63 protein-coding genes, 1 tRNA gene, 7 pseudogenes and 1 riboswitch (1 of these 72 running past the window's edge) are annotated in these 57,010 nt (G+C 39.9%); of the genes and pseudogenes, 13 read left to right on the top strand and 58 right to left on the bottom strand.

Annotated elements, in window-relative coordinates; all coding sequences use genetic code 11:
* Positions 1-331: 331 nt before the first annotated feature.
* The 17 genes and pseudogenes from JCM10596_RS05080 to spoIIIAA form a co-directional block, all read right to left on the bottom strand.
* Positions 332-1,234, bottom strand: coding sequence for a polyprenyl synthetase family protein (locus tag JCM10596_RS05080; protein WP_234410409.1), 903 nt, complete (start codon positions 1,232-1,234; stop codon positions 332-334).
* Complete coding sequence (xseB, locus tag JCM10596_RS05085) at positions 1,227-1,481, bottom strand: exodeoxyribonuclease VII small subunit (RefSeq protein ID WP_025026191.1); 255 nt, start codon at positions 1,479-1,481, stop codon at positions 1,227-1,229. Before xseB ends, JCM10596_RS05080 begins: the two co-directional genes overlap by 8 nt.
* Positions 1,474-2,832: an exodeoxyribonuclease VII large subunit gene (xseA, locus tag JCM10596_RS05090; protein WP_025026192.1), complete on the bottom strand. Its 1,359-nt coding sequence runs from the start codon at positions 2,830-2,832 to the stop codon at positions 1,474-1,476. The genes xseB and xseA overlap by 8 nt, the downstream gene beginning before the upstream one ends.
* Positions 2,833-2,858: 26 nt before the next feature.
* Positions 2,859-3,722, bottom strand: a complete 864-nt coding sequence (gene folD, locus JCM10596_RS05095) for a bifunctional methylenetetrahydrofolate dehydrogenase/methenyltetrahydrofolate cyclohydrolase FolD (RefSeq protein ID WP_025026193.1) — start codon at positions 3,720-3,722, stop codon at positions 2,859-2,861.
* 85 nt (positions 3,723-3,807) lie between these two features.
* Positions 3,808-4,788: a Kae1-like domain-containing protein gene (locus JCM10596_RS05100; protein WP_034680565.1), complete on the bottom strand. Its 981-nt coding sequence runs from the start codon at positions 4,786-4,788 to the stop codon at positions 3,808-3,810.
* A gap of 2 nt (positions 4,789-4,790) precedes the next feature.
* Positions 4,791-5,180: a transcription antitermination factor NusB gene (gene nusB / locus JCM10596_RS05105; protein WP_025026195.1), complete on the bottom strand. Its 390-nt coding sequence runs from the start codon at positions 5,178-5,180 to the stop codon at positions 4,791-4,793.
* 63 nt (positions 5,181-5,243) lie between these two features.
* The gene (locus JCM10596_RS05110) at positions 5,244-5,648 is read right to left on the bottom strand and encodes an Asp23/Gls24 family envelope stress response protein (RefSeq protein ID WP_025026196.1); all 405 of its coding nucleotides are present in this window, start codon (positions 5,646-5,648) and stop codon (positions 5,244-5,246) included.
* 13 nt (positions 5,649-5,661) lie between these two features.
* Entirely contained in the window at positions 5,662-7,017 is a 1,356-nt protein-coding gene (gene accC / locus JCM10596_RS05115; RefSeq protein WP_025026197.1) for an acetyl-CoA carboxylase biotin carboxylase subunit, read from the bottom strand.
* A 14-nt stretch (positions 7,018-7,031) separates the two neighbouring features.
* Positions 7,032-7,538, bottom strand: coding sequence for an acetyl-CoA carboxylase biotin carboxyl carrier protein (gene accB / locus JCM10596_RS05120; RefSeq protein ID WP_025026198.1), 507 nt, complete (start codon positions 7,536-7,538; stop codon positions 7,032-7,034).
* 136 nt (positions 7,539-7,674) lie between these two features.
* Positions 7,675-8,211, bottom strand: a complete 537-nt coding sequence (locus JCM10596_RS05125) for a SpoIIIAH-like family protein (RefSeq protein WP_025026199.1) — start codon at positions 8,209-8,211, stop codon at positions 7,675-7,677.
* Between the two features lie 15 nt (positions 8,212-8,226).
* Entirely contained in the window at positions 8,227-8,913 is a 687-nt protein-coding gene (spoIIIAG, locus tag JCM10596_RS05130; protein WP_025026200.1) for a stage III sporulation protein AG, read from the bottom strand.
* A complete protein-coding gene (gene spoIIIAF, locus JCM10596_RS05135) occupies positions 8,891-9,574 on the bottom strand; it encodes a stage III sporulation protein AF (RefSeq protein ID WP_081791914.1) in 684 nt (227 codons plus the stop codon). Before spoIIIAF ends, spoIIIAG begins: the two co-directional genes overlap by 23 nt.
* A 5-nt stretch (positions 9,575-9,579) precedes the next feature.
* On the bottom strand, positions 9,580-10,755 hold the full coding sequence (gene spoIIIAE / locus JCM10596_RS05140) for a stage III sporulation protein AE (protein ID WP_025026202.1): 1,176 nt from the start codon (positions 10,753-10,755) through the stop codon (positions 9,580-9,582).
* Positions 10,756-10,783: 28 nt separating this feature from the next.
* Positions 10,784-11,172 (bottom strand): annotated as a pseudogene (gene spoIIIAD, locus JCM10596_RS23995) (stage III sporulation protein AD).
* A 10-nt stretch (positions 11,173-11,182) separates the two neighbouring features.
* A complete protein-coding gene (gene spoIIIAC / locus JCM10596_RS05150) occupies positions 11,183-11,386 on the bottom strand; it encodes a stage III sporulation protein AC (protein WP_025026203.1) in 204 nt (67 codons plus the stop codon).
* 24 nt (positions 11,387-11,410) lie between these two features.
* Complete coding sequence (gene spoIIIAB / locus JCM10596_RS24000; RefSeq protein ID WP_159102319.1) at positions 11,411-11,890, bottom strand: stage III sporulation protein SpoIIIAB; 480 nt, start codon at positions 11,888-11,890, stop codon at positions 11,411-11,413.
* A gap of 30 nt (positions 11,891-11,920) precedes the next feature.
* Entirely contained in the window at positions 11,921-12,895 is a 975-nt protein-coding gene (spoIIIAA, locus tag JCM10596_RS05160; RefSeq protein ID WP_025026204.1) for a stage III sporulation protein AA, read from the bottom strand.
* 126 nt (positions 12,896-13,021) lie between these two features.
* Between spoIIIAA and JCM10596_RS05165 the strand changes: the two genes are divergently transcribed.
* Positions 13,022-13,888, top strand: a complete 867-nt coding sequence (locus JCM10596_RS05165) for an alpha/beta fold hydrolase (protein WP_025026205.1) — start codon at positions 13,022-13,024, stop codon at positions 13,886-13,888.
* Here the strand turns inward: JCM10596_RS05165 and JCM10596_RS28590 are convergent.
* Positions 13,825-14,097 (bottom strand): YqhV family protein, encoded by a 273-nt coding sequence (locus tag JCM10596_RS28590; protein ID WP_081791916.1) that lies wholly within the window; start codon positions 14,095-14,097, stop codon positions 13,825-13,827. The two genes, JCM10596_RS05165 and JCM10596_RS28590, sit on opposite strands and share 64 nt — an antisense overlap.
* Positions 14,098-14,256: 159 nt before the next feature.
* Here JCM10596_RS28590 and JCM10596_RS27520 point away from each other — a divergent pair, with 159 nt between their 5' ends.
* Both JCM10596_RS27520 and JCM10596_RS05175 read left to right on the top strand, forming a co-directional pair.
* Positions 14,257-15,021, top strand: a complete 765-nt coding sequence (locus tag JCM10596_RS27520; protein WP_025026206.1) for a phosphosulfolactate synthase — start codon at positions 14,257-14,259, stop codon at positions 15,019-15,021.
* A complete protein-coding gene (locus tag JCM10596_RS05175) occupies positions 15,011-15,742 on the top strand; it encodes a 2-phosphosulfolactate phosphatase (RefSeq protein WP_025026207.1) in 732 nt (243 codons plus the stop codon). Before JCM10596_RS27520 ends, JCM10596_RS05175 begins: the two co-directional genes overlap by 11 nt.
* A 112-nt stretch (positions 15,743-15,854) precedes the next feature.
* Here the strand turns inward: JCM10596_RS05175 and JCM10596_RS05180 are convergent, their stop codons facing one another.
* The 9 genes from JCM10596_RS05180 to JCM10596_RS30765 form a co-directional block, all read right to left on the bottom strand.
* Entirely contained in the window at positions 15,855-17,480 is a 1,626-nt protein-coding gene (locus JCM10596_RS05180; protein ID WP_025026208.1) for a putative polysaccharide biosynthesis protein, read from the bottom strand.
* Positions 17,481-17,699: 219 nt separating this feature from the next.
* Entirely contained in the window at positions 17,700-17,876 is a 177-nt protein-coding gene (locus JCM10596_RS29095; protein WP_148302511.1) for a hypothetical protein, read from the bottom strand.
* A gap of 76 nt (positions 17,877-17,952) precedes the next feature.
* A complete protein-coding gene (locus JCM10596_RS05190) occupies positions 17,953-18,138 on the bottom strand; it encodes a hypothetical protein (protein ID WP_025026209.1) in 186 nt (61 codons plus the stop codon).
* A gap of 44 nt (positions 18,139-18,182) precedes the next feature.
* Complete coding sequence (locus JCM10596_RS05195; protein ID WP_025026210.1) at positions 18,183-18,362, bottom strand: hypothetical protein; 180 nt, start codon at positions 18,360-18,362, stop codon at positions 18,183-18,185.
* Between the two features lie 138 nt (positions 18,363-18,500).
* Positions 18,501-19,058 carry an elongation factor P gene (gene efp, locus JCM10596_RS05200; RefSeq protein WP_025026211.1) on the bottom strand — a complete coding sequence of 186 codons (558 nt, stop codon included), beginning with the start codon at positions 19,056-19,058 and terminating at the stop codon, positions 18,501-18,503.
* Between the two features lie 29 nt (positions 19,059-19,087).
* Positions 19,088-20,158, bottom strand: a complete 1,071-nt coding sequence (locus tag JCM10596_RS05205; protein ID WP_025026212.1) for a M24 family metallopeptidase — start codon at positions 20,156-20,158, stop codon at positions 19,088-19,090.
* Positions 20,159-20,167: 9 nt separating this feature from the next.
* On the bottom strand, positions 20,168-20,608 hold the full coding sequence (aroQ, locus tag JCM10596_RS05210) for a type II 3-dehydroquinate dehydratase (protein WP_025026213.1): 441 nt from the start codon (positions 20,606-20,608) through the stop codon (positions 20,168-20,170).
* An 88-nt stretch (positions 20,609-20,696) separates the two neighbouring features.
* Entirely contained in the window at positions 20,697-21,014 is a 318-nt protein-coding gene (locus tag JCM10596_RS30760) for a YqhR family membrane protein (RefSeq protein WP_159102320.1), read from the bottom strand.
* On the bottom strand, positions 20,981-21,271 hold the full coding sequence (locus tag JCM10596_RS30765; protein ID WP_025026214.1) for a YqhR family membrane protein: 291 nt from the start codon (positions 21,269-21,271) through the stop codon (positions 20,981-20,983). Before JCM10596_RS30765 ends, JCM10596_RS30760 begins: the two co-directional genes overlap by 34 nt.
* 172 nt (positions 21,272-21,443) lie before the next feature.
* On the opposite strand from JCM10596_RS30765, the gene JCM10596_RS05225 reads away from it, so the two are divergent.
* Both JCM10596_RS05225 and JCM10596_RS24010 read left to right on the top strand, forming a co-directional pair.
* Positions 21,444-22,397 (top strand): DUF1385 domain-containing protein, encoded by a 954-nt coding sequence (locus tag JCM10596_RS05225; RefSeq protein ID WP_025026215.1) that lies wholly within the window; start codon positions 21,444-21,446, stop codon positions 22,395-22,397.
* Between the two features lie 22 nt (positions 22,398-22,419).
* Positions 22,420-22,776 carry an SA1362 family protein gene (locus JCM10596_RS24010; RefSeq protein ID WP_148302512.1) on the top strand — a complete coding sequence of 119 codons (357 nt, stop codon included), beginning with the start codon at positions 22,420-22,422 and terminating at the stop codon, positions 22,774-22,776.
* A gap of 33 nt (positions 22,777-22,809) precedes the next feature.
* Here JCM10596_RS24010 and JCM10596_RS05235 read toward each other — a convergent pair whose 3' ends face one another.
* The 5 genes and pseudogenes from JCM10596_RS05235 to JCM10596_RS05255 all read right to left on the bottom strand — a co-directional run bounded on the left by JCM10596_RS05235 (position 22,810) and on the right by JCM10596_RS05255 (position 29,028).
* Positions 22,810-23,757: a patatin-like phospholipase family protein gene (locus JCM10596_RS05235; RefSeq protein ID WP_025026217.1), complete on the bottom strand. Its 948-nt coding sequence runs from the start codon at positions 23,755-23,757 to the stop codon at positions 22,810-22,812.
* Between the two features lie 150 nt (positions 23,758-23,907).
* Positions 23,908-24,332: pseudogene (gene mntR / locus JCM10596_RS24015) on the bottom strand (transcriptional regulator MntR).
* Positions 24,333-24,440: 108 nt separating this feature from the next.
* Positions 24,441-25,521 (bottom strand): annotated as a pseudogene (gene splB, locus JCM10596_RS24020) (spore photoproduct lyase).
* 93 nt (positions 25,522-25,614) lie between these two features.
* Positions 25,615-26,343 carry a cytochrome c biogenesis CcdA family protein gene (locus tag JCM10596_RS05250; RefSeq protein WP_025026218.1) on the bottom strand — a complete coding sequence of 243 codons (729 nt, stop codon included), beginning with the start codon at positions 26,341-26,343 and terminating at the stop codon, positions 25,615-25,617.
* A gap of 123 nt (positions 26,344-26,466) precedes the next feature.
* Entirely contained in the window at positions 26,467-29,028 is a 2,562-nt protein-coding gene (locus JCM10596_RS05255) for a vitamin B12-dependent ribonucleotide reductase (protein WP_025026219.1), read from the bottom strand.
* 338 nt (positions 29,029-29,366) lie between these two features.
* Between JCM10596_RS05255 and dat the strand changes: the two genes are divergently transcribed.
* Both dat and JCM10596_RS05265 read left to right on the top strand, forming a co-directional pair.
* Positions 29,367-30,203 (top strand): D-amino-acid transaminase, encoded by an 837-nt coding sequence (gene dat, locus JCM10596_RS24025; RefSeq protein WP_034680573.1) that lies wholly within the window; start codon positions 29,367-29,369, stop codon positions 30,201-30,203.
* Positions 30,204-30,320: 117 nt separating this feature from the next.
* On the top strand, positions 30,321-31,076 hold the full coding sequence (locus tag JCM10596_RS05265; RefSeq protein ID WP_148302513.1) for a hypothetical protein: 756 nt from the start codon (positions 30,321-30,323) through the stop codon (positions 31,074-31,076).
* Positions 31,077-31,199: 123 nt separating this feature from the next.
* Here the strand turns inward: JCM10596_RS05265 and JCM10596_RS05270 are convergent, their stop codons facing one another.
* The 13 genes and pseudogenes from JCM10596_RS05270 to gcvT all read right to left on the bottom strand — a co-directional run bounded on the left by JCM10596_RS05270 (position 31,200) and on the right by gcvT (position 42,722).
* The gene (locus JCM10596_RS05270) at positions 31,200-32,030 is read right to left on the bottom strand and encodes a lipoate--protein ligase family protein (protein ID WP_025026221.1); all 831 of its coding nucleotides are present in this window, start codon (positions 32,028-32,030) and stop codon (positions 31,200-31,202) included.
* Positions 32,031-32,138: 108 nt separating this feature from the next.
* Complete coding sequence (locus JCM10596_RS29465) at positions 32,139-32,297, bottom strand: hypothetical protein (protein ID WP_159102321.1); 159 nt, start codon at positions 32,295-32,297, stop codon at positions 32,139-32,141.
* A gap of 48 nt (positions 32,298-32,345) precedes the next feature.
* A complete protein-coding gene (locus tag JCM10596_RS27525; RefSeq protein WP_025026222.1) occupies positions 32,346-32,627 on the bottom strand; it encodes a response regulator transcription factor in 282 nt (93 codons plus the stop codon).
* Between the two features lie 62 nt (positions 32,628-32,689).
* Positions 32,690-32,980: a response regulator gene (locus JCM10596_RS27530; protein WP_025026223.1), complete on the bottom strand. Its 291-nt coding sequence runs from the start codon at positions 32,978-32,980 to the stop codon at positions 32,690-32,692.
* Between the two features lie 28 nt (positions 32,981-33,008).
* Complete coding sequence (locus JCM10596_RS05285) at positions 33,009-34,202, bottom strand: sensor histidine kinase (RefSeq protein ID WP_025026224.1); 1,194 nt, start codon at positions 34,200-34,202, stop codon at positions 33,009-33,011.
* A 464-nt stretch (positions 34,203-34,666) separates the two neighbouring features.
* On the bottom strand, positions 34,667-35,908 hold the full coding sequence (locus JCM10596_RS05290; protein WP_025026225.1) for a transglutaminase-like domain-containing protein: 1,242 nt from the start codon (positions 35,906-35,908) through the stop codon (positions 34,667-34,669).
* An 89-nt stretch (positions 35,909-35,997) separates the two neighbouring features.
* The gene (locus JCM10596_RS05295) at positions 35,998-37,389 is read right to left on the bottom strand and encodes a DCC1-like thiol-disulfide oxidoreductase family protein (protein WP_025026226.1); all 1,392 of its coding nucleotides are present in this window, start codon (positions 37,387-37,389) and stop codon (positions 35,998-36,000) included.
* A 53-nt stretch (positions 37,390-37,442) separates the two neighbouring features.
* Positions 37,443-37,817, bottom strand: coding sequence for a hypothetical protein (locus tag JCM10596_RS05300; protein WP_025026227.1), 375 nt, complete (start codon positions 37,815-37,817; stop codon positions 37,443-37,445).
* On the bottom strand, positions 37,772-38,164 hold the full coding sequence (locus JCM10596_RS05305) for a DUF5819 family protein (protein ID WP_025026228.1): 393 nt from the start codon (positions 38,162-38,164) through the stop codon (positions 37,772-37,774). The genes JCM10596_RS05300 and JCM10596_RS05305 overlap by 46 nt, the downstream gene beginning before the upstream one ends.
* Positions 38,165-38,239: 75 nt before the next feature.
* A complete protein-coding gene (locus JCM10596_RS05310) occupies positions 38,240-38,548 on the bottom strand; it encodes a hypothetical protein (protein ID WP_025026229.1) in 309 nt (102 codons plus the stop codon).
* Positions 38,549-38,788: 240 nt separating this feature from the next.
* Positions 38,789-40,253: pseudogene (gene gcvPB, locus JCM10596_RS24035) on the bottom strand (aminomethyl-transferring glycine dehydrogenase subunit GcvPB).
* Entirely contained in the window at positions 40,253-41,599 is a 1,347-nt protein-coding gene (gene gcvPA / locus JCM10596_RS05320) for an aminomethyl-transferring glycine dehydrogenase subunit GcvPA (protein ID WP_025026230.1), read from the bottom strand. The pseudogene gcvPB and the gene gcvPA overlap by 1 nt, the downstream one beginning before the upstream one ends.
* Before the next feature lie 23 nt (positions 41,600-41,622).
* A pseudogene (gene gcvT, locus JCM10596_RS24040) lies at positions 41,623-42,722 on the bottom strand (glycine cleavage system aminomethyltransferase GcvT).
* Positions 42,723-42,897: 175 nt separating this feature from the next.
* Positions 42,898-42,996, bottom strand: a riboswitch (glycine riboswitch).
* Between the two features lie 117 nt (positions 42,997-43,113).
* Between gcvT and JCM10596_RS24045 the strand changes: the two are divergent.
* The 4 genes and pseudogenes from JCM10596_RS24045 to JCM10596_RS05345 all read left to right on the top strand — a co-directional run bounded on the left by JCM10596_RS24045 (position 43,114) and on the right by JCM10596_RS05345 (position 46,670).
* Positions 43,114-44,825 (top strand): annotated as a pseudogene (locus JCM10596_RS24045) (DEAD/DEAH box helicase).
* The gene (locus JCM10596_RS27535; protein WP_051541183.1) at positions 44,825-45,175 is read left to right on the top strand and encodes a YqhG family protein; all 351 of its coding nucleotides are present in this window, start codon (positions 44,825-44,827) and stop codon (positions 45,173-45,175) included. The pseudogene JCM10596_RS24045 and the gene JCM10596_RS27535 overlap by 1 nt, the downstream one beginning before the upstream one ends.
* Positions 45,076-45,651, top strand: coding sequence for a YqhG family protein (locus tag JCM10596_RS27540; RefSeq protein ID WP_081791918.1), 576 nt, complete (start codon positions 45,076-45,078; stop codon positions 45,649-45,651). The genes JCM10596_RS27535 and JCM10596_RS27540 overlap by 100 nt, the downstream gene beginning before the upstream one ends.
* Positions 45,652-45,755: 104 nt before the next feature.
* Complete coding sequence (locus tag JCM10596_RS05345) at positions 45,756-46,670, top strand: hypothetical protein (RefSeq protein WP_025026231.1); 915 nt, start codon at positions 45,756-45,758, stop codon at positions 46,668-46,670.
* Positions 46,671-46,677: 7 nt separating this feature from the next.
* On the opposite strand, the gene JCM10596_RS05350 is transcribed toward JCM10596_RS05345, so the two are convergent.
* The 13 genes and pseudogenes from JCM10596_RS05350 to JCM10596_RS05405 all read right to left on the bottom strand — a co-directional run bounded on the left by JCM10596_RS05350 (position 46,678) and on the right by JCM10596_RS05405 (position 56,663).
* The gene (locus JCM10596_RS05350) at positions 46,678-46,935 is read right to left on the bottom strand and encodes a YqzE family protein (protein ID WP_234410410.1); all 258 of its coding nucleotides are present in this window, start codon (positions 46,933-46,935) and stop codon (positions 46,678-46,680) included.
* A 21-nt stretch (positions 46,936-46,956) separates the two neighbouring features.
* Positions 46,957-47,082 carry a hypothetical protein gene (locus tag JCM10596_RS31210; protein WP_369345602.1) on the bottom strand — a complete coding sequence of 42 codons (126 nt, stop codon included), beginning with the start codon at positions 47,080-47,082 and terminating at the stop codon, positions 46,957-46,959.
* Between the two features lie 39 nt (positions 47,083-47,121).
* Positions 47,122-47,645 (bottom strand): annotated as a pseudogene (locus JCM10596_RS24055) (SDR family NAD(P)-dependent oxidoreductase); the annotation flags it as partial.
* 6 nt (positions 47,646-47,651) lie between these two features.
* The gene (locus JCM10596_RS05360; RefSeq protein WP_025026233.1) at positions 47,652-48,389 is read right to left on the bottom strand and encodes a sirohydrochlorin chelatase; all 738 of its coding nucleotides are present in this window, start codon (positions 48,387-48,389) and stop codon (positions 47,652-47,654) included.
* A gap of 73 nt (positions 48,390-48,462) precedes the next feature.
* A complete protein-coding gene (gene cobA / locus JCM10596_RS05365; protein WP_025026234.1) occupies positions 48,463-49,260 on the bottom strand; it encodes a uroporphyrinogen-III C-methyltransferase in 798 nt (265 codons plus the stop codon).
* 69 nt (positions 49,261-49,329) lie between these two features.
* A complete protein-coding gene (locus JCM10596_RS05370) occupies positions 49,330-50,376 on the bottom strand; it encodes an anthranilate phosphoribosyltransferase (RefSeq protein ID WP_025026235.1) in 1,047 nt (348 codons plus the stop codon).
* A complete protein-coding gene (locus JCM10596_RS05375) occupies positions 50,360-50,572 on the bottom strand; it encodes a DUF3906 family protein (protein ID WP_025026236.1) in 213 nt (70 codons plus the stop codon). The genes JCM10596_RS05370 and JCM10596_RS05375 overlap by 17 nt, the downstream gene beginning before the upstream one ends.
* 23 nt (positions 50,573-50,595) lie before the next feature.
* The gene (locus tag JCM10596_RS05380; protein ID WP_025026237.1) at positions 50,596-52,215 is read right to left on the bottom strand and encodes a nitrite/sulfite reductase; all 1,620 of its coding nucleotides are present in this window, start codon (positions 52,213-52,215) and stop codon (positions 50,596-50,598) included.
* Positions 52,216-52,294: 79 nt separating this feature from the next.
* Entirely contained in the window at positions 52,295-52,903 is a 609-nt protein-coding gene (gene cysC / locus JCM10596_RS05385) for an adenylyl-sulfate kinase (protein ID WP_025026238.1), read from the bottom strand.
* 42 nt (positions 52,904-52,945) lie between these two features.
* Complete coding sequence (gene sat, locus JCM10596_RS05390; protein ID WP_025026239.1) at positions 52,946-54,094, bottom strand: sulfate adenylyltransferase; 1,149 nt, start codon at positions 54,092-54,094, stop codon at positions 52,946-52,948.
* Between the two features lie 74 nt (positions 54,095-54,168).
* Entirely contained in the window at positions 54,169-54,882 is a 714-nt protein-coding gene (locus JCM10596_RS05395) for a phosphoadenylyl-sulfate reductase (protein WP_025026240.1), read from the bottom strand.
* Position 54,883: 1 nt separating this feature from the next.
* Positions 54,884-55,960, bottom strand: a complete 1,077-nt coding sequence (cysP, locus tag JCM10596_RS05400; protein ID WP_025026241.1) for a sulfate permease — start codon at positions 55,958-55,960, stop codon at positions 54,884-54,886.
* A 190-nt stretch (positions 55,961-56,150) separates the two neighbouring features.
* The gene (locus JCM10596_RS05405; RefSeq protein WP_025026242.1) at positions 56,151-56,663 is read right to left on the bottom strand and encodes a shikimate kinase; all 513 of its coding nucleotides are present in this window, start codon (positions 56,661-56,663) and stop codon (positions 56,151-56,153) included.
* Between the two features lie 129 nt (positions 56,664-56,792).
* On the opposite strand from JCM10596_RS05405, the gene JCM10596_RS05410 reads away from it, so the two are divergent.
* Positions 56,793-56,865, top strand: a tRNA-Gln gene (locus tag JCM10596_RS05410).
* A gap of 92 nt (positions 56,866-56,957) precedes the next feature.
* On the top strand, positions 56,958-57,010 hold the 5' end (the start) of the coding sequence (locus tag JCM10596_RS05415) for a DUF2626 family protein (protein ID WP_025026243.1). The gene runs 172 nt beyond the window's last position; the window shows 53 of its 225 coding nt (coding positions 1-53); its start codon is at positions 56,958-56,960; the stop codon falls past the right edge of the window.

Below are 57,010 nucleotides of genomic sequence, written 5' to 3' on the forward strand. Positions count from 1 at the left end.
AGCAAGACTCCCATAGGTCCGCTTCAACAGGTTCATACCCCAAGCCATACTCTTTGTGCGCTGACATCGAGCACGCACTTGGGCCTCCGCGGAAGTAGGGTCTACGCCCACATGCCATTGTGGATCGCCCTACAACCTTAACTCCCAGCATAAACCCCCGACTGGGCGTCGAAAGCCTACACCAGGAACTTCATCGATGTGCCCTTTAACGGATTTTTAGGCCCGTCTTCAGGAAGAGTAGGTTGACTAGAATACTGCACCACCCAAATTATGTATTGAAATTATACCATGAAATAGACAAGGGCTCAATGTGAATATTAGGAACTAAGAACTAATGATCACGTTGAATCATGAAATCTGTAAGTTCAACTAAAAGGGAGTCCTTCACTTGTGCTTGATCTAGGGCTTGTTTTGAAAGGGCGACATGCTCCTCTAATTTTTTTGTTGCTTGTTCAATCCCGAGTAATGAAACAAACGTTGTTTTTTCATTATCACGATCACTTCCAACCTTTTTCCCTAGCTTCTGTTCATCTCCTACCTCATCCAAGATATCGTCCTGAATCTGAAAGGCAAGTCCAATATGTTTGGCATATTCACTTAAGGCATCAAGCTGTTTAGAAGAAGCTCCTCCTAAATAACAACCGAAGCGGACAGAGCAAGTCAATAAATCGGCTGTTTTATGCTGATGGATTTTATATAGCTCCTCAAGTGATAGTGCTGGATTGTTTTCCCCTTGCATATCTAACACCTGACCGCCAACCATCCCCATAGGTCCTGCATACTTAGACAGCTCTTGAATCATTTGCACTTGAATAGCAGCCGGATTTTGATGCTCTTTTGTAGGGAAATCATGTGTGATTAAGTAAAAAGCATGGGTCAACAGGGCATCTCCAGCTAGAATAGCCATTGCCTCACCAAACACTTTATGATTCGTTAGTTTTCCCCTACGATAATCATCATCATCCATGGCGGGTAAATCATCATGAATTAAAGAATAGGTATGAATCATTTCAATGGCACAAGCAGCCCCATACCCAATAGACTTCTTCTTTCCTAATGCATCAATAATGGCTAATACAAAAGCAGGGCGTATCCGTTTACCACCTGCCATCAAAGAATATTCCATTGCTTTGACCAATTGAGGCGGTGCTTCAATATTGGAAAGATATTGCTGAAGATAGGATTCAATATGGGCTTGATTTTCTTTTAAAAAAGTGTCGATCTGTTTAATCACGTGCTTCCTCCTCAATACGGAAATCCTTCCTAATCAATTCGCCATTCTCTTCAAGCAGTACTTGCACTTGTTTCTCTACGCGCTCCAGAGTGTCGTGGCAAACCTTAGAGAGCTTCATTCCTTTTTGAAACAACGTAATGGCTTCCTCTAGAGGAACTTGTCCCGCCTCCAGCTGGTCTACAATCTCTTCTAGTTCTTCCATTGCCTCTTCAAAGCTTAATGATTGGTGTTCTCCAGTTTCACTCATTCTTCGTTTCCTCCTTAATCCCCCAGATTTGACAATCCAATTCCCCATCCCTCATGGTTACTCTGATTGTTTGACCTGGCTCTAGCTGTTTTACAGAAGTGTAAAGATGGCTTTTATCTTCATTATATAATAAAGAATATCCTTTATTCATTATTTTCAGCGGACTTAAAGCATCTAAGGTTGTTGTCATAAAATGAAGCTCCTTTTGTTTCTCTTCTAGCTGTCTTCGTATTTCTCTATTCAGCCTTTCATGTAGGTGAAGAACTTCTTTCTTCTTGGAAACAATTCTTTCCTGAGGATTCAGCCGGTGTAAGCGATGTCTAATGTATCCTAACTGACTTTCTTTTTGCTGTAAGAATCTCTCTGCATTTCGTTGTAGCTGGATCAGAATATGATCCAATTCTTGCTCTTTTTGTTCTACTACTTGTTGTATGTATCTAAATCCATATCTCTTCTGTATTCGATCTAAACGCTCTCTTTGTTGCTTCTGCACCCTTTTTAATGCTTTTTTGATTCGCTCCTCGGCTGCACAGACACGTTCATGCAGCTCATGAAACAAGGGAACAGACAGCTCAGCAGCAGCAGTGGGGGTAGGTGCGCGTAAATCCGCTACAAAATCAGCGATTGTGTAATCTGTTTCATGCCCTACTGCTGAGATGATCGGAATGGTCGACTCTCGTATAGCTGAAGCGACCACTTCTTCGTTAAAGGCCCAAAGCTCTTCGATGGAGCCCCCTCCTCGTCCGACAATCAACACATCAACCCCTTGCTCCTGATGAGCTAATCGAATTGCATTGGCGATAGACTGTGCAGCAAATTCCCCCTGCACCAAAACAGGAAAAACGACTACCTCCATGCTGGGAAAGCGGCGTTTAATTGTGATCAGAATATCTCGAATGGCAGCTCCCGTCGGTGATGTAACCACTCCTACTTTTTGTGGGAGATGAGGGATTGGCTTTTTTGACTGGGGGTCAAACCAGCCTTCAAGCTCCAAGCGACGTTTTAAATCCTCGTAGGCTTGAAATAAGGCACCTATTCCATCTGGTTGCATTTCTTTAATATATAATTGATACTGCCCATCTCGTTCATAGACCCCTATTTCACCGCGAACGATCACTTTCATTCCGTTTTTAGGGACAAACCGTAAATAGCGGTTATGTCCAGCAAACATAACCGCTTTGATCTTGGAAGCCTCATCTTTCAAAGTGAGGTACATGTGCCCTCGACTATGATGAATAAAGTTAGAAATTTCGCCTCTAACCCAGACATCTTGAAATAATGGATTCATTTCTATGCTTTTTTTTATCTTATTAGTTAGATCTTTTATGGAGAGTATCTCTGTATGACTCAAAAAAAGCTCCCTCCTTGCTTTTCAGCCTAAACAACCACTGATGGCAAATGTTTTTTGGCTGATTCAATCGTATTATATAATAACATGGTTATAGTCATAGGTCCAACTCCACCTGGTACAGGCGTAATATGGCTGGCAATAGAAAGGAGTTCATCAAAACGCACATCTCCGACTAATTTACCTTCGGCATTACGATTAACACCTACATCGATGACAATCGTTCCTTCTGACACATGCTCAGGTCCAATCACACCCGCTTTCCCTACCGCTACAACAAGAATATCCGCTTTTTTTGTATGCTCCGCTAAATTCTGCGTTTTAGAATGACAAATCGTCACCGTTGCATTTTCCTGCAACAGTAACATAGAAACAGGCTTACCCACAATATTGCTTCTTCCAACAACGACTACATTTTTCCCTGCGAGCTCTGTTCCAGTATGTTGAATCATTTTCACAATGCCATGCGGAGTACATGGGAGAAAGCACTCGTCACCAATCAACATATTCCCTACACTCATCGGGTGAAAACCATCCACATCTTTTTCTGGAGAAATTGCGTCAATCACTGCTTTCTCAGAAATATGAAGTGGAAGTGGAAGCTGCACCAGAATTCCATGGATCTGTACATCTTGATTTAGTTTATCTATATGTTGAAGCAACTCTTGTTCTGTTGTATCGCCTGACAAGCGAATGCAGCGTGAGTAGATCCCAACCTCTTCACAGGCTCTTATCTTCGCTTTCACATAAGAAACCGAAGCAGGGTCCTCTCCAATGATTATCACTGCCAGTCCAGGTATGATTTCTTGAGATTTAAGTTGCTTTAGTTCTTCCTTCATTTTCTCTCTAAATTGACTTGCTATCGCTTTTCCATCAATAATTTTTGCCGACATTCATCTTTTCCTCCTTAGCTATCCTACATTCAAGTGTACATCCTCAAGAAATAGAAGTAAATACCGAACATTAAATTATTTAACCTTAATTATTGTTCACTTTTTGTTCATCTTTGTAATGATTTAATGCTAGACAAGCTACACCATAAGCATTATCGGTTGCGTACTGGGGCGAAGCTAAGAATACGGTTGCTCCTACTCTCGGATGCTCCAGCCTTTTTATTAATCGTTGAGTAATATATTGGTTAGAAGCAACCCCTCCAACCAGCATAATCTCCTTCACATTTGTCCTACTCATTGCCGACAACAGCGCTTTTTCCAGTGTTTTCGAAATCGTATTTTCAACAGCCCTAGCAAGCTGAGCTGGTGAATAATGGGCGTTTTGTATCAATCGAAGGGCCGCAGTAGTAGGACCCGAAAAACTAAAATCCATATTCTTTTCGTATGAAGGGATGCTAGGCAATCCCTCTTGTTCAAGAACAGTCAAGGATTTTGCCAGTTTTTCTAGATGAGGACCGCAGGGAAAAGGAAGACCCAGTTCTACTCCCACTCGGTCCACGAACTGCCCTGCATGCAAATCTAATGTTCCCCCTAATTTTTCAATCGCATACCCTGTCTTCAATCTTGAACAGTGTAAAATTTCACTGGTTCCTCCTGATAGATGCACAGCGAGAAAGGTTTCATCTATAGGTCTATTCACCATCGAAAATTCTCCGGCAGCAATATGCCCTTCTTGGTGACTTGTTTTATATAACGGTACAGAAAGAAAGTGAGCTAGTGTCTCTGCTAGGACTTCACCCACTTTAAATACAGGCATATATGATTCTTCTACTGGACGAGGACGTGTGCTCACACCTATAGCTTCTATCCGTTCTGTCTGAGGAAATTGTGAGAGAAGAGAAGGCCATACCTTCAAATGCTGAAACACAGCTACGGATTGTTGTAATCCTACTTCTCCCTGCTTCACTTCTAGTATTGGATTCTGTTCTTGCAGTACTTGATATTCGTGATTGATCAAACAAATGGATGTTCTGTAATTACTTGTATCAATACCGAGAATAGACATCTTTATTCACCTTGTTTGGCGATACTTGAGAGAACACCATTTATAAATTTACTAGACTGATCCGTGCCAAACTCTTTTGCTAACTCCACAGCCTCGTTAATCACCACTTGGTTGGGAGCATCTTCACGGTACTGTAATTCATATGTAGCCAAACGCAGGATGGCTCGATCAACATGAGGAAGTCGGTCAAGGGTCCATTTGTTTAGATGAGGCTTAAGTGTGGTATCAATTTCTTCGATATGATCACGGATTCCTGTGACCACTTCGTCTAAAAAAGAATCTCTTTCTCCACTACCTAAAACATTCTGTAACGCTTCTCCCCATTCTGTCTTCGCCAGATCAACCTGATAAAGTGTTTGAATTGCTTTCTTGCGAGCTGTTCTTCTTTTCATTCTACCTTCTCCTTTAGTTAAGGAATGGAAAGAACCACCATGACTGGTGGTTATCTTTATCCATTATTTTACCCTTTTTTCCTCATTATTTGCCTGTACTTCTGGTTTAATTTGTACACTGACCACATGCACGTTCACTTCAATGACATCTAAACCAGTCATATTTTGAATGGCGGTTTTGACGTTTTCTTGAACTGCCATTGCCACACTAGGGATGCGCACACCGTATTCAACGACAATGGATACGTCTACCGCTGTCCGTTCCTCTCCCAGTTCAACACGAACTCCCTTGGCTAGGTTCTTACGGCCCAGTCTTTCCACTATCCCGCCTACAAATCCACCGCTCATAAAAGCGACTCCATCGATCTCTGAAGCGGCTAATCCTGCAATTACCTCAATCACTTCTGGTGCAATCTCTACTTTGCCTAACTTTAGTGTTTGATTAAATTGTGGAAATGAAGTTTCCATTTGAGCACCTCTCTTATTTGTTTTTATTGGTTAAATCATAGGTTTCTAAGAATTTAGTATTAAATTCACCACTGACAAATGCCTCGTGGTTTAATACCCTTTGATGAAAGTCAATGGTTGTATCTATACCCTCGACAACAAATTCGCTTAGCGCTCGCTTCATACGTTGGATGGCTTCTTCTCTTGTTTTGCCCCACACGATGAGCTTGGCTATCATGGAATCATAGTAGGGCGAAATCATATAGCCAGGGTACGCCCCGCTATCTACACGAACACCTAATCCACCCGGAGGTAGATACATATCTATTTTCCCTGGTGATGGCATAAAGTTCCTGTCAGGATTTTCGGCATTGATTCTACATTCGATAGACCAGCCGTTAAATTCTACATCAGCCTGTGAAAAGGAAAGAGGATTTCCTGCGGCTACAGAAATTTGCTCCTTGATTAAATCGACTCCTGTAATAAGCTCAGTAACAGGATGCTCTACTTGAATCCTTGTATTCATCTCCATGAAATAATAATTACCCTGATGGTCATAGATAAATTCAATCGTTCCCGCTCCAGAGTAATTCACCGCCTTGGCGGCAGCCACAGCTGCTTGACCCATCTCTTCCCTTTTTTCTGCTGAAAGGGCTGGAGATGGAGCTTCTTCGATCAGCTTTTGCAAACGACGCTGAATGGAGCAATCTCTTTCTCCTAAGTGAACCACATTCCCATGGTTATCAGCCATAATTTGAATTTCTACATGTCTGAAATCCTCAATGAATTTCTCGATATATACCCCTGGATTTCCAAAATTCGTGGCTGCTTCCTGTTGGGTAATATTGATCCCCTTGATAAGCTCTTCCTTGCTTCGTGCTACACGAATTCCTTTTCCACCGCCCCCAGCAGTCGCTTTAATAATCACTGGGTAGGTAATCTTTTCAGCCACTTGCAGCCCTTCTTCAACATCTGCCACAATTCCATCAGAACCAGGGACAATTGGTACCCCAGCTTGAGCCATTGTTTCTCTGGCAACGGCTTTCGCTCCCATTTTATTGATAGCCTCTGGGCTAGGACCAATGAAAGTAATATTACAGGCAGCGCAGAGCTCAGCAAAATCGGCATTTTCAGATAAGAAACCATACCCTGGATGAATCGCATCTACCTCTGTTAGAGTAGCGACACTCATCAGGTTGGTAAAATTCAAATAGCTATCCTTCGATGTTTTTGGACCAATACAATAGGCTTCATCTGCGAGCCTAACATGTAATGAATCTTTGTCCACATCAGAATAAACCGCTACAGTATAGATTCCTAGCTCCTTACAAGCTCGAATAATTCGAACGGCGATTTCGCCACGATTAGCGATCAAAACTTTATTAAACATAGAAAGTTCCCCTTTTATTCAGCCTTGACAAGGAATAGTGCTTGACCGTATTCCACAAGTTGTCCATTTTCAACGAGAATTTCCACAATTTCCCCTTTAACTTCGGCCTCAATTTCATTCATTAGCTTCATCGCTTCAACAATACACACAATAGTAGAATTGTTTACCTTATCTCCAACCTTCACATACGGGCTTGCATCTGGTGCTGGCGCCGCATAAAAAGTCCCTACCATTGGTGACACAATTTTATGTAACCCTGTATCTTGTGACTCTGGCTTTGGTGCTGCTTCTTCTTTGACCACTGGAGACACCTCAACAGGTGCAGGTGCAGAAACAACAGGTTGTGAAACAGGCTGGTATATGGTTTCTTGCACAGCAGGTGCTTGTACCTGGATCGGCGCTCCTGGCTGTGTTCCTTTTTTAATACTTACTTTTAACCCTTCAAACTCATAGTCAAAATCAGTAACGCTTGATTGATCTACTAGTTTAATTAGTTCGCGAATTTCGTGCATTTTTAACACGTGTATCACTCCTACGTTATAAAAGATTTCAAACTCCACTTATTATACCATACTATTCTACCTAATTTGCAAAAATAAATGACCTCACTTTAAGAGTAGCTCTCAAAGCAAGGTCTTAAATCTTATATTCTTCCTCTTATCTATAGCTAACCTTGACTTGATTTCCTGCTACATTTAGATGCTCCTTGACAATTTTAATAATGCCTAGCGCCTGACTTTTTTCCAAGGCTCCATCACTTTTAACGACGACATTGACACGATCTAGATCTGCGATGACAACAGCTTCTTCAAAACCTTCGGCACGAATTAAGCTTTCTAACGTTAATTCTGCTTCTGCTAGATCTGCGATCGTATTCATTTTGTTATTCGCTTCGGCAATGGTTTGTGCTGTTGCCTCTGTTGAATTCATCATTTGCTCGTATTCATCCATTAATTGTGCCCTTTGTGTATCTCTTTCCATACGATAAGACATGAAAAAGTTCGTATCCGCATTGCTAAACGATGTAGAAATATCTGTTTCCCCTATCCCCTGTAAATCAAGAGCAAATTGATCCTCTACCTCATTCATTGAATAATAATCTACAGGTTCATTGTTGAATAGATAGTAAGCGGACAGAACTACCATCAAGCTTAACATTGTTAATAGCCATACCGTTTGTTTTTTTAATACCATCTTCTATTTCCTCCCCTATTTTCGTTTTGGTAACACGGAGATTTTGTGTAACGGTACATCGAGAACTCTTTGTACTGCTTCCGTGACCATTGCTTTAACCTGCATATTTTCTGTTCCAGTGGCAACAACAAGAACTCCTCTGACTTTCGGCTTCTTGGTCATAATGATCACTGGTTCTTCGTCACTCCCTTGGCGGATGATGACGACTTGCTCTTCTTGTTTTTGATCATCGATTTGGCGATTCCCCCCTTCACGGTCTTTTTCGTTTGTTATTTGCTGTGATCGATTTCTGTTTTTCTCAACAACAATTTGCTCTGAGCTATCTAGATTGACCATGACAGAAACCTCACCAACACCTACAATTTTCCCAAGAATCTCCACCAATTGATTCTCGTACATCTCTTCATAATCAGCCATGGTAAATGGAGTTTTTTTCGAGGTGCCAATGGTTTCGAGCACCTCTCCTTGATTCGCAGTGGAACTAGTCGGGATCGATAAGGGGGACTGAACCTGTTCTTGAAAACTAAAAAAATTATGTAAGATCATCGCTCCCAGTCCCAAACAGACTAAGATCATCATCCAATGTAGAAAGCTCATCTTTCCTTTCTCAGGTGGTGGTTGAGGTTCCTCATTCTTCTCCTTAGGTTCAAAAAACAGGTTAATCAATAGATTTTTGAGCTTATTCCATATAGGTTTCTCCACTCGAATCACCTCCAATCCACAAAAGAGAGATCTTGTCCTTAGATATATTCCATTCAACTTGTACTATTTTTAGAACTTCTTTTTGTAATTTTTTTTCTCTATCACTGATGTTTTTTGTTGGTGATAATGACTCCTTAGACGACGTGATTCGTACTGAAACCGGTTTGACTGGCTCTACCTTCGTTACACTGGCTGTACCCTCCTGCGGATCATTGGCGAACTCTCGCAGCTGCAAGGTAAGTTGACAATGCTCGAGCTCTACCTGCTCACGAAGGGGTCTTAGTACTAGCACAACCTCTTGAACATTCACTTCTAGTCTTGCTTCCACTTCTTTTTTGATCTCTTCTCCCCAACGATCAGCCACTTCTTGAAGCACGGATTGCTCGTGTAGCTGATTTAACTCTCCTTTTGTCTGATCTAGCTTATTCTGAAAAGAAGAGTCCTTTTCTTCTAACAAATGATCTATGGTCATCAGCATCCGATCGTAATCAAATTTAAATAGCTGTAAAATCGGAGATAGAATCATCAATATGACGAGAAGACCGACAACAAGCTTGACATAGCGTTTCATGTTACTGCTTGGTAGGATCAGATCTACGAAACTAGCCAATAGGATTAACAAAACAATATGCTTGATCCACTCTCCCAGATAGGACATCATCAGAATCACCTAACCATCACAGATAAATTACTAGCGGCAATAATAATGGTAATCGCTAGAAAAAACATAAGACAGACAGTAGCCAAAGCAGCGAAAACATAGACCAAGCTTTTGCCAATAATGTTCAAGCAGCTAATTACATTTGAGCTCCCCAGAGGCTGAAGCACTGCTGCAGAGATGTTAAAGATAAGGGCAATCGTCAGGATTTTAAGAGCAGGAAAGGCACAGAGCAGCAGTAAGATAATGACACCTGCCAAGCCTACAGTGTTCTTCACCAAGAGCGAGGCGCCAATCACTGTGTCAGTAGCATCTGTAAACATTCTTCCAACCACTGGAACAAAGTTACCTGTAATGAATTTGGCTGTCTTAATTGTCACTCCATCTAAGACAGCACTCGCCGCTCCCTGCACGGAAACAACCCCTAGAAAAATGGTGAGAAAAACACCCAAAATTCCAACACTGATGTTTCTTAATAAAGTCGATAACTGGCTAACCTTATATTCCTCGGAAAAGGTACTGACAATGCCAAGAACTGCAGAAAAGAATAACAGAGGAAAGACCACACTATAGATAAATACTCCACTACTATTCACTAGAAAGACAATGAGAGGGTGAAACAGAGAAACAGAGGTAATATTGCCAAGTGAAGCCATTAAGGCTAAAACGAGTGGCATTAACGCCATCATGAAATGAACCATATTAGATATAGCTTCCTTCGCATAGCCTATCGCCACATGAAAGCTATTCATTGCCAGTAACAGAATAACAAGATAGGTGATCGAATAGGCTACCTTACTCACACTATTTTTTTCGAAGGCGGATTGAATATTTTCTAGGATCATACTAAAAACGGTTAAGATAATAATGGCTCCCAGTAGCTTTCCGTTAATCCATAGCTCTTGGAAGATAAATTTAAGAAACCCTTTAAACATTCCTACTGAAAAAAGAGAACCTTCTAATTTAAAAAAATCCTTTAATGAGAGCGGCTGATTCTCAGGAAGATAACCATTATATTCTGTTTTCACTTGCTCCCAGAACTGTTCAATCTCAGTTGTACCTAGATTTTCTAATTGTTGTTCAATAAAGGTATCAGCAGGGCTTCCTCCTTCTGCTTGAACAGCTTGGGGAAGTTGAGTCAGAACTACTATGACTAGAGTGATATACTGGAATAGCCTCTTCATCTCTCTCGACTCCTTTTACTCAGAACTATCAGGTCGGAATGAAATTCATGACGGTTTCAATGATCACTGTTATAATGGGAATCGCCATCACCATAATTAGAATCTTTCCAGCTAGTTCAATCTTTGAGGCAATAGCCCCTGCCCCGCATCTCTTGTGATCTGTGCCCCAAATTCCGCAATATAAGCTATTCCAATAATCTTTAAGATGGTTTTTAAGTAAATCAAGTTAATTCCACCTTCAGTAGCCAATCTTTCTAATAGGCTAATTACCTCTGCTATTTTTCCGATTAAAAAAAGAAAGATCATAAGACCTGTAATCGTCGCCAGCATGAAGGCAAAAATCGGCTTTTGTTCCTTCAGGATGAGAATTAAAATGGTGGCAATAAGTCCAAAGCCTACAATCTGAATGATCTCCATTCCATCCCTCCTACTGAAAGAGAAAGACGGTTTTGATCTTCTCAAACAAATCATGAATCCAGTTGGCAACCATAAATAACACAACAATAAAGCCTATGAGCGTGACCCATTGAGCAATATCCTTTCTCCCTGCTTGTTCTAAAACGGTGTGAAGCATGGCAACAATAATCCCTATACCTGCTATCTGAAAAATTGCATTCACATCATAGCCCAAGAAATCCACCTCTCTAACCTCAATCTAGATCAATACGATGACGATAAGAGCCCCAGTTAAAAAACCCAACGTTTTGTACATTTTTTCATGTTTTAGCTGCTCCTCTCTGGCTTCTAACTCTGCTTGCTTAAATTTAGCCATCATGAGCTTCAGATGCTTTTGCTGATCGGCACGATCTGAATTTCCGATAATCTTGCCAAAGTGATGTAACCATTCGATCTCCAGTGGCTTCATAGCGAGGTGGGGAATGATTTCTTTGAGTGATTTTTCCCAGCATTCATACGTGGTTGCTCCGTCCAAGGTTTCCAGGTAGTGCGTACATCTGAAGAATAGATCACCTATCACTCCGGTATTTGTTTGACTAATCTTACGAAAGGCTGCTTCAAGAGGAGTAGCGGCATACGAAATCTCCGTTTCTAGCATTTGCAAATCCATTTGAATTTCTCTTAATTGTTTCGTGCGATGAGAGAGGCGTTTCGCTAGATAGAAGCTACTAAGGTGCAAGCAATAAGGATAAACGATGCTCCCACAACTTTAAGCATATATTTCTCCTCTTTCTAGAACACGAATCTTGCGAGCTTCACCATCTAAGATTGCCTCAATGGTTCCTACACCTCTTCGCTTGCTTAGTACAATGTACCGCTGAAAGGAACCGGCAGACAGAAGCTCTCTCAACTTAGGTCTTTTTCTTATATCCTCCACCGAGGAACCGTGCACAGTGGTTACAATGCCTACCCCTGCATAAATAGCTTCCATTATGGCACTGACATCCTCCTCGCTCCCTATTTCATCCGTTGCAATAATATCAGGGCTCATGGAGCGTATGAGCATCATCATCCCCTCTGCCTTAGGACAAGCATCTAGTACATCCACTCTAGGACCCAAATCCTTTTGAGGGATTCCTTCTAGGCAACTTGCAATCTCAGAGCGTTCATCCACTACGCCTATTTTCTGACCTTGTAACAAAAGATCAGCTTCTCCCCTACTGAGGACCCGAATCATATCGCGTAGTAAAGTCGTTTTTCCGCAGCGAGGAGGAGAAATAATCAAAGTATTTAATAGTCTTCCCTGCTCGATTAAGGAAGGAAGCAAGGGTATAGCAATATTCTTTACTTCCTTAGCAATTCGAAAATTAAAGGACTTAATATCTCTTAACAACTTCAGTCTGCCTTCCTCTATAATGCCTCGTCCTGCAATTCCAACCCGATGACCTCCAGCAACCGTAATATATCCCCTTTTTAGCTCTTCTTCTACAGCATAGACAGAGTGACGACTGATCAAGTTCATGATCTTATGAGCCGCTTCTTCATCTGGGATCAGCCCTTGTTCTGCTTGAGAAGATATTGTTCCTTGAGTGGTTAGAAAAAAAGATTGATTTCTTATCACGAGTTCCACAGGACGCCCCACTCTAATACGCACTTCTTCGAGCCAAGCGATCTGCTCTGCATCAAGTCCTTGTAGAGCTTGTTTAATCGTTGCAGGCATATAAGACAAAATAGGAATGTTCACATCTACCTCCTCCTTTGTCCTCTTTCTTAACACATTCATATGCAGGCTTGTTCAAAATCATGCAGATAATTTCTTGCGAAGGGGATAAACTACCAGTGAGAAAAGACGACCTAGAGGAGGATAAGTATGGCCTATTTACCGCTTAAGGATGTGACGATTTATTACGAAGTTGAAGGAGAAGGATTCCCTATTGTTCTTATCCACGGGATGGGACTTTCACATGTTAATTGGCGAGGGCAAGTCGAGTACTTCACTAAGCATGGGTATCAAACGATTACCCTGGATATTCGGGGACATGGCAGAAGTACTGAAACCCTTCAGATGAATAAGCACAAAAACATCATCAACCAGCTCACAGAGGATGTCTATAAGTTACTAACGAAGCTCTCTATAAAAGAAGCCGTCTTTGCTGGTTATTCTACTGGAACGGTTATTGTCCAGAATTTCACATTAACCTATCCTGAGCTTGTCCGAGGGATTGTTCTTTCAGGTGCCTTCCCCAAGATTCATAACCTTTATTTATTCGGTAAATTTATTTCATCCATTAGTCTTGCCTATTTAAAGCTCAGAAAGCCTCTAGAAAAAGGCGTGGCACGTTCGAATGGAAAAGATGAAGACCAAATTAACTTATTTCATAAGGAAGCAAAAAAAGTAAGAAGAAAAGAAGCAATCCGTTTATTAAGAGCTTCTTTAGATTTCGATTGCCGAGATCGACTCAAGGAAATTCAAGTTCCAATCTTGGTCACGTATGGAGGCAATGAACGGTACATGATGACCTATAGACATGATTACCTACTAGAGGCGCCCACAGCTGAAGTCTGTCTCTTTCCTAATGTAAATCATGCTACCCTCACTAAGAGCGAAGAGAAGTACAACCAGGTTCTGCTTGACTTTATAGAGAAAGTCACCATTCAAGAAAAGCCCTTAGATTATTTCCTTAACCCGAGAATGATGAATCCAACCCCTAATCCGATCAACAAAAGCTTAGAGTAAGATATTTTCTCGGCAAGATGAAGAATCCCTAGACTCATACTGCTAATAAAAATAAGAGGACCAACCACCGCTAAAAAAGCGTTCACCATGAGCGCTTTTTCCACATCATTTAACCGAAGAATCAGAAATCCCGCCGTTAACTCGATAAGACCTGATAGAATCCGAAGCCCTGCCATAGCCAATATTATTTTCTCAATTACTGTAAACATAGCATGCCCATTCTCCTTCCAATAGAAAATCAACTTGTATAGTGTATGTCCTATTTTCTAAAATCATGATGGAGAATATGATCCTTGAAGAAGATCGGAACCTTTCTCAGCATTTGAGCATAGAATAGAGGCAAGTATGATGTTAAATGAGGTGACTCTATGTTTTTTCACCAACTATGGTCCAAGGAACTTAAAGATCCTAGTGGTACTAGAGGGATTAAGAAGCCACGTCAAACCGGTTTAACTCTGGTCATCGATAAAGGAATTGGATTGGACTCTTTTTGTGACCTATTGCAGCTTCATGCCGGCTATATTGACTATATAAAATTATCATCCATTTCAGCTGCCCTCTATCCTCCTTCTATCCTGAAAAAAAAGAGTGAGGCGGCTATTCTCTGTCAAACGGAGCTGTATACAGATAGCCAGTTAATAGAAGTGGCAATCGCACATCAGCAGTTAAGAAGGTTTTTTGATTCGCTTCATCAATTAGAAATATTCACAATTGAGATTCCTGAGGTTTCAGATCACCTAAGCGAAAAAGCTAGAATCGAATTAATCCACGAAGCAAAAAAAGAAGGATTCAATACCATTACTCTCTGTCAGACCGAAGCCAATTCCCTTTCTACAGGAGCCATCGAGGCGATCCACAAGAGATTTGAACTAGACAAAGCAGCTGGTGCTACCTATGTTTCTTTATCACAATACCCTGGACTATGGTTACTCGAGGCAATGAAGGATAAATTACCTCTGCCTGAATTTATTTTTCCCGCTAGTCAAGCAGCAGAGCAAACAGCTCTTATTGAAATGTACGGCAACCACATGAACATAAGTCATATCCCCTTCGAAGATGCCCTGACATTAGAAACGTATCGGCGAAAAGCAAAACAGAAACAAACAGAATGGAAGATTTCAAATGAAAGTTGATGTGACTCTTTCAGTCAATGATGTCAAGCAAGAAGAACTGTGCAACAAAACGGTGATCGTGATCGATTCTCTCAGAGCCACTTCATCGATCCTAACAGCCCTCTACCAAGGGTGTAAAAAAGTCATACCAGTTGAAACCGTGGGGCAAGCTCTTCAGTACGAGGGCTTGGAGAATGTGGTTCTTGTCGGAGAACGATACAGCAAAAAAGTACACGGCTTTCACTTCGGAAACTCTCCGACACAGATTAGTCGTTTGGAGCTTCAAGATAAAACGATCGTGATTACTTCAACAAACGGGACAAAAGCATTACAAAAAGCAAAGAGAGCATCTCACATTTTGGTTGGCTGCTTTTTAAATGCCTCTCATTGTATGGAAGTTGCACAGAAGCTAAGAAAAGATATTATGATCCTATGTGCGGGTAGAAGAGGTAGATTTGCGATAGAAGATGGCTTAACCGCAGGCTTAATGATTCAACACCTATGTTCTCAGCTTCAGCCTGTAGAATGTAGTGATATTGCCTTAATGCTAAAAAATAATTACGCTACTCAAAAGGAACAATTAGTTTCCCTGATACGTTCAGGTGCAACGGGGCGAACTCTTATTGAAACCTCTCAAGAAGAGGATATTGACTATTGCTTGCAGGTAGATCTATATCCTTTAACGGGAGTCTATCAACATGACGGAATTGTAAAATGCACCAATCCACTCCTTTTAGTGTAAATAGAAGTTAAGCTAGCGTTCTACCAGATGAAGTTTCCATGTATTCAACCAATATAAAAACGACAGAGAAACTATTTTTTTCTGTCGGTTTTTATATCGTTCATTCAACATTCTATGCTTCCATTTTCTTTTTTTTAAATCGGTCCAACACCCGTACTCGATCTCCCAAAATAATAAACAATAAATTGGATCTTAGCCCTAGCCAAATATACAGCAAAACAAATAGACTCCCTGTCACTCCAACAACGATGAAAGATTCCAAACGTCCAATTGTGAACAGAATTTCTGAAATCCATTTCAAAATAATAAGTCCTAAGGTAGCAAGCATGACTTGAAGGAGAATCAAGAAATGCTGTTTAAGACGATGTTTAAAACGATAATGCAGGAACCTCCTGATAAAAACAAGATTTAGAGAGATCGAAAACAAAAAACCTGCATTTGTTGCTATGATCGGTCCAAGCTCTTCAAAATGGATGATAAAAAACGTGTTGAAGAAAGCCTTGAATACTATGCCGATAGATAAGCTTAACAAGACATACCTTTGCAAATTGATGCCTTGTAGTATCGCCGCCGTCACGGTAAATAAAGCAAATAAAATAGCGGTTGGCGCATACCAGCGCAGTATTTTCCCTCCCAATAGATACTCGCTCAAACTATATAGCAATGTATAGATCGGATAGGACATGACAGACATGTAGACAACCATAGGCAAGGTGATATATATAATCACTTGAAAGGACTGCGTGACATATTGGTGAAGTAGTTTTTGATCCTTGGATGTATATGCCTTCGTAATAATGGGTACAAGGGTTAGACTCATCGCTGTAGCTAATGCCACAGGAACTAAGATTACTTTTTGAACTAAAGCCATAACAGCATTAATTTCTTCTGCTCCACCTTGCTTGTAGCCAATACTAGTTAAAGCCTGATTAATCGTAAAGGTATCAATAAAGCTATACAGTGGAATAGTCAATCCCACAAAAACAAAAGGGATGGCATAGGATATCAATTCCTTATACATGTTCCAATAAGTCACCTGCTGATACCCTAACCGATTTTGAAATGGACGCTCTAGATAGCTTCGACGCTTTCTCCAATAATAATATAGAGTAGCCATCCCACCAACTCCACCAACAAAAGCTCCAAATGTGGCAAAACCAACTGCTGTAGATAATGCACCATTCCAGACCCTCAAGACTAAATAACTACAGATTAAGATAAAAATAATCCGCACAATCTGTTCGATTACCTGCGATACTGCCGTCGGTCCCATAGAATGGTGTCCTTGAAAATACCCGCGGATGATTCCCATTGCTGGGACAATGAGCAGAGCCATGCTTACCATGCGAATGACATGCGTAATGTCTTCGAGTGAGTTTCCAGACGTATCATGAGGATCAATGACCACCAAGGCAATCGAAGGAGCATAGATAAATAATAGGATAAAAGAAACAAGACCTGTTCCCAGCATAAGAAGCAAACCTGATCTAAATAGACGCCTGCCTGTTTCGTAATCTCCGAGTTCATTATATTTAGAAACAAATTTAGAAACAGCAAGTGGAATTCCCATGGTGGTAAAGCTGAGTAATACTATGTAAGCCTGATAGGCATAATTATATAAAACATATCCTTGAGTCCCTACAAGCGCCTTAAAAGGAACAACATAAATAAACCCTAGGATCTTTGAAATGAAAATGGCGGCTGTTAAAATCATCGTTCCTCTAACAAAATTAGACATCTTATCCTCCTGCTACACTCATTGTGATGACTCATAATCAATCTCTATCCTACATATTTTGACACTATTTTAGAACTTTAGCAATTTCAAAGAACAAGTGGCACCTTTTCAAGCATACTCATATACTATGTTGACTGGTGAATGATCTTCCTTAAATCGTAGGTGAATTAGACACTCACAGCGTTGATTTAATCAGACTTATTCACCAGTTTTCACACATTATGTCTTACTTACTTTGATCCCTGCTTTCTGCAGAGTTTTTGCTATTTTTTGAGCATTTCCTGATTTTAATGCAGAGCTGAATTGCTGAGCAAATTTGGGATCACTTAACTTTTGCATGAATTTCACTGATTCGGAAGGGCTTAATCTTGGAGTATTGGGTGGCAGCTGTGCCATAGTTTCACCTCCTATTCATGTGAAAGGAGTGGAATCAATCCACTCCTTTTCATTAGACACTCACAGCGTTGATTTATTAGACTGCAATAGCTCTGATATCGCTTAATAAGATATAAAGAGTAAATCCTCCTACTTGGAATAGAGCTTGGTTACCAACAATCCCAATAAATTTAGCAAAGATGAACCCTGAAGCGTCGAACCAAACAAATACGTTCTGTCCAGGAGAGAGTTTATATAACACTTTCGGTGCGTTGCAATACATAGATCCTCACCCCCATTCTATCCTCATTTCATAAGGGAGTCTGCCTATTCTTCTGTGTTTGTTTTGAATATATTTTGATTCGTCGGTAACGGAGATGTTGCCGTTCGTTTTTCATCTAACTCTGCTTGAATCCTATGGTTCGTCATATTTTCTAAACTAGCTTTGCTTGGGTCTAATAGTGCGTCGTTCATACTTGATTTTTTAAACCCATATTTCTCTAGCACCGTGTACCCCCCTTTCTTCTGAGGATACTACATACTATTCAATTCAATTTGAAATGCTTGGACAAACTTTCTAGTTCGAGCGTTGATTTTTACGCAAAAAAAAAAAGACAGCGATTCGCTGTCCTTTGGAAGTCTACTTTATGCTCTTGACACATAATCTCCATCACGAGTATCAATGATTAGCTTATCTCCAATATTAATGAAGAAAGGAACTTGTACAACTAAGCCTGTTTCCATCTTAGCTGGTTTAGAACCACCAGAAGCAGTATCTCCTTTGATTCCTGGTTCTGTTTCAACAACCTCTAGCTCAACAGTATTAGGAAGGTCTACACCAATGGTTTCTCCTTGATACATAATAATGCTAACCATCATGTTTTCTAAAAGATATTTAAGTGCATCTTCTAATTGAGCACTTGTTAAGTTAATTTGATCATAGCTCTCGTTGTCCATGAATGTATACTCATCACCTGTGTTATAAAGGTATTGCATTTTACGAGTTTCAATATGCGCTTTTGGCATTTTTTCTGTTGTACGGAATGTTCTTTCTTGAATGTTACCATTTCGAACATTTTTAAGCTTTGAACGAACAAATGCAGCCCCTTTCCCTGGCTTCACGTGTTGGAACTCCACAATTTGCCATACATCATTATCCAGCTCAATGGTTAAACCTGTTTTAAAATCTGAAGTTGAAATCATCATGTCTATTAGTCCTCCTACTTTCCTACTTACTCTATTATGATTAGTTCTTTTGGTGATTGGGTTAGAATCTCATTTCCATCTTCAGTGATGACGATATCATCTTCAATTCGAACTCCACCAATTCCCGGAAGATAAATCCCCGGCTCTACTGTAACAACCATTCCTGGTTCCAGTTTTCGATCCACCTTCACTGAAAGACCAGGAGTTTCATGTACCTCTAATCCTATTGCGTGACCCGTTGAATGACCAAAGTATTCTCCGTAGCCCTTGGCACTGATATAATCTCTACATAGGGCATCCGCTTCTTTGCCGGTCATCCCTGCTCTCATCTGCTGAACCCCAATTAGTTGGGCTTGTAAACAAACATCGTAAATCTCCTTTAGTTTATCACAAGGCTCCCCCATGGCAAAGGTTCTGGTCATATCAGAGCAGTACCCTTGGTATAAAGCACCAAAATCGAGCGTCACAAAATCTCCTTGTTCAATCACTTTCTCACTAGCAACTCCATGGGGTAAAGCAGAACGAACCCCAGAAGCAACAATAATACTAAAGGAGGAAGAGGTTGCTCCTAGCTTACGCATGTAGAACTCCAGCTCCATCGCTACGTCCCACTCTCGCATTCCTACTTTTATAAATTTCAGAATATGCTCATAGGTTTCATCGACAATACGAACAGCTTGGCGAATCAACTGAAGTTCTTCTTCTTCCTTCACCATTCTTAAGGGTTCTACAGCTCCAGAAATGGGAACAAGTTCAGAATCTGTGAACCTTTCCTTATATACTCGAAAAGCGGAGTAGGGAACATGATCTTGTTCAAATCCTAAACGAGCAATGTTTAGACGTTTTAATTCTGCTGCAATCGTTTCACTAATGGGTCCATCATGCTTGACAATGGTATACCCATCGATTTGATTCGTCGCTTGCTCAACGTACCGAAAATCAGTGATGAATACGGATTCTGTCATTGTAATCAACGCAACTCCAGCTGTTCCAGTAAAACCTGTCATATATCTACGGTTACTATCACTTGTTACCAATAAAGCATCTATCTGATATTGATCAAATAAACCTTTCAGTTTTTCAATTCGTTGTCGCACAAGACCCTCCTATTTTGCATCGACTCCATGAATCATTGCTTCTAATGCTAAGCGATAGCCAATAAACCCCAACCCAGCAATTTGCCCTTGACAGACAGGAGCTACTACGGAATGATGGCGAAATTCTTCTCGCTGATAAACATTAGAAATATGTACCTCAATTACCGGCAGTGAAATACTCGCTATAGCATCACGAATGGCATAGCTATAGTGTGTAAATGCCCCAGGGTTGATGATAATCCCCAGATACTTTCCCTCAGCTTGATGGATTTGATCAATTAATTCACCCTCATGATTTGATTGAAAACAATTGACCAAAATATGGTTCTCGTTTCCCCATTGCTGCAATTCACTGACAAGATCTTCTAGAGTGCGATGCCCATATACCTCAGGCTCTCTTAAACCTAAACGATTAATATTAGGACCATTTAATACAAGTAGAGATCTCATACATCTTTGGCTCCTTAGCTAAAGCTTTTTATCCTAGGACATTTTATCATATTTCAGCAACATTTGGATAGATGAAAATGAGTTTTGTCTAATTTCTCTGCTTTTCCAGCTCCTCTTGTAAATGTTCGTACGATATTGAATAGCCAACAAATAATCCATAAATAAGGAACAAACAGAGTATAGTTATATTTGTATTCCAATCCAATTGACGGAAAGAACCTACCCCTGGGACCAAAGGATGGAGGGCAAAGAAGATGACAACCCACAGAGCCAAACCAAACCATAATCCTGCCCAAACGGTGTTGATTTTGCGAAATAAAGCATGGTACACCCACGCTATAAGAATGGAAAGCAGACTTAGAACTAAGATCCCTATAACATGAGCCCAAGGCCCCCTAACCCCCACCTCACCACAGGATAGAACGGCCACATGCGTATCACTACCCCCGGTCCAAAAGGGATAAAATTGATAAAATGAGCCGCATAGGCGAGGACAGAAACAAATAATCCGCCAAAAAAACCTGTCACATAAATATAGTTATTTACCTGATTCTGCTGTTGATTTTCGCGCTGGTTTTCAGATGATTTTTTATCTCTAGATTCTTCTTGGTTTTCAGTTACATTTTCATTCTGTATATCTTTTTGATTCTCATCGTTTTTCATTTTTTTCACCTCACTACTAGTATGGACGAACTCCCAAAAAACACACCCATGTTCAGAATGAAGCTAGCTAGTCTAAACGATTTTTTTCATGTACAATGGAAGAAAACTCAAGTAAGATTTCCATCCTCGAAAGACAAAGCATTATAGCCAAAACAAGTAGGTTGGTGAGTTCATGGGTCAGAAACCAAAACCAGCATACGGAGGACAAGCAGTTGTAGAAGGTGTGATGTTTACTGGAAAAAAAGTATATGTTACAGCTATACGACGTAAAGATAATAGTATAGAATACTTAGAATTGGAAAAAAAGGAGAAGGAGTGGGTCAATAAACTAAGAAAAATTCCTTTTCTTCGCGGGAATGTCGCTCTAGTGGAAGCAAGCGCTTATGGAAGTACGCACCTTAACTTCTCCACAGAGAGATACGATATTCACCCTGAGGAGGATGAGAAAATACTTCCTACTCAGCAACCCTCTAAGCTGACCCTTTGGCTGGGGGTAGCCGTTGTAGGTGTTCTCTCTTTTCTCTTTAGTAAAATCATTTTCACCGTTGTGCCAGCGATTGTGGCACATACACTATTCAAATCATGGTTCCCCACTCATCTGGGACAGAATATAGTGGAAGGTGTCATTAAAACTTTTCTCCTTTTTGGCTATCTCTATGTGATTTCTTTGACACCTTTAGTGAAGCGTCTATTTCAATACCACGGTGCCGAGCATAAGGTGATCAACTGTTATGAGGAGGACAAGAAACTCACTGTTCAAAATGTACAAGACGCTTCCCGATTCCATTATCGCTGTGGAAGCAGCTTTATTATTTTCACCATTCTGATCGGGGGATTTGTCTATTTAATGCTCCCAAGTGAGCCTCTAATGGAGCGGATTTTCTACAGAATTTTATTCCTGCCTGTTGTCATTGGAATATCTTTCGAGGTTCTTCAGTTAACCAATAAGTTTCGGGATGTGCCTATATTACGCTTCTTAGGATATCCAGGGTTATGGCTCCAGAAGCTAACGACTAAAGAGCCTACAAATGAACAGATTGAGGTTTCAATCGCCTCTTTTAGGAGGATGCTAGAACATGATCAAAATACCTTACAAAAGGAAAATGGACAGCATCAAGCGATCTAAATTTTATGAAGGTGGTGTAGTGATGAAAAAAAATTGGCATCCTCTCTTTTACACTTTCTTGGCACTAGCGTTATTTGGATTTCTATACATGGTAGTTACGCAGCCACTACAACTCCTAAACCAAATCCTTGTCTTAGGTCTTGTGCTCTGCATCTTCTATCTCGTTTATCGTTATTGGCTTAAACCTAAAATGAGTCCAAACAAGGGTCGTCACTATACCAAACCTGTTTCTAAACAGCCTTCTTTATTTCTATCTAAAGGCATCCAACACACTAAATCATCGACTGCTAAAACAACACTCAAGAAAAAGCGCAAGGATCATCCTTTCACCGTGATTGAAGGAAATAAAGGGAAGAAAAAAAATCCTTTTTCTTCTTAGTCATAACTTCCTTGTCATCATTGCTTGAAAAGGTTAGCGTTTGACAAAACATGACTGGTTTACCTTAGGAGTTAAGCGATGTTTGACGAGATACGCTGAATAGTTCCACTGCTCAAAAAAATCTTTTGCTTCACGACGCCCGAGCTCAATCAGGCGTTTTTTTTGCTCTGTAGATATTCGAAAATCTGTGGTCTTTACACCCTCTACTGGGATAAAAATGGTTCTTACTGCATCATGCCCTTCAATGGATCTGCGATCATGTGCCTCTAGCATCGTAGTAAAAAGAGCGATAAATAAAGAAATCGGTCCTTTAATCAGGGAAGGTGAATACACCTCACCAGCTCTTAAACGATAGCCAAAAGTAGGCCAGCGTGGGGTAGATGGTGTATCAAAAATCCAAACAGGATAATTACTGAGGATCGCCCCATCAATAATATAAATCTTATCCTTCTTAAATGAGAATTCTACGGGACGAAAGAAATAGGGAATGGTTGTACTCATTTGAACCGCTTTCGCTATGGAAAAGGATTTCCAATCAACACCATACCACTCCAGATCATCAGGAATAATCATAATCCTTCCATTGGAAATATCGGAGGCAATAATTTTCAACTTTCCTTCAGGGAGATCACCAAAAGAATCAACCCCTTTTTTGTTCAGCTTTTCCTTCATCCATAGTTCCATTCTGGTATTGGTATACATCCCATTTCTCCAATAAATATTCATCCCTTTTCCGAGAATAGGAATCCTTCCAACCCAGTCCGTTTCTAGAAAATGGAGAAACGAAAATTCCTCCATAATTTCCTCCAGCTCACTTCCTGTATAGCCTGCCGCCAAAAGACTCGCAGTGATCGCTCCAGCTGACGTACCAGCAAGCCTAGCAAATTGATACCCTCTTTTTTCCGTTTCTTGTATGGCTCCAACAAAGGCAATTCCTTTTACTCCACCACCTTCAAATACAGCATCACATTTCTGAACCATCCCCTGAGCACCCTCTTCCTGTTTTTTGACATACAGAAAAAAGTTCTTTGAGAAAGGCTTATTAAGTACCATGTCATTTTATGCAATAAAAAGCCACAGAAACTCAGGATACTTGAGCTACTATGGCTTGGTGTTATTTATTCATTTGTGTTATTGTTCTGTTTCTTCTTCTTCTTTCAGGGACATTAGATCCTTCACTCGAGAGGATCATCTTTAAAGTATTGAACTAAGTACTCTATACAAGTGATTGAATCCCAACTTAAATGGTGTTCAATTCCTTCAACATCCTTATAAATGTTTTCCTCACTTACCCCAATCATTTGTAAAAATTCTTCAAGCAATGTATGGCGATCTACTAATCTTTTCCCGATCTTCTTTCCTTTTGCTGTTAGAATTAAACCTCTATACTTCTCATAAATAAGGTATTTATTCTGATCCAGTTTTTGAACCATTTTGGTTACAGAAGAAGGATGGACTTGTAATGCCTCAGCAATATCTGATACTCGAGCATATCCCTTCTCTTCAATAAGAGAGTAGATCTGTTCCAAATAATCTTCCATACTAGGGGTAGGCATACTCGTTCCTCCTATAACACACAGTTTTTCGATACAAAATAACACACGATAAGTGATTTATGGTGCATTACGATGATACACTCTTTTGTATAGAAAAACAAGTCTTATTTACGTAAAGTACTCGATCTTAGAATTCGGAAAGAATTCTCCAATCAAACCTTCTATATATTCTCTTAGTTCATTTGCTTCATCATTCTGATACACATATTTACCTCTACCGTACTTTCCCCATTTATACTTACGAGTTTCTTCATCCATCTCAAGCTTGGTTTTAGGGTAACGCTCTAAAATGACACGCTTGGCGGTTTTAGTAAAACGATGCATGATTAACTCAAAGCTTAAATCGACCCTTGCTTCAGCAATTAATTCACGATCTAAGCGTAAAAAGAGTTCTCTATATCCTTCCTGCCAGCCTTCAAAACGCATCAGCGGCGCCAAAATAAACCCTAAGGGATATCCTGCTTTGGCTACTTTTCCAGCCGCTTCAATCCTTTCTTCAAATGAGGATGTGGCAGGTTCAAAGTTCCTGATGACATAATCGGCATTCATACTAAATCTGAAACGAGTGTGTTGATTATGCTTAGCCTGTAATAAGTGATCGACATGGTGAAACTTGGTTACAAATCGAAGCCTGCCAAACTCCTGCTGTCCCATATATTCTATAGCTCGTAACAAATTATGGGTCAAATGGTCAATTCCCACAGGGTCCGATGTACAAGCAGCCTCAAACCGGGTGATCTCTGGCTTCCTCTCTTCAATATAACGAGAAGCTGCCTCAAAAATATCGTCTGTATTCACATAGACACGAAGATAAGGCTTCGTTCCCATCGTTGTTTGCAGATAGCAATAGTGACAATGACCCATACATCCAGTCGATAATGGTATAGCATATTCGGCTGAGGGTTTAGACGTATCGAAGGTGAGAGTTTTTCTAACTCCTACCACCAGCGTTCTCTTGGCATTTCGATAAGCCTCAGATGGTGTATCTCCGGGTATTCCCATCACCCTGTTGTGTGAAGTGGTCATCTTAACAGGAGTTCCGTTCTTTTTAAAGCGTTCCATCAGTTCCTGACCCAAAGGGTAATCTAGAGAAGCAGGTTCAAAAAAAAACAAGATCAGGCTCAAAAGGTGCTGTTTCCTTTTTTCTTTTATAACCTATACGTTTTTTTTCTTCCGTACTCGTAACCATGAATACACACCCCTACTCTTAAGTGTTTTTCTACTTATCTAAGTTAGAGTGCGCAACTTAACAGGGGAGTATGTGATGATGACCCGAAACCAATTAGCCTAGTTGATCCAGCCAAGTTCCTTGAATCATTTTTAAAATGTACACAGAATACTTTGTCAACAAATCCGTGTAGAGCAAAATCCCCATAATGACCATAAGGACTCCACCAACCTTCATAATAACAGCTGAATACCTGACAATCCATTTCGTTGTTCCAATAAAAAAGGAAAGAACAAAAAAAGGAAGAGAGAAACCAAACGTATAAGCGAGCATAGGAAATATTCCTTGGGAAGGATTACTAGCACTAAGTGCAAGAATGGCACTGAGAATTGGGCCTACACAAGGTGTCCACCCCGCGGCAAAACCCATCCCGATAAAGACCGAACCAAGGTAACCCACTGGTTTTCTAGAAAACTGTATTCGCTTTTCTCTCATCAGCCATTCCATTTTAAAGAAGCCGATAAGGAATAACCCCATCACGACAAGTAAGATCCCACTAAGCTGTTGGATCAATTTGTTGTATGTAATAAAAAATTGACCGGCGAAGCTCGCACCGAATCCTAAAGCTAAGTAGATAAACGAGATGCCCAGTAAAAAAAAGAACGTATGAAGCATGATTTTCATTCGAGTCTTCTGGTTTTTGTTTTCTTGCATATCTTTTACTGAGACTCCCGTAATATAAGATAAGTAAGCAGGATAAAGAGGTAAGGTGCATGGTGAAATAAAGGAGAGTATCCCTGCACCAAAAGCAACGAATAAAGTAACTTGCGAAGCTGAATCCAAGATATGATCACCCTTCCCTAACTAGATCTTTCATTCTTTTACATTCTTTCATTTCTTAACAAAAAGCTGAGCTTGACTCATTGTCAAACTCAGCTTCTCTACAAGTATATGATAGGTCAACGACTATAGTCCACATTTTAGCTGTGCATTACAGTTTGTACACGTGTTACAGCCGCCAATATCCTCCACAGTTCCTTTGCGGCATATTGGACACGTTTCCCCTACTTCTGTACCATATGTCACCTTCGTTGAACGAAGCTCAGGAATGGTATTCACTACATATTGCTTTGGTTTTTCTTCTTCCCAATCCTCAAATAAGGTATCTGTTTTGGCTAAATTGTTTTCTTCAGCCGTGAGAGAAAGAACCTGAGCATCGCGAGAACCGTCTACATACACAGTACCGCCTTTTGCCCCTCCACGATGTAATCTCTCATACACACTTTGTACCTGTTGAACAGAGTAGCCTTTTGGAGCATTTACAGTTTTACTTAGTGAGCTGTCTACCCAACGTTGAATAATACATTGAGTGTCTGCATGCTGTTCAGGTGTTAATTCCATCGCTGAAATAAACCATTCTGGTAACTGATTAGGATCAGCCTGAGGGTTTGCTTTTAGATATTCTTGAACAATATCTGCTTTTACTTCGATGAACTTACCGAGCCTTCCTGAACGATAATAAGTAAAGGAGAAATATGGCTCGAGTCCTGTCGAAACCCCGACCATAGTCCCTGTACTTCCAGTCGGTGCTACCGTTAATAAGTGAGAATTACGAATTCCGTGGGCTAAGATATCTTGACGCACGTCTTCTGGAAGCTTCTGCATATAGCCTGTCTGGGTGAATCGAGTACGGAGCTCCTTGGTTTCTTCCTCTGTTTTTCCTTCAAGGAATGGGAAGCTCCCCTTTTCTTTCGCCAACTCAATAGACGCACGATAGGCCTCAGTAGCAATCACTTCGAAAATCTGATCTACTAATTGATTTCCTTCTTCTGAACCATACACCTTCTCTTCATAAATCAGAGCATCATGCAGTCCCATTACTCCTAAACCAACACGACGTTCCCCTTGAGCTTGTACGGTGTTCTCCTCTAAGAAGTAAGGAGTGGCATCAATAACATTGTCCTGCATACGAACTCCCACTCTGACCGTCTGACGAAGCTTATCGAAATCAAACTTCTTCGTCTTTTTGTCTACCATTGTCGCTAGGTTCACAGCCGCCAAATTACATACACTATACGGTGCTAATGGTTGTTCTCCACATGGGTTCGTTGCCACAACTTTTTGACCATATGCTTTGGCATTTGTCATCTCATTCGCATTATCAATGAAGAAAATCCCTGGTTCAGCCGAATACGTTGCACAAATACTAACCAGATTCCATAACTCTTTGGCTTTAATGGTTTGGTATACCCTGGTTGCGTATCCCATCTCTTCCCACTCACGTACATCACCGCATGTGTGCCACTGTTCATTGTAAGCCTTCATCTCTTCCGCGGTATAGCTTTCTACATCTGGGAAACGAAGGGCATAATCCGCATCATTCTCCACAGCTTCCATAAACTCTTTTGTTAGGCAGATCGAGATGTTGGCTCCTGTTAAAAATTCTGGGTTATTAACAGAATAGCTGCCCCCATCACTTAATTTTTGCTCTGCTTCTCGAACCACGTCAGCTCCAAAAATCGATTCAGATTCTTTGCTTTGCTTAACAATACTTTCATACATATCACGTTCTGTAGGAGTAAGTGGAGTAAATTTCAACTTCTCTTTTGCTAATTTTTTTATTTTTGAATCGTTTGTTTTTTCAATAATAAAGCGTAAAACACGAGGGTTTTGCATTTTCGAAATAATAAACTCAATAATGTCTGGGTGCCAGTCAGCAAGCATGATCATCTGTGCTCCACGTCTGGACCCCCCCTGCTCTACTAAATGAGTCAGTTTGGCAATATCATCGAGCCAGGACACCGAACCACTCGATTTTCCATTAACCCCTTTACATAGGGCACCTCTTGGACGGAGTGTCGATCCATTCGTACCTACCCCTCCACCACGGCTCATGATTTCCATAACTTTTTTGCGGTGCTCAGCAATGCCCCCTCGAGAGTCTTGTGGAAATGGCATCACATAACAGTTAAAATAAGTAACGTCAGTACCAGCCCCAGCCCCATAAAGAACTCTTCCTGCTGGGACAAAGTTCATATTCACTAGCTCATGGTAAAACTCATCTCTTACTTTCTGACGAGTCACTCCATCCTTCTCAACACTAGAAAGCCCTGTAGCGACACGAAGAGCAATTTGCTCATAGAAAATCTCTAGGGGTTTCTCTACTACATCTAGGGAAACCTCGATGATTCCTGTTGCTACTTGTTCCTCCGTTTCCAAAACACCACGAAACGCTTCGTCTACACAAACCTCAGCCATATTTTTACCTTTATCAAAAGCCTTCACAATTCCATACCCGCGGGCAGGAAATTTAGGGTCGTCTTTTACCGTTAATACAACAAAATCTCCAATTTTTAAAGTCTTTTTTTCGATATCTTTAAAAGAGTAACGATCAAGCATGACAAGTCGAGAAACACCTTCTTGCTTGCGAAACATATCAGGTGTAATTGGGTGCACTTGTTCAAATTCCTTAATGTCTTGATTTAGCTGTGCAATGTTTATTTCATTATTCATCATCATAATAGCCATTCAAAATCCTCCCCGATCTCATCATACTAAAACCATGTTTGGTTAGAAAATTATGTATGATCTCTTGTTGATACGTCTATTAATTTATCATAGATTAATATGAAAAACAACTACATATAGTATTTTTTTAAAAATAATATACTACATATTGAGTTCTAGAACGAAAGTTTTTTTTTCGTCAACTTCGCTTTTTTTCATTTTGCAGGATTATGTCTAATTTTCTCTAATATGCTCTAATTATGTCGATTTTCTTCATTTTTTTGAAGCTTGCTTTTTTTCTTTCCTTTCCTAAATCCAGTAGTGTACAATAGTACCATGAAATTGAAGGAGGCCAAGAGATGAGGTACATACTGTTTAATGATCAGCTAGTCCCAAGAGATACTCCGACCATAGATATAGAGGATCGTGGCTATCAGTTTGGCGATGGTGTATATGAAGTAATCAGAGTTTATCAAGGAAAACCCTTCATGATGCATGAGCATTTGGTTCGTTTATATCGAAGTGCAGCAGAAATTCGTCTATCGTTACCTTATAGTATGGAAGAACTACAGACAAAGCTAGAGGAATTGAAACAGAAATCCCCTGTAGAGGATGGCATGATTTATATTCAGATTTCCCGTGGAGTAGCCCCTCGAAATCATGGATTCCCTGCTTCAACGGTATCTCCACAATTAGTCGCCTACACCAGAGAAATGAAGCGTCCACAGGCTCTCTTTCAATCCGGAGTTAAAACAATTCTCTTAGAAGATATTCGCTGGCTACGCTGTGATATTAAAAGCTTAAATCTCCTAGGTAATGTCCTAGCCAAACAAGCAGCAGCTGACCAAAACTGCTATGAATCGATTTTGCATAGAGGAGAGCTTGTTACAGAGGGAAGTGCCACAAATGTCTTTATGATTCATAAGGGAACGGTCTATACTCATCCCGCTTCCAATCTGATTTTAAATGGGATCACTCGAACACAAGTGATTCAACTCTGTCAGGAAAAAGGAATAGAGGCAAAAGAAGAAGCATTTACGGTGGAACAGCTTCTTGCGGCAGATGAAATCTTCATTACCAGCACAACAAATGAAATTATGCCAGTCATTCAAGTGAATGACAACGTAATCGGGCAGGGAAAACCGGGGCTTCTAACGATCCAGTTACAAGAAGCGTTTGAACAGATGATTAATTAATAGATAATTAATTAGGGAGAGAGTTCATTGAGCAAGCATTACGTCTTATGGGTATTAATACTGCTAATCAGTTTATTAGCGGCATGTAATCAAACAGCACCTTCCACTTCTGAGAGTGTGAATGAAGTAAAGTCCCTTGCAGAAAATATTGATGAAGAAAGTTCTAATGAAGTAAATACAATAGAGTCAAACATTGATAACACTGAAAGTATTGAAGGAATAGAGCCTGTATACGATCTCTCATTTGAGAAAATTTCTACTCCAGAAATCCTTTTTGAAGAGTTTGAGATATTTGACCCAAAAAATATTGAAGAACTTATACTAGAGGAAGAACTTGATCCCTACACTTTCTTGATTTATAAGAAAAAACAACAACCAGACGATAGTCAACATTATGAATATCTAGGATTTAGAATAAACAGTCAAAAATCTACCTTATATGAAATCGGAGAGATTGGCTATGGTCCTGAGAATTACTCCATTGAAAAAGTAAATGTCTTGAATAAAGATTTAATTAAACTTTCAGGTCCTTGTGGTGCTGCTTGCCACCAATCTTATTACATGGATGCCTCAAACGAATTAAAGCCGTCTATCTTTCTCCATCTATCGTATAAAGCACTCGTTGAAACAGACCTCACTGGAGATGGGAGCAAAGAACTTATTTCCCATGGGGGGCTCCCCTCTTCTTCCGCTATTTATATTGAAGAAGATGGAGAAATCAAACATTCCTTGATCAATGATACCCTACGTAAGGCTGGCATTGGATACATTGAAGAAAACAATGTATTTTACGCCTGGTTTATAGAAAAAAATATAACTGCGATTTATAGGTATCAAGATAAGAAAATGCATTTTGTCAGGTTCGAAGAATAATGGATGTGACTCTTCAATAACTTGCATTGCAAAAAAAGAACATATCCTAGATAATGCAGACTAACCATCAGATGTTTTTTCTCCACCTGATGATTAGTCGCCATTGGCTCGGAAGTGTTCTTCTTACCTCAATAAATTCCATTCATCTCTGGAATATTTCTTCTCGACTAGTTCTGCAACTAATTCCTTCTCCTCTTTCGTTAGCTCTCCATCTTCTAACTTCACTTTAAACCCTTGCTCAAATCCTTGGCGGAAGGCTTTCTTCACCTCGTTCATAGTGACAGGATGAGCAAGAAGCTGGTTAATTGCTATGGCTTTAGAAGAGAAGTCTTCTTTTAGTCTATTCTTCACTCGCTCTGAAGAAAATTTACATACATCAAAAAGTTTGTCTTCATCTAAATCTAGTAAAATCGACCCATGTTGCAGGACGACTCCTTTTTGCCTTGTTTGAGCACTTCCTGCTACTTTTTTCCCTTCTACAACAAGCTCATACCAAGAGGGAGTATCGAAGCAGACCGCTGATTTTGCATCTTTTAATCGCGCTTTCTGCTCCTCGTTAGGCATGGAAAAATAAGCATCTAAGCCTAAGGCTTTAAAACCATGCAATAACCCTTCACTAATCACACGATACGCTTCCGTTACAGAACGAGGCATCAGGGGGTGAGATTCTGCTACTACAAAACTATACGTTAACTCCTGATCATGCAGCACAGCCCTTCCTCCTGTAGCTCTCCTAACAAAACCTAAGCCGTACCTCTTGAGCGCTTCAAAATCAACTTCCTTTTCCACCTTCTGAAAATAACCAATGGAAAGAGTTGCTGGATTCCAACCATAAAAACGAAGGGTCGGAGGCGTCTTACCCTGACTATGTAAAAGAAGAAGTGCCTCATCAATCGCCATATTTGTTGCAGGATCTAGTGTTAAACTATCAATAAACCTCCACGTTTCGTTCATTGTAACCGTCCTTTTCTCATATAACCATCTAAGTGTGCAGACATAACTATGCCCACATGGCTAAAAAGGTAGACCTTCAATGAGGTCCACCTTTTTACTTTATAGCAATCAATGTTCGAGCTTCTGACGACGTCCAGAAAGAACAAATTCATGCTTACAATGCCTATTATACGGCAGGTTATAATAAGCTTCAAGTCTACGCATCATGTAATTCGCATTTAGAACGACTTGTTCAATTTCTGAAGTTCTATTGAAACTATGAATCATCGGTGATCAACTCTCTAAAATCATTTCAGGTTCATTTTAATTACACAATTATCTAGCTCGAATCTTTCTTTCCATATTATCAGTGATATATCCATAATATATTCCTTTGACAACTGATTGTATTCTAGAGTCTACCCCAAGCTTTCTATATATATTGCTAATGTAATATTCTAAGGTACGTGAACTAACATGGAGTGATTTAGCAATTTCCTTGTTCGTTTTCCCTAGAGCAATATGATTTAATATTAGGATTTCGTAATCCGTCAGCGGTTCATCCTCAAGAAGTTTACTATCTCTTATTGTTAATCCTGTTCTCACAAGAAAAATCATCTCAACTAACCTATGTAAAGGATCGTTTTTCGAAACAAAAGCATTGGCCCCGAATTGAAAAGCTACTTTTCATAGAGATAATCGTATCCTGAATAGATTATAATAGGAATTAAAATACCTTGGTTTCTCAAGCTTTTAGTGATTAATAATCCATTCTCAGATTTTTCATCACCAAGCAACTTTATATCCATGACGATAACATTAGGTGAATTTTTTGTAAGATAGGAAAAAAGTTCTTTTCCAGAGTGTAATTCAGCAATTACATTTACCCCTTCTGTATTCCTTAAGTAACTAGATAATCCTGAACAAATGGCTTTATGATCATCAACAATTACAACGTTAATAACATCCATAATATTTACCTCCCTCCATTTCCCAGTTTTAATGAGTATGAAAAATCATGGTAACTTTTGTTCCACTTTCCTTTGAAGTATATATATCTAGATGACCATCAATTTGTTCTATGCTTTGTTTCACTGAGATCAAACCAAAGTGATGGTTTTCGACAAATGTCTGAGGATCAAACGAAACTTTAATACCTTTTCCATTATCAATAACGGAGAACATAATCATCTGATCATTTTTCTTTATTTCGACTGATAATTCAGTACATTCAGAATGCTTCAGGGCATTTATGACAAGTTCCTTTAGACACCTAAATATCACTTTCTGTTGAAGAATACTTAACACCTTCAACTCTTTTGCGGATGTAGTACATCTCCATTTTAAGATTGCTTGGCTAAAGAACAACTGATTACTGGTAAAATAGTATTCGCATGTATCTAGAAATCCAATATCTTCAATCATAGAGGGATATAAATCAAAACATTTATTTCGAATATTGCGAATCATTTGTTTTGATAGAGTTATTAGTCTAGTAATCTCGACTCTCTCAAATGAACCGCTATTTATAGCAGACTTATTATGTAAAGATTCTAAGTACATATTAATAAAAATAATATGCTGTAATATTTCGTCATGTAAATAATGAGACAAGCTTTTTCTTTCCTTGTCTTGGACTTCCAGTAGGAGTTTATTATCTTGTTTTTGTCCTGAAATTCGTATCATTGAGAAGACAAGCTTTTCTATTAAAATAATCATAGTAACCATGAGAGCTAGAATAGACCACAGGAGTGCTGCTTTTTTAAGCAACAAGATTAGACCTGCATTCATAAATAGGTCTACTAAAAATATAAGACTCCCTATACATCCAACCGTGTAGAATAAATAATTCAAAAGTAAAAGTCCAGTAGAACCGTTTAGAAAAAGGTGTTGTCTGATTAGACTTAAAAGTACAGGAGGAATGAAAACCAACGCAGAAAAGATAATCATACTTGTAGATCGCTGACCCAAACTTAAGCTTGTTTGTACCATAAAATTTCGCTCGAACAGATTCTTTTTTTCTTTTTCACTGGAATCTGTGACAGTGTGATATTTCTCAGTATGATTAGTACTCACGATAGAGGCATTAAAGTTACTAAAGTCAGAGTATATAAGGAATAAGACCGTGTAAATAAAAAATGGTACGTACAAAAAAAGCAAGATATACATCGACATTTTTGTTACATTATTCATATTTCCTTCACCTATTCTCTCAATATATCCCTTTAATACCTAAGAAACTAGAAACGTAGCGTGAAATGTATATAGATGTTGAAATAATTTGTGTAGCACCTTCCGTTATTTTTTTACTTTATGGCAAGTTCCATTAAAATAAAGTTATGTAATAATACACCTATAAATACCAATATAGTTTATTATACACTAAAATATGTAGGAATATTGTTTTTTTTTCGTAAACTAATCGCAAATTTAACAATAAATTCGAAACTATGGGGAGCTACACCTTTTTCATGTTCTAAAAACCTTGATCCCATTGGGCTCAGACTTATTAAACTCGAGTTCGTCAAAAGAAAAAAACCCTCTTTTTTGAAGGCTAGCCATAAGGTAGCTCTACCAATAACAAAAAAGGGATTTTTTTATGTTTTCATAACGTAATGCCTGACAATGACTACTCTTGGACGAACATATAAACCTATTTAATTAACAAGAATTCTAATAAGGCTTAACAAATAAAATAAAGACATGATAGACAAAAAGTATACAAATACATTCGTTTCCTTCCTGTAGATGGACAATACACAGAAAACTAGCAACAATATACCTCTTAAATGAGTGATCATTGATTCAATAACTGAAGGAACATAATTAAGAAAATGAAAAGATAATTCTATAGGAAACAATAGAAACCACAGATAAAATGACATTACTTTTATCCTTCTGGCAAACTCTGAAAAAAATGGTTCACTAATGTTCCACTTCCCTAATATATCTTCTAACCACTTCTTCTTAGGATCTTTCTCAAACCGGAGATAAACTGGCTGCATATTAGGGGCTGTTCCTTCCTGTGATTGAAAGCCAAAAGCAAAGTCATGTCCCCCATACTTAAATAGGGGATATTTGTCTGGCACCTCATTAATCATATATTCGGGTTTAAGTAAGAGATTAGCATCCAAGGAAAAGGCAACTCTTTTCCCCTCTATACTTCCAAAATAGTAGTCTACCTTTGGACTTGTTCCATATCTCAGTAACGATCCAAACTTGTGGATGATGGACTTGTTAAGAGTAGCCATACTACTATCCACAGGTATCCAACCAACCCCATCTATAAAAAACTCGTTCCATGCATGAGGATGATTTGCGCCGGCAGTCCAAGCTCCAAACAACGTGCGACAAGGAATACCTAATGAACGACACCACGAAGTAAATAAAAAGGAAAATTCTCCACAATCCCCAGATTTGTTCGTAAACATCTGTATGGCCCCACGTTCTTTTGGAGGGAATTTATATTTATAGTGCTTGAGCAGATTGTTAAATAGTAAGTTTGCCTGTAAAATCGGATCGCTCTCTCCCTGTACAATCTGTTTCGCTTCATCTATTGTTATCTGATTTATTGGAGATAAAGGAGTAGAACGCAGATAATATCGCCTTTCTTCCTCACTGAGCTTTTCTGGTGGCTCCTCTTTAGATATCCCCTTTTTGTCTTTATCATTCATTGAAACAAGCTCTGTAGAGTAGGCATCAAAGGAGTATTCTAGCTCCACTTTTTCTTGCGGTTGTAGTCGATAATATGCAATGATATTAGCATAATCTGACCTTTCTTCAGAGATGGCTACACTTTTTTTATGATACTGAATATTACGCTGACATCTAGACTCCATAGGAAGAGCTAGCCATATTTCGACTGGTTCATTTTGGCGGTTTTTATAAGCATACGACACTCGATATGTTTCTTTTTTTTTTGTAAACCAACTTACAATGCTCTTTTCCTAACATATTCTTCTTTTCTCTAAACATACATTTCTCCTTATTATTTAGCAATATCGTTCTGAATCAAACATTGTTCATCACAATGTGATGATGGGATAATCGTTCTTCTGCTTGCTATGTAATCATATAATTTCTGACCCACTCCACATAGTCTAGCAAGAAGTAATACTGGTAGGATAAGCCACATAATAGGAACTCTTTTGGACATCTCAATAAAAGAATCAATCCCCTCAGATATTACAGTTCCAGATAACTTTTTGCACAGCATTCTTTCCTCCGCTCTTTGTAGATCAATTCCATACTCAACAGCCACTTTCTCATCTCGAAACGATTTAAATTTAATCAATCGAAACCAATCAAACCGATGAATCCGCTCTACACTCTTAATACACATCGGACACCATCCATCATAAAAGACATATAGCTGTTTTTTTCTAATTTGCGTATCATTTCCAAGTCTTCTTCCTTTCCATTTTAATCCTAATTTAATTCTTTTTAAAGTGTTTAAATAATAATTTTTAATATTTCTGTATTCTCTGTCAGAAAACAACAATAAATCGATACTAATCATAATAAAAGAGAAGGAAAGTAGCCCCATTCCAATAGCAATACCAAAATGAAATCCAACAGCACCAAATACTACAACGTATTTGGTTACTCGATTAAATAGTAAAAATGGAAAGGCGATTTTCACAAGAATCGAAAGATAGGTAAAAACAACGATAAGAAAGTCTGACTGTAATAATAAATGACGAAAAAATGGAGATGAGAATTGTTCCACTTGTAAAATATAATAAACAGCCGTACCGTTATTCCACATCTCTCCCATAACCTGATACAATCCAGATGCAACATACATAAGACATAATTGAATAATACATAAAAGAATAGCTACATTATGAAAAATAGTTCCCAGCTGATACTTAAATTGATGTTTCCTTTCACTACGCTTACTCTTAAAATGTATAGAATCCAAGGAAAAATAAGCTGTATTGTTGGCAAACATTAAATAAAAAAGCATGAGCCGCAGGATGTTATCTCCCCCATCAGATATTAACACCGTTCTGTCTAACAACGACCAAAAAAAGATAAATTGTAAAACAGATACAACTCTCCCTTTGTACCCGATAATATATAGCAAAGATACGATGATCCCTAAGTGGTAAATAAAATTGAAGTATGCTAAAGAGTCTGAAAATTGGTAGAGTGAGATAGAGCCTGTCATACTTAATATATGTAAGTATTCTTCATGCGTCATCACACCATTAGGGGACCATAAAAATAGTCTTTGATTATAATGAATCAGATACGTATATAGAATGACTAGCCCAAAACAAATTCTGGTCAAGCTAGCACCGATAAGAAATCTTTCCTGTGACAATTTTTCAACCAGTGGTAAGCCATATCCGTTTTTCATATTAACCCCTAACATTCTCTTGCCCTCCTTATTCCCCTCTTCCAGTCATCATCTAATTAGATTGAATCTTAAAAAGGGGCACTAATAGATTGATAGGTTTGCTTAGGAAAATCAAAATATTCTTGATGAACATTATATTCGCTATTTCTCCTTTCCGAAAATGGGACTGTATCTGTAACAATGACTCTCAATTGTACTGATTCTATTTCATCAGCAGGAAATAATTGTTTGGCAATGGCAAAGGAGTAACGATAGATATATTGAACTCCCTGTTCTCTGTAACTATTTAGAGATTCATCCATTTCTGAAAGATTAGTTGTATTTGTATGTGTCTGATCCTTGTCACTCAATTGCTCTCCATAAGTATGGTCCTCTTTCTCTTTTTTGTTCTTAATTTTCAGAAAAATATCATCTTGATGAAAGCTCTGATGGATTCCAGACATTGGTACTCTAACAAGTTTATTATACGGGCTGATGATATTTTCTGACTGGCTTCAATTAAAGAGGTACTAATATCAATCCACTCCGAACGAATAGACTCCTGTTGATTTTCTGGTTTATAATCAACTTTCATTAATAACGTATAGTTATGAGAAATTGGCGAAGGGGCAAAAAGCTGCCACGTTTGCGTAAATAATGGATCCATATATGCTTTAATAAGTGGATTATATTTTGCTGTTATGGGATTCAAAGGAATGATATAGAAAACGGTCATGACGATATGTATCAGTGCCATACAGACTAATGGGTAAGCAACCAACCCTAAATAAATTTTTTTATTTTTTCCCATCGGATCACCAACTCCTAGAATAGATCTAATGGACCAATATGAATTTTTTTCCATCCACATTGGTCCATTATGTAATTACTTATTGAAAACGATCTCTACTCCGTTATCGTATGAATAATCTGGTACACTCCAAATGCCTGTGATTTTATCAAATGCCCAAGCACCTGCCGCTGCACCAAATCCTCCTGCAACCGAACCTGCAACTACCTTCGCTCCAGCAACCACCAGAGGAAACCATTCCGGGTTCATTTCGCTTCCACTACTCATAGTTTCGAAGTTTTGCTCTGTTACATACATCTCTGGAGTTGAAGCAAAAGCCGAGTTTACGAGAGAAGCACCGATAAAAACAGATAACGCTAAAATACATAAAAGCATTTTCTTCATTTTCTCACCTCCCATATTAGTGATGTGCTTTATCTAGCACAGTTTCATATTAAAATATTCACACTATTGCAACAATCGTTTATAACGCAAAAAGGATTGCGCTCTCACGCAATCCTTTAGCTAGGAAATGTTCTCCTTACCTCAATAAATTCCATTCATCTGTGGAATATTTCTTCTCGACTAATTCTACAACCAATTCCTTCTTCTCTTTTGCTAGCTCCACATCTTTACAATCGTTCTCTATTCCTTACTCCAGCGTAAAATTGGTTTTCTGGCAGCCATTACCTCATCTAATCGTCCGATCACAGTTGAATGAGGAGCTTCTTGTACAATCTCTGGATTTTCACTTGCTTCTTTGGCGATCTGAATCATTGCTTCAATAAATTCATCTAGGGTTTCCTTAGATTCTGTTTCAGTAGCTCAATCATCAGACATTCTTCTACAATCAATGGGAAATAGATCGTAGGTGGATGATAGCCAAAATCAAGCAAGCGCTTGGCAATATCTAACGTTCGAACCCCTTGAAGCTTCTGACGACGTCCAGAAAGAACAAATTCATGCTTACAATGCCTATTATACGGCAGGTCATAATAAGGTTCAAGTCTACGCATCATGTAATTCGCATTAAGAACGGCTTGTTCAGATACCTTGCGTAACCCAATAGGTCCCATCGTACGAATATACGTATACGCTCGAACCAAAATTCCGAAGTTTCCATAATAAGCCTTGACTCGACCGATTGATTGAGGACAATCATAGTCAAATGTAAAGCGGTCTCCCACTTTCTTTAATACAGGTTTAGGAAGGAAAGGTATCAGGTCTTTTTTCACACCCACTGGGCCTGCTCCAGGACCGCCACCACCATGAGGCGTTGTAAAGGTTTTGTGTAGGTTTAAGTGCACCACATCAAAGCCCATATCCCTGGTCTTGCTATGCCGAGAATCGCGTTGGCATTCGCTCCATCATAGTAAAGCAGACCTCCAGCCTCGTGAACCACTTCAGCAATTTCAGCAATACTTTCTTCAAAAAGTCCCAATGTATTTGGATTGGTCAGCATGAGAGCACATGTATCAGGTCCAACCACCTTGCGCAACTCCTCTAATTCCACCAAGCCTCTTTCATTAGAAGGAATCGTAATCGTTTCTAAGCCAGCAACGGAGGCTGTCGCTGGGTTCGTTCCATGGGCAGAGTCTGGTACGATAACCTTGGTACGCTGTACACCTTCACCACGAGCCTCATGGTAGGCACGAATCATCATCAGACCCGTGTACTCACCATGAGCACCTGCCGCTGGTTGAAGAGTGACTTCATCCATTCCAGTTATTTCTTTAAGATCCTCTTGTAGATTGTAGAGTAGCTCAAGAGCCCCCTGCACACTTTCCTCAGGTTGATAAGGATGGATTCTGGAAAAGCCCGGGTAACGAGCCACATCTTCATTTATTTTCGGGTTATATTTCATCGTGCACGAACCGAGTGGATAGAAGCCGTTATCAATTCCATGATTTCTTCGGGAAAGCTCGGTATAATGACGAATTAATTGAAGTTCAGATACCTCTGGAAGCTCAGCAGGGACTTCTCTAAGCATTCCGGCAGGGATAACCGATGTAATCTCTATTTCTGGAACATCATTTTCTGGGAGGGAATAAGCGATTCTTCCTTGCTTACTCATTTCAAATATTAGTGCTTTGTCCTGTGTATTATTCATTATAGAATCCCCTCCAATACTTGAGCAAAACGATCAATCTCTTCTTTCGTCTTCACTTCCGTCACAGCCACAAGCATATGATTCTCAAGCTCCGAGTAATCCTGACTTAAGTCAAATCCGCCAATAATGCCTTGACTTAAAAGAGCTTGATTCACTTCCTTCACAGGCTTCGACAGCTTGATCACAAATTCATTGAAGAAGGGTTGATTAAAGACAACTTCTACTCCTTTTACTTGGCTTAATCGTTCCTTAGCATAATGTGCTTTCTGAATATTGAGCATTGCCGCTTCTTGAACACCATTCTTGCCAAGAGCGGTCATAGCGACAGAGGCTGCAATCGCATTTAAAGCTTGATTGGAACATATGTTTGAAGTCGCCTTTTCACGGCGAATATGCTGTTCGCGCGCTTGTAAGGTTAGAACAAAACCACGTTTTCCATTGTCATCAACGGTTTGCCCCACCAATCTACCCGGAATTTTACGCATTAATTTCTGATTCACTGCGAAATATCCACAGTGTGGTCCTCCAAATGCAGTCGGAATACCAAATGGCTGAGCATCACCCACAACCACATCAGCTCCATAAGCACCAGGTGGTTGAAGTGCTCCTAGAGCAAGCGGGTTTGATTTAACAATGAAAATCCCTTTTTGCGCATGCGTCAATTGTTCAATGCGAGCAAGGTCTTCTAGATTCCCGAAGAAGTTCGGATATTGAACAATGACAGCTGCTGTTTCTCCATCAATCGCCGCTTCGAGTTGAGTTAGATTCGTTACGCCATTTTCTACCTCAACCTCCACAATCTCTATGCCCAAGCCCTTAGAAGACGTATGTAAAATACTGCGAGCCTCAGGATGAACACTCTTAGAAATCACAATTTTTTTCTGTTTACCTAACCCAGAAGCCATAGCAGCGGCTTCTACTAATGAAGTTAGACCATCATACATCGAAGAATTGGCTACATCCATCCCTGTTAATTCACAGATCATCGTCTGAAATTCAAACATGGCTTGAAGCTCACCCTGACTAATTTCAGGCTGATAAGGAGTATAGGCTGTATAGAATTCAGAACGAGAAATCACATGATTAACAACGCTTGGAATATAGTGCTCATACGTACCAGCACCTAAAAAGGAGGAGTATTCTAATGAATGTGCATTTTTGGCTGCTAACCCCATTAGATATCGTGTTAATTCTGTTTCATTTAATGCTTTTGAAACCTGAAACTCCCCTTTAAACCTCACCTTATCAGGAATATCTGAAAACAACTCGTCAATAGAGTTGATTCCGATCTCTTTCATCATTTCCTGTTGATCTACATCTGTCATCGGTAAATATCTAAATTTCACTATGCTTCCCACCTTAGCATCTATTATTTTGGACGTTTGTAAAACGGACTCTTCACCACAACCGCTTTTACGTTTTTATTACGAATCTCGATTTCCAGCTCTTGACCCATCGAAGCATATGCTGTTTCTACTAGGGCTAAGCTACATTTTTCTTTAAGGTAGGGGATTGCGTTCCTGTTGTAACCTCTCCTACTTTTTTCTCCCCGACAAATACCGGATAGCCATGACGTGGAATTCCTCTCTCCAGCATTTCAATTCCGACAAGCTTACGAGGAGCTCCATTTTCTTTCTGTTCCTTTAAAACTTCTTTCCCAATAAATTCAACTTCTTTATCTATTTTAACAGCAAATCCTAACCCTGCTTCTATCGGGGTAATATCCGCCGTTATTTCCTGACCATATAAAGGAAGCTTTGCTTCAAAACGTAAGGTATCACGAGCACCTAGACCGCACGGAAGAACCCCTTCGTCTCTGCCTACCTCTAAAATCGATTTCCATACCTCTATCGCATCTTTCGGAGCAAGATAGATTTCAAATCCATCTTCCCCAGTATATCCTGTACGGGATACAAGCGCTGGAATACCGTTTATATCTACCTGATCTTTAAAATGAAAAAAAGAGATCTCTGCTAGATTGACAGTCGTTAGCTTCTGTAGAATTTGTTCTGCCAGTGGCCCCTGTAGTGCTAGCTGAGCCATTTCATCCGACACATTCAAGACCTCAACGTCTCCTTCTACATGCTTCTGTAGCCATTCCACATCCTTAGAAATATTTCCAGCATTGATCACGACCAGATAATCATGATCTGCCTTCTTATAGACTAGCAAATCGTCAACTGTTCCCCCATCTGGGTAGCACATCGGACTATATAAAGCTTTTCCATCGACCAAGGTAGAAACATCATTGGTCACCATTTTTTGAAGATAATCTAGGGCATCTGGTCCTTTTACTGTCACCTCACCCATATGAGATACATCAAAAAGTCCTGCCTTTGTACGTACTGCTTCATGCTCTTCTTTAATGCTCGAAAATTGAACGGGAAGATCCCATCCTCCAAAATCAATGGTTTTCGCTCCGTATTCTGCATACACAGGATAGAGCGGAGTTCTTAATAATTGAGTCATCCGTACACCCCCAAAAACATTTTGTTCATTCTTATCCTTTTGCTGTAGGATACAAAAAAAGGACAGAAAAATACAGGGACCCTGTATTCTCTGTCCATCTTACCTGAGAGTTACCCTTATACATGATAAGGTTTCCCCTTTGGTGGTTCGCTATACCGAACTCTCTCCAGAGGTGCGTCATCCAAGAGTCTTTTTGCCTGAGAGATTCACCTATGTCAGGTTTGCTCCTTCGGCGCCACAGTAACTACCTTGTGGTCTCTCCTCCTGCAATCATTCGCGAGTATTCTATTACGAGATTTTGACTATACTATGTATGATTCCGTACAATATTTATCCTATCATTATTCAATGTTCATTTCCAGACATATTTTCATCAAAATCGACATAAAGGATGTGCTTTCTTGTGAATATTCCTGTCCATTTTAACCACGATTGGCTTCAAACCATGGAGAAAAAGATGAAAGAGGATGGGCCCTGGGATAAACTCGAACTATTTCAATTAGCATTGCAGGCAGAAAAAAACCTCATGATCAGTGATTTTGATTCCTTAGAGTGTCTAAAGCATCTGCCACCCTCACTCCTTTTCCGCACCAAATTGAAGCTGCACAACAGGTATTAACAGAGATGCACGGAAAGGCTATCTTGGCTGATGAAGTAGGGCTGGGCAAAACCATTGAAGCTGGACTCATCCTTAAAGAATATATGATTCGAGGCTTGGTGAAAAAAGCTCTTATACTCGTTCCCGCTTCTCTTGTTATCCAATGGACCAAAGAGTTGAATCAGAAATTTGGAATTGCCGCCATGGCGCAAAAAAAAGAGTACATGTGGAAGCAATACGATATTTTAGTCGCTTCTATTGATACGGCAAAGCGTCCTCCCCATTGTGACCATGTATTAGAGCAAGAATACGATATGATCATCATAGACGAAGCTCATAAATTAAAAAACCATAAATCAAAGAATTATGAATTTATCACTCAGCTCAAGAAAAAGTATTGTTTGCTATTAACAGCTACGCCTGTGCAAAACGAGCTTTCTGAATTATTTAATCTCGTTTCTCTCCTTCGTCCTGGAATTCTAGGAGATCCCGCAGAATTTAATCAGAATTTTGTTCAAGGAAAAAGAGAGTCTAAGAACAGTGAGCAGCTACAAGCCTTATTAAAGAAAGTCATGATTCGAAACATGCGTAAGGACGGAGGTGTTCACTTTACAAAACGGCATGTACATAATATTCATTTAGAGCTTTCTACTGAGGAAAGAAGGTTATATGATTCTGTCACTCAGTTTGTGCGCAATCAATATCAAGAGCATCAAGGCGTAAGCAGCGCATTCTCTACTATTACTTTACAACGCGAGATTTGTAGCAGTCGGGAGGCAACCTTTCTCACCCTCTATCAAATGTATCAAAAAACAGAAGAAGGCTCCCCTATCAGAAAAGAAATTTGGGAGCTCATGAGCTTGATCAAAGAAATTAATAACCATTCCAAGGCAAAAAAAATGGTCGAGTTAATTCAAGAAGTGGATGATAAAGTGATCGTCTTTACAGAGTATAGAGCCACTCAGGATTACCTGCAACGCTTTCTCTATGAGCATGGCATCTCTTCTGTTCCGTTTCGTGGAGGATTTAAGCGGAGCAAAAAAGACTGGATGACAGAATTATTTCAACAAAGAGCTCAAGTGCTTATCGCCACAGAAGCAGGAGGAGAAGGGATCAATCTACAGTTTTGTAATCGAATCATTAACTATGATCTCCCTTGGAATCCCATGAGAGTAGAGCAGCGAATTGGACGGGTCCATCGATTAGGACAAAAACGAGATGTACACATCTATAACCTGACAACCAAAGGAACGATTGAGGAATATATCCTTTATCTCTTATATGAAAAAATTAATTTATTTGAAATGGTTATTGGAGAATTAGATCAGATCATTGATAAAATGAAACTTAAAACCTCGATTGAGGATAACCTAACCGAAATCTTCTTAGCTTCTGAATCAACGAAAGAAATCGAGATAAAACTAGATAATTTTACCCAATATATTCAATCGATGAAAGAAGCTTATGTGAACGAAACGAATCAAATCGAGGAGGGACATTCCTAATGAATTCGGCTGAAATACGTGACTTTGTAGAGCAATATCTTCTTGCTCAGGAATGTGCAATTGTGGTCAAAGATCCAGCATATTTAACGACTCGGTTATCCATCCAAGTAGATAAAGATATAGCGAATCGACCTTATTATTGGATGTTCGTAGAGAGAACAGGTGCTGAACCCCAACCCATGCAGCTTACCTTTATCTTCGATGAAGAAAAAACCGGTGAACAGGTACAAGGGGAGCTGATTAAGTTCGGTTGCTGGAGCTCCATCAGATCTTTCATTCTGCCAAGCAGCATGGGCAATATATTCGCCTCTATGAAGAAATATCCCCGTCCAGTTCGACTCAAGGACTGATTCCATGGCTATTGCTCAACTATAAAATCTCATTCATCAGCGATCAAAAAAAGGATCTTTATTATCCCATTGGATTCAATCTGATCACAGGTCAAATCCTTACTCATTTTGATACGGTACTGACACAAGTTCAGCTTACACCCAAAATACCAGATTACCATTTCACTCTTCGTCCGATTTATTCTCTTTCATCTGCCACACAGCACATAGAACAGCATCTCCGCTCCTTTTTAGCAGAACAGGATCAAAGCTGGGCAGATGAAGCAAATCAACGTCTAGATGAGGAAATTGAACTGATGAAGTCCTTTTTTGACTCAACGAGTGAAGAGGATATGCTACTGCTTGAAAAAAAACGAGAAGAAATTGATCGTTATCGTCCTAAAATCGAAGTCAGCCCGATCAACGTAGGGATCATCTATCTCCAAACCAAGCTTACAGAAACCTCTTCAAAGCATGATTCGATGAAACAAACCTAAAATAGCTAAATTTCACCCGACAGGTTCCTACAGGATGTTTTGCATATTTTCGGTAAGATAAGCATAGGAAGTAGGATGATCTGCAAAAAGGAAGGAGTGCCTTCATGCAACAAAATAATGGAAATAAAAAAAAGAGCTACACCAAAAGCATATGGCTTATTCTGCTAAGCACAGGATTGCTGTTGTTCTCCCCTGTTACTGTCATTTCTGAAGAGGCATTGGTCGTCCTCAAGAACAAACAACAGGATCAGTCGACCGTGATGAACTGGGAGGAACAGTTTAAAAAACAAGTAGAGGATTGGATTAAGCAAATAAGCAGTGAGGATGAGAGATTTAGCATATGGCATTCTGCTTCTTGGGAGTCCTATCCTTTTGGACCCGGAAGCAGGCAATGGATCGTTCTCATCACCTATCAGGAACAAGAAGTAGGGTATCTAATGGTAGGAGAAGATCACACGTCAGCTCTTGTTCTTATTGAGTATGGGATGATGGACTCCTCGACACTCAGAAATCTCATTGACCAAGAAAAACTAGAGAGTCATTTTTTTTATCATGGCTTAGTGTGGGCTACTCATGAAGACTCCTTCCTTACTGACCTTATTACAGGCGAACACTATGAGCATGTTCATTTTCCTGATGTCACACCATTTTGGCAAGGAGAGCCTATCCACAAGCTAGCCAACGTTGTCCTGTCAGAACAAATGGTAACAGAGCCTATTGTACACTACCCACCCTCAGCTGATCAGGTGCTTTTTGATTCCACGTTGGACGGAGATGAACATACTACAACACAAAAAGAAGCTCTTATGCAAGAGCTTCACTTGAAACGTGATTCTTTTTTTAGTAGTCAAATCCTGCCTGGGGTGAGAGGGCTTTACTCTATAGATTCTATACATGCTTGGGAACCTATAGATTCCTTCCAACGCACCCTCTATATTGGCTTAAAAGATAGCGGCATCCGTTTTTTTTCGTTGGACTATCTTATTCAGCTAAAAGACGCTACCTTCATTGAAGAGTAGAAATCAACTAAGTAGCTTTCCTTCTGCTTCTGTTCTTTGTCTTTCGCTGAAATAATAACTTGATAGCGATAGGGATCACGCCAAACCAATGGTAAGACCACGAAGAATTTTGCGTCTTCCGTGCCTCTTTTCTTTTTTGTCGCTCATCTTTAGGCGTATCTACATATTGAACGAGTTCACGGGTTAGATATTTAATTAGATCTTGGGAGGACAAGTGAGAACCACTCCTTCGCAACGATATGCTTATTCTCAGCCTGCCCCTCACCCATAAAAAGTATTCAAGCAATTAGGCATTTAATTGTTCGATGTTGACAACCTTCCCAGCAAAGCGACTATCTGTAAGCACCAGTTTTAATAGATGCGGTGCGACTACTGAAGGATGAACACCTGACCCTTGGAGATTTGATTTCATGACTCCTGGCTCAAAGGATTGAGCTACAATTCCATTTGCCGATTCTTCCTCATCAACCGAAGACATAAGAACTTGAAGCGCGGCTTTACTGGCACTATAGCTCCAAAGCCAGCAGCTCCTGTAAAAGCCAAGCTTGATGTTATACTGATGATTTTCCCGCTTTTTTGATCTCTCATGGCAGGAATACATTCTCGTGTCATTAAGAAAGCACTTGTTACATTATTATTTAGATGATAATTCCAAGAATCTAAGGTCGTGTCGGCAATATGATAGCTTTCAAATACAGCTGCATTATTAATCAACACGTCGATTCGACCAAATTTAGCCAGCGTTGCTTGAATAAATTGTTGAACTTCTCCTTCTCGAGACACATCTGCTGTAGCAACGAAAATGCTTTCTGAGTTCCCTAGCTCCTGACCCACGAGATCCATTTTGTCTGCATGTCGACCGCAAATAGCTAGCTTAGCACCTTCCTTGGCAAAAAGGAGCGCCGTTTCCTTTCCTAATCCTGAACCCGCACCTGTAATAACGATAACTTTCCCTTCTAATAATCCCATCATCATTCCTCCTTATTGATTAATACCCTCTGCAATCCATTCCTTTACCAATGGATGAGGTAGAAGTGTTTGACCCTTATAGCGGTATTGAATACCTTCTAATTTATTTGGAATGAGTTGTGTCGTAAAATATCCTTCACTTAGAAATAAAGGTAAGATCACTAATTCACCTATCCTGCTAATTCTTTCCGCCTTTTCCCGTATTGTATCTGGATGTAAAGTGGCATATGTGGTACTGACGAAAGAATACTTCTCCTGAATATGACGACAGATGTTTTCTAACAGCTTTTCCCACACATCTTGAAACCCCTCTATTTCACTTCCATGTGCAATAATCAGCAAATGCTCTTGCTCTGCTTGATTGACTAAAGCTTGAACTCTCTCATCAAGAATTTGTAGGACAAATAGATGATCATCAAGTGGTGGCATCCAAATGATCTCAGCTGCCGAATCAATAGGCTCCAAATCAGTCGGAATTCTCGATTCTTTGATGATCCCTAAGGCATATTGAATTTCTTCTAAGTGCGTACTACCAGAACACATAAATAATGGGATCGCTTTAATTTGACTTACTCTAAGTTCATTTAATTTTCTGACTCCATCAGCAATGCTTTTCCCTTCCACAAGCTCCAAATAGCCGATTTGTACGGGATGCTCTGTCTGAACAGAATGGACCACTTCTTCTATATATTGAATCCATTTTGCATTGCGTGAACCATGTGCAAGAATAAGTATTCCTGTTCTAGACATCCTCTTCTCACCCTATCTACTTCAATTATGATCTTACTGGTATCTTGCTGTTTATCTTTCTGTTATCTTGCTGCTATCTTTCTGTTTTAACTTCTTCTCCTTGATTTAACAGCTCTTTTTCAAACCATTGCAGCTTCTCACGTAGATGAACGACTTCTCCTACGACGATGATTGCCGGTGGCTTAAACTGAGCTTCCTCTACCTTCTCCACGATATTCTCAAGTGTACCCACTAGGGTTTCTTGTCCTGGAAGTGTTCCCCATCTTACCAAAGCAACTGGAGTGTTTGGAGAACGTCCATGAGCCATCAATTGTTCTCTAATATAAGGGAGGTTCTTAACTCCCATATAAAAAACAAGGGTTTCAATTCCTGTGGATATTTTATCCCACTGAATCTCGACTCCTCCTCTTCCATCCGTTCTTTTGTGACCTGTGATAATCGCCACTGTTGAGTTATAATCTCGATGTGTTAATGGAATGCCTGCATACATGGGAGCAGCAATCCCAGATGTAATTCCTGGAATCACTTCAAAAGGAATGTGATGCTGAACACAGCACTCTGCTTCTTCACCAACACGCCCAAATATACTGGGGTCTCCTCCTTTTAAACGAACAACCATTTTTCCTTGCTGCGCTTGATTGACCAATATCTGATTGATATCATCTTGAGGAATAATGTGTCGATCAGGAAGTTTCCCAACGTAGATTAACTCTGCATCTTTTCTAGCGTAGTCCAAAAGCACAGGACTCGCTAATCGATCATATACAATCACGTCTGCTTGTGCTAGAACTTCCGCTCCTTTTACGGTGATTAACTTAGGGTCACCAGGTCCAGCTCCTACAAGATAAACTTTCCCTACTCCATTGGTCATTGTATGCTCTATCCTCTCCTACCCGTTGTATACAGGTTAGTCTTTGTCTCAAACCTTTTTTAAATTTTTTTACATCCTGTCTAGTTTTTTCTTCCATTTGTCTAATTGGCTAGCTCCTGCACCACTCTTTAGCTGTTGATTTGCCCAAGAAATTCCTTCAGCAATGGTTGGCGCTTTACCACATAGATAGAATTTGATCCCAGCATTATACACCACTTGATCACGGTAATAAGCCAGCTTTTCATCCTTTTCTCCAGAGAGGATTTGCTGAATAAGTGTGACCTGTTCTTCAAGAGTAAGAACTTCTTTCTCCAGGTCTTTCCGATGCTTCAGACCATATTCAGCTGGGTCCAAGTCTAGGGAACGAACCTCATCCTGAGTCACGTCATATAAGAAACTGATGCGGTGAATAGGAAGATCCTCTGAACCTTCTGCACCTTGTACGATATAACTTTTATTAAACCCTAATTGGCGAAGAATTTCCACATTTAAATCTAAGACGGTTTTATGGAAAATTCCTACCATAATCGAAGAGGCAGAAGCTAAATTTAACGATTTTTCTGCTGTATTTAAAAAGCTTCGAACGCCAATTTCTTCACGAACCTTGCGCACCTGTACTAATGGTGGACATAGAAGCTCTGTATTGGCAATCCCTATCTTGACTTCTTCTAAACACTCTGCAATCTGCTCTGGAGAAAATGATGTTGAGATCCCTAACGCCTCCATGATTTCATGAAGCGCCACTCCCTTTTTAGGAGGGAGTGACTTGATACTATGCAAATAGACAGGAATCCCACTCTCAGCTAGTAATAAGCTTACAGGGATAGTTGCCGCAAACGTTTTTCGACCATTGTAAGGTCCTGCGAAGTCAATCATGTTTTTCTGTAGCTCAGTCGAAACTGGAATACGCTGAGATGCTTGCTTAAATTCTTCAATAAAGGCTAACACCTCCGCAGGAGATTCACCCTTTAGCCTTTCCGCTACGAGAAACGCGGCAAGCTGCGCCTCTGTAGCTTCTCCTTGTACAACTGCTTGAGCTGCCTGCTGTGCTTCCTGATAGCTTAAATCTCTAGAACCTTTCTTACCCCTAGCTACTTCCTTAATCCATTGCTTCATCTAACACATAACCCCCACCCTTTTCGCTTAGCTTCTTACGCTCAAAGAGAACCATTTCTTTGATCACTGGGAGCTTTAAATAGTGTCTTTCCACCTCAATCTGAGCTAATCGAAAAGCTGTTTCATCATCCTTTGCAGCAATGATCACATCGACCTCTTTTTGTTCTAAAACAACTTGAAAGCGATAAAGATTCATCGGAATCTCCTTTCAGCCTGAGCTTAGGATGCAGCTTGAGCTAGAATGTGATCAAGTTCAGCCTGAAGAGAAGGAAGTCCCACACGACTTACAAAAGCAAAGAAGCTTTCATTTTCTTCTCTCTTTTCTTTATAGAAGCTAATTAACTTTTTAAGAACAAGAGCAATTTCATCCCCTTTTATTCTTCCTTTTAGCTTATCATTAAATTTTGCTCCATGGTTTAAGGTCCCACCAACATAGATTTCAAAAGCTTCTTCCATGCCGTTTGGTCCTTTCATCAGCACACCCTGAAGTCCAATATCAGCAATTTGTCGCTGACCACAGGAATTTGGACAGCCGACCATATGAATACGGATAGGCGTATCTAGTGAGATATTTTCATCTAGGTATTCAGCTACTCTTCTCATGCGCTCTTTTGTTTCCACTAGAGCTAAATTACAATATTCAATTCCTGTACATGATACGGAGTAGGCAATAAAGTTTTGCGGATTTATCGTAATACGCTCAAAGATATCATGCCCTAATAGTTCTTCCACTTTTTCATTTGGAACATTCGGAATGACGATATTTTGTGAGTTACATGTACGCAGTTCTCCATTTCCGAATTCTTTGGAGATACGCGCCAGCTCAAACAACTCATCAGCACTCATTCGCCCTACAGGAACGTTAAAACCAACATAGCTAAGCCCTTTTTGTTTTTGTTCGTGTGCCCCATAGAAGTAACCGGCATTCCATTCAACAAATTGATCAGTTCCTCTAGAAGGTAATGTTCCCATTAGTTCTTCCAGTTTTTCTTTGAATTTTTCTACTCCCCATTCAGCAACAAGGTATTTGATACGTGCTCTATGTCTCTTATCACGGAAACCATGATCACGATAAATCGTTGTGATGGCAATCGCTGCTTCCTTCACTCGTTCAGGAGTAATAAATACGTCTAACTCTTGTCCTAAGAATGGCTTGGCAGAAAGTCCGCCTCCTACTTTCACATGAAAACCAATCACTTCTTGGCCGTCGATTTCTTTCGTTGCTGGAACAAACGCTAAACAGTTGATTTCAGCATGGGCTGCATTGTAGATATTAGACGAGATAGACATTTTATATTTTCTAGGAAGGTTAGAGAAATCTGAGTTACGTTGGAAAAACTGATAGACATCATTAACAATGTCTGTTGTATCCATCAGCTCATGAGGATCGATTCCTGCCAAAGGGTTCCCCATAATCGTTCTAGGAATATCACCACAGGCACCAACAGAAGAAAGCCCTACTGCCTCTAATCGTTTAAAAATATCTGGAATTTGCTCAATCGTTAACCAATGATACTGAATCGCCTGGCGAGTCGTAATATCGACTATATCTCTTCCATAGTCCTTAGCGATGCCTGCCAAAGTATTCGCCTGTTCGTAACTGATAAGACCTGAAGGAATATTCACACGCATCATGAAATATCCATCTTCTTTTGGTTTTTGCAAATACATTCCTGCCCATTTAAAGAGGTTCCACTCTTCTTTCGGAATGGCATGGAAGCCTTCTTTTGCATATTTATCAATTTCATTTAATATTTCTAAACCATCTTTTTGAAGCTTTAAAACCTCTGTTTCATTTAGCTTGGATGGATCATCTGCCCACGTTTTGTTATATCCCATAATTTCCCCTCCCGTAATTTACCTACTTTTCTACTTCCCTTTTATTCCTCTTCGTTCTAGCTTCTTATATTTACTACATTTATTGAATAATTTTTCGTTCTTTTAAATATTGAACCACCTTATCCACGGACTCGTCAACCGATAATTGATCAGATTCGATGGTAATCTCTGGATTTTCGGGTTCCTCATACGGAGAGCTGATTCCTGTGAACTCAGGAATCTCTCCATTTCTCGCCTTTTTATATAAGCCCTTAGGATCTCTTGATTCGCAGGTTTCTAAAGAACATCTGACATAGACTTCGATAAATTCATCTGCTTGAACCAAATCCCTTGCTACTTGACGATCCTCAACAAAAGGAGAGATAAAAGCTGTTAAAGTAATGACTCCAGCATCAATAAATAGCTTAGAAACCTCACCGATTCGACGAATGTTCTCTTTTCTTGCCTCGTTGCTAAATCCTAAGTCTTTGTTTAAACCATGTCGAACATTATCTCCATCTAAGACATACGTTCTGATCCCCAGCTCATATAATCTCTTTTCTACTGCATTAGCCAAGGTAGACTTTCCTGAACCAGATAAGCCAGTGAACCAGAGAACACAGCTTTTATGCTGGTTCAACTGATGTCGATCCTCCTTCACCACGGTTGCATTGTGCCAAACGATATTTTTTGCTACTGCTTCAGCCATTTGCCTTTCCTCCATTTCTCCTAATCCCTAAATCCATGTAGCTTACGATTGAATTGATGGAACCTTCATTCCCCTAATCAGGACCTCTACGACCTCTGGACGACTAAATTCAGGTGGTGGTAGCTCCCCATTGCTTAACATCGCCCTAACCTTCGTCCCTGAGAGAATGAGATGATCCTCTTTGTCATGCGGGCAGGTTTTAGTTGAAGCCATGTTTCCGCACTTTTTGCAATAAAAGCTATGTTCAAAGAATAGAGGCATAATACCTAGTTCTTCTGCGGTAAAGTGGTTAAAAATTAATTGAGCATCATATGTTCCATAATAGTCACCGACACCAGCATGATCACGTCCAACAATAAAATGAGTGCAGCCATAGTTCTTTCTTACCATGGCATGAAAAATCGCTTCACGAGGACCTGCATATCTCATCGCTGCCGGAAAAACAGCAAGGAATACACGATCCAATGGATAATAATTTTTCAAAAGCACTTGATAGCTTTCCATACGAACATCGGCAGGAATATCATCTGATTTTGTTTCTCCCACAAGAGGGTTTAAGAATAAGCCGTCCACAATTTCTAGGGCTGATTTCTGAATATATTCGTGAGCTCGATGTACTGGATTACGAGTTTGAAAGCCTACGACTGTCTTCCATCCTCTTTTGACAAATTCTGCTCTTGTTTCAGTAGGGTTCAGATAGAATTCTTTAAAGTTATTTTTCTCTGGTTGTTTCACCAAGGTAATAGGTCCACCAACATACACATTTGGTCTCTCCAATAACTTTTTCACCCCAGGATGAGCAAGGTCTGTTGTACGATAGACGTTTTCAGCCTCTACATATTTATCTGGTTGGTAGATTTCTTGGACTTCGATAACACCGTATACTTCTCCAGCAAAAACAAGCTTGACCTGTTCTCCTACTGTAAGCTCAGCAGCCTTTTCTTCTGTCACAGGAAGAGTAATAGGAATGCTCCAGATATGTCCGCTAGCTAGGCGCATCTTCTCAACAACGCCCGCATAATCAGCTTCCCCCATAAATCCTGTCAGGGGACTAAAGGCTCCATTAGCAATTAACTCTAAATCAGACAAGGCAAAATTATCTAACTCTATCTCCTTAGCCATTCCATCTACGGAATAGTCCAGTTGAATACGGTGAATCAATTCTCCTCCATGTGGTTGACTTAAACTCATGTCTAGTTCCTCCTAATGTTTTCACATTTCTATTTTTGTTTGTTTACGCTCGTGCTTCATTCCAATTTCCTTATTTACGTGTGCAGTCCACACTCTGTTTTCTTCGTATTAGCCCAGCGTCCCGCTCTTTCATCTCCACCCTCTTCGACTGGTAAGGTGCAATGTTCACAGCCAATACTGGGATACCCTTTGTCATGAAGTTCATTATAGGGCAGTTCAAAGGCTTTAATATAATTCCAAACATCCTCCCACGTCCAATGAATCAAGGGACATAGCTTGATCGATTTAAACTTTCGATCTTGATTTACAAATTGAGTGTTGGCTCTAGTGGGCGATTGCTCTCTGCGCAAGCCTGAAAGCCAAGCCGTTGCCCCTGATAAAGCTTCATGTAATGGTTGAATTTTTCGAATCTGACAGCATAGATCAGGTTGACTGTTCCAGAGCTCAGCTCCGTGGAGGCTTGCTTGCTCCTCTAATGTCATATGCGGTTGCTTCAGCTCAATTTGTAATTGTGGATACCGAGCCTTGACTCGATCAATTAATTCATAAGTTTCTTTAAAATGAACATTCGTATCGAGAAAAACAATCTTAGCGTCCTTCTTCACCTTGCTGATCAGATCAATTAAGACCATCCCCTCAGCACCGAAACTACAGGCATAAACCAACTCATCTCCAAAGGTTTTGTAGCCCCATTTAATCACATCGAGCGTATCTGATGCACTCAATTCTTGGTTAATGCGCACATACTCTTGTTCATGTAGAGTATCGAACGATATAGCATTTGACATTTTATATTCCTCCCCCTTGGTCATGTATCGCACTTTTCTCTCGACTAATGGTCTTATAGAGGCTGAACATTCCGACCGTAGCAATAAAGACACTTAAAACAGCGACTAAAGTATATGGGTTGGGATCTACTATTGCCTTCACTAAACTGAAGGATACAACGAGGGAAGCAACAGGAGATACAATCCAGACCTTGATAATCTGCTTAATGACATCCTTTTGCCAGATACGAAAGCCGTTTTTGGCTGTACCAATCCCTAAAATAGCTGATGTGGTCGCTTGAGTCAGAGGAACTGGAATCCCAAATATAGAAGCAATAATAACTAATGTAGCACCAGTCGCTGACACCGCACTCCCCTGTAATAACGTTAATTTAGTAATTTTCTTCCCATTGGTTTCGAGGACTTTCCCTCCTAGAAAAATAGCACCTAAAGCAACAAAAACTCCTCCAACTACAATTCCTGTAGTCACATCCATTAGCCCTGCCCCCACTAAAGGACCTACCGCATTCGCGACATTATTCATTCCTGCGGAGAAAGCCTCCAGGAAACCGGTGAAAATAAGCAAGGCTCCAAGCCATATTCCCCATTTCCCTTTTCCCTTCAACTGTGGCCAGCGTTTTTCTGCCGAAAGAATCAGTTTTCCTAACAGCAAAGCCATTAAAAAAGCAACAATGGGTACAATAATCCAAAAAGAAACGATATAAAATAGCTTCGAAAGGTATAAGCTTTGAAAAGCAATCCCGACTCCTACTACCGATCCAATCGTTACCTCACTCGTTGATAAAGGAATACCCATGAGATTGGCAATAAACAAAGTGAATGTAGCCGAAAATAAAATGATAATCACGACTTCAACACCGAGCAGATTAGTAGGAATAATGCCACTTCCTACTGTTTTTACAACTTCTCCTCCACCGATCGCCGCTCCTAGAAAAACCCCTAAGGCTGCGACGAGTAAGGCCCTTCTCTTCTTAATTGCTCCTCCGCCATAAGCTGCACCCATAGTGGCTGCCGCTCCACTAGCTCCTATATTCATGGCGAAAAATAAGGCAATACCAATCGCAACATAAATGAGCATTTCTTACACCGTCCTTTCCGTTTCTTCATAGGGAGCTTAACAAGTCACTGAAGCAGCCATCTTTAAATCCTTACTAAACCACTATGATTTATATATATATTACCTGTTTTTATATATATTAATAGAGGTTTCCCTATCCGTCAACGGAAATTTTCGATTTTTTATGAACTATTTTAGAAAGGGCGAAAGCCTATAGGTCTAGATCTTGTGCAATCTCTTCTACGATCTGCTGGGGCGTTTTCCCTAAGGCGTGAATGATCTTGTCCGCCTCGGCATAAATCTTCTCCCTTCGAGTAAAACGCGCCCTCATCTCCTCCAATTCATTCTTGTTCCATAGAGGTCTGCTCTCATCGCTTTCCAGCCGACGCACAATCTCTTCGAAAGGCAGATAAATATAGTAGGAATTACCCAACTCCTTTAGTATTTTTCGATTCTCTGCTCGTTCCGGCATTCCACCTCCAGTGGTTAGAATGGTAGAATCCGCTGAATCCCGTGTTTTCTTTTCTTTCAGATTCGTAATAAACCGAGTTTCAAGCTGACGAAAATACGCTTCTCCATGATGGCGAAACAACTCAGGAATAGAGCATCCTTCCTGTAGCACAATTTGCTCGTCCGAATCAATCCACTTCCAGCCATGCAGTTTGGCAAATTCCTGCCCAATTGTGCTTTTCCCTGCTCCCATAAATCCCCACAAACTGATCATTTCTCTTCACTCTCTTTCCTTCATCCTTCACTACTGACTACTATCTTAGCACAATCAATCCTTTAGTAGGATAAAAGATCAATTTGAATGTATATCTTCTTACTCTTCGGTCATAATAATAGATGTTGCTGGGTTGTAGCCAAGCGGTAAGGCAACGGACTTTGACTCCGTGATCCCTGGTTCGAATCCAGCTGCCCAGCCATCCATTTCTCTTTACAGTTGAATCATTCTCACTTATAATAAAAAATGATGAACAGAGAGCAATTGGAGTAGTGATAAAGGAGGGATTTGGGGATGGCTCGCATGTATCGAGTTTTCGCTTTTTGGACAGGATTGTTTGCACTTTT

Source organism: Caldalkalibacillus mannanilyticus JCM 10596 (assembly GCF_000615945.1).
GTDB lineage: Bacteria > Bacillota > Bacilli > Caldalkalibacillales > JCM-10596 > Bacillus_AT > Bacillus_AT mannanilyticus.

What these genes read in the sequence shown, in the direction of transcription:
- JCM10596_RS05125 (WP_025026199.1), bottom strand. Translation starts at nt 8,211, where the DNA reads ATGGTATTAAAAAAACAAACGGTATGGCTATTAACAATGTTAAGCTTG.
- folD (WP_025026193.1), bottom strand. Translation starts at nt 3,722, where the DNA reads ATGTCGGCAAAAATTATTGATGGAAAAGCGATAGCAAGTCAATTTAGA.
- sat (WP_025026239.1), bottom strand. Translation starts at nt 54,094, where the DNA reads ATGAGTTTAAGTCAACCACATGGAGGAGAATTGATTCACCGTATTCAA.
- dat (WP_034680573.1), top strand. Translation starts at nt 29,367, where the DNA reads ATGAGGTACATACTGTTTAATGATCAGCTAGTCCCAAGAGATACTCCG.
- aroQ (WP_025026213.1), bottom strand. Translation starts at nt 20,608, where the DNA reads ATGAGATCTCTACTTGTATTAAATGGTCCTAATATTAATCGTTTAGGT.
- JCM10596_RS05405 (WP_025026242.1), bottom strand. Translation starts at nt 56,663, where the DNA reads ATGATCAGTTTGTGGGGATTTATGGGAGCAGGGAAAAGCACAATTGGG.
- JCM10596_RS29465 (WP_159102321.1), bottom strand. Translation starts at nt 32,297, where the DNA reads ATGATTCATAGTTTCAATAGAACTTCAGAAATTGAACAAGTCGTTCTA.
- cobA (WP_025026234.1), bottom strand. Translation starts at nt 49,260, where the DNA reads ATGACCAATGGAGTAGGGAAAGTTTATCTTGTAGGAGCTGGACCTGGT.
- JCM10596_RS05370 (WP_025026235.1), bottom strand. Translation starts at nt 50,376, where the DNA reads ATGAAGCAATGGATTAAGGAAGTAGCTAGGGGTAAGAAAGGTTCTAGA.
- JCM10596_RS05165 (WP_025026205.1), top strand. Translation starts at nt 13,022, where the DNA reads ATGGCCTATTTACCGCTTAAGGATGTGACGATTTATTACGAAGTTGAA.
- spoIIIAE (WP_025026202.1), bottom strand. Translation starts at nt 10,755, where the DNA reads ATGAAGAGGCTATTCCAGTATATCACTCTAGTCATAGTAGTTCTGACT.
- JCM10596_RS05295 (WP_025026226.1), bottom strand. Translation starts at nt 37,389, where the DNA reads ATGTTAGGGGTTAATATGAAAAACGGATATGGCTTACCACTGGTTGAA.
- efp (WP_025026211.1), bottom strand. Translation starts at nt 19,058, where the DNA reads ATGATTTCAACTTCAGATTTTAAAACAGGTTTAACCATTGAGCTGGAT.
- JCM10596_RS05305 (WP_025026228.1), bottom strand. Translation starts at nt 38,164, where the DNA reads ATGGGAAAAAATAAAAAAATTTATTTAGGGTTGGTTGCTTACCCATTA.
- JCM10596_RS05360 (WP_025026233.1), bottom strand. Translation starts at nt 48,389, where the DNA reads ATGTCTAGAACAGGAATACTTATTCTTGCACATGGTTCACGCAATGCA.
- JCM10596_RS31210 (WP_369345602.1), bottom strand. Translation starts at nt 47,082, where the DNA reads ATGAAATCAAATCTCCAAGGGTCAGGTGTTCATCCTTCAGTAGTCGCA.
- JCM10596_RS28590 (WP_081791916.1), bottom strand. Translation starts at nt 14,097, where the DNA reads ATGTTTACAGTAATTGAGAAAATAATATTGGCTATGGCAGGGCTTCGG.
- JCM10596_RS05285 (WP_025026224.1), bottom strand. Translation starts at nt 34,202, where the DNA reads ATGAATAATGTAACAAAAATGTCGATGTATATCTTGCTTTTTTTGTAC.
- JCM10596_RS05380 (WP_025026237.1), bottom strand. Translation starts at nt 52,215, where the DNA reads ATGGGATATAACAAAACGTGGGCAGATGATCCATCCAAGCTAAATGAA.
- accC (WP_025026197.1), bottom strand. Translation starts at nt 7,017, where the DNA reads ATGTTTAATAAAGTTTTGATCGCTAATCGTGGCGAAATCGCCGTTCGA.
- spoIIIAF (WP_081791914.1), bottom strand. Translation starts at nt 9,574, where the DNA reads ATGATGTCCTATCTGGGAGAGTGGATCAAGCATATTGTTTTGTTAATC.
- JCM10596_RS05345 (WP_025026231.1), top strand. Translation starts at nt 45,756, where the DNA reads ATGCAACAAAATAATGGAAATAAAAAAAAGAGCTACACCAAAAGCATA.
- JCM10596_RS29095 (WP_148302511.1), bottom strand. Translation starts at nt 17,876, where the DNA reads ATGGCACAGCTGCCACCCAATACTCCAAGATTAAGCCCTTCCGAATCA.
- JCM10596_RS30765 (WP_025026214.1), bottom strand. Translation starts at nt 21,271, where the DNA reads ATGAAAAACGATGAGAATCAAAAAGATATACAGAATGAAAATGTAACT.
- JCM10596_RS27525 (WP_025026222.1), bottom strand. Translation starts at nt 32,627, where the DNA reads ATGATTTTTCTTGTGAGAACAGGATTAACAATAAGAGATAGTAAACTT.
- JCM10596_RS05190 (WP_025026209.1), bottom strand. Translation starts at nt 18,138, where the DNA reads ATGTATTGCAACGCACCGAAAGTGTTATATAAACTCTCTCCTGGACAG.
- JCM10596_RS24010 (WP_148302512.1), top strand. Translation starts at nt 22,420, where the DNA reads ATGAAAAAAAATTGGCATCCTCTCTTTTACACTTTCTTGGCACTAGCG.
- JCM10596_RS05100 (WP_034680565.1), bottom strand. Translation starts at nt 4,788, where the DNA reads ATGTCTATTCTCGGTATTGATACAAGTAATTACAGAACATCCATTTGT.
- JCM10596_RS05270 (WP_025026221.1), bottom strand. Translation starts at nt 32,030, where the DNA reads ATGAACGAAACGTGGAGGTTTATTGATAGTTTAACACTAGATCCTGCA.
- JCM10596_RS05255 (WP_025026219.1), bottom strand. Translation starts at nt 29,028, where the DNA reads ATGGCTATTATGATGATGAATAATGAAATAAACATTGCACAGCTAAAT.
- JCM10596_RS27535 (WP_051541183.1), top strand. Translation starts at nt 44,825, where the DNA reads ATGAATTCGGCTGAAATACGTGACTTTGTAGAGCAATATCTTCTTGCT.
- JCM10596_RS05310 (WP_025026229.1), bottom strand. Translation starts at nt 38,548, where the DNA reads ATGAAGAAAATGCTTTTATGTATTTTAGCGTTATCTGTTTTTATCGGT.
- JCM10596_RS05375 (WP_025026236.1), bottom strand. Translation starts at nt 50,572, where the DNA reads ATGAATCTTTATCGCTTTCAAGTTGTTTTAGAACAAAAAGAGGTCGAT.
- JCM10596_RS05175 (WP_025026207.1), top strand. Translation starts at nt 15,011, where the DNA reads ATGAAAGTTGATGTGACTCTTTCAGTCAATGATGTCAAGCAAGAAGAA.
- cysP (WP_025026241.1), bottom strand. Translation starts at nt 55,960, where the DNA reads ATGCTCATTTATGTTGCGATTGGTATTGCCTTATTTTTCGCCATGAAT.
- JCM10596_RS27530 (WP_025026223.1), bottom strand. Translation starts at nt 32,980, where the DNA reads ATGGATGTTATTAACGTTGTAATTGTTGATGATCATAAAGCCATTTGT.
- JCM10596_RS05395 (WP_025026240.1), bottom strand. Translation starts at nt 54,882, where the DNA reads ATGTCAAATGCTATATCGTTCGATACTCTACATGAACAAGAGTATGTG.
- JCM10596_RS05300 (WP_025026227.1), bottom strand. Translation starts at nt 37,817, where the DNA reads ATGTCTGGAATCCATCAGAGCTTTCATCAAGATGATATTTTTCTGAAA.
- cysC (WP_025026238.1), bottom strand. Translation starts at nt 52,903, where the DNA reads ATGGCTGAAGCAGTAGCAAAAAATATCGTTTGGCACAATGCAACCGTG.
- JCM10596_RS05235 (WP_025026217.1), bottom strand. Translation starts at nt 23,757, where the DNA reads ATGGTTCAGAAATGTGATGCTGTATTTGAAGGTGGTGGAGTAAAAGGA.
- JCM10596_RS27520 (WP_025026206.1), top strand. Translation starts at nt 14,257, where the DNA reads ATGTTTTTTCACCAACTATGGTCCAAGGAACTTAAAGATCCTAGTGGT.
- nusB (WP_025026195.1), bottom strand. Translation starts at nt 5,180, where the DNA reads ATGAAAAGAAGAACAGCTCGCAAGAAAGCAATTCAAACACTTTATCAG.
- JCM10596_RS05110 (WP_025026196.1), bottom strand. Translation starts at nt 5,648, where the DNA reads ATGGAAACTTCATTTCCACAATTTAATCAAACACTAAAGTTAGGCAAA.
- JCM10596_RS05225 (WP_025026215.1), top strand. Translation starts at nt 21,444, where the DNA reads ATGGGTCAGAAACCAAAACCAGCATACGGAGGACAAGCAGTTGTAGAA.
- xseB (WP_025026191.1), bottom strand. Translation starts at nt 1,481, where the DNA reads ATGAGTGAAACTGGAGAACACCAATCATTAAGCTTTGAAGAGGCAATG.
- JCM10596_RS05180 (WP_025026208.1), bottom strand. Translation starts at nt 17,480, where the DNA reads ATGTCTAATTTTGTTAGAGGAACGATGATTTTAACAGCCGCCATTTTC.